Source organism: Sporanaerobium hydrogeniformans, assembly GCF_002735925.1.
GTDB lineage: Bacteria > Bacillota > Clostridia > Lachnospirales > Cellulosilyticaceae > Sporanaerobium > Sporanaerobium hydrogeniformans.
Map to the genome: position 1 here is coordinate 1 of NZ_PEDL01000009.1, position 57,671 is coordinate 57,671.

55 protein-coding genes and 2 riboswitches (1 of these 57 running past the window's edge) are annotated in these 57,671 nt (G+C 36.7%); of the genes, 23 read left to right on the forward strand and 32 right to left on the reverse strand.

Features of this window, described 5'->3' with window-relative positions:
* Nucleotides 1-398: 398 nt before the first annotated feature.
* Nucleotides 399-1,760: a CCA tRNA nucleotidyltransferase gene (locus CS063_RS09475; RefSeq protein ID WP_099449463.1), complete on the reverse strand. Its 1,362-nt coding sequence runs from the start codon at nt 1,758-1,760 to the stop codon at nt 399-401.
* A 177-nt stretch (nt 1,761-1,937) separates the two neighbouring features.
* Here CS063_RS09475 and CS063_RS09480 point away from each other — a divergent pair, with 177 nt between their 5' ends.
* From CS063_RS09480 to CS063_RS09490, 3 genes are read left to right on the forward strand one after another with little or no spacing between them, the layout of a single operon-like run.
* Nucleotides 1,938-2,834 (forward strand): amino acid ABC transporter substrate-binding protein, encoded by an 897-nt coding sequence (locus CS063_RS09480; protein ID WP_099449464.1) that lies wholly within the window; start codon nt 1,938-1,940, stop codon nt 2,832-2,834.
* A 23-nt stretch (nt 2,835-2,857) separates the two neighbouring features.
* Nucleotides 2,858-3,520, forward strand: coding sequence for an amino acid ABC transporter permease (locus CS063_RS09485; RefSeq protein WP_330401004.1), 663 nt, complete (start codon nt 2,858-2,860; stop codon nt 3,518-3,520).
* 12 nt (nt 3,521-3,532) lie between these two features.
* Nucleotides 3,533-4,228: an amino acid ABC transporter ATP-binding protein gene (locus CS063_RS09490; protein WP_099449465.1), complete on the forward strand. Its 696-nt coding sequence runs from the start codon at nt 3,533-3,535 to the stop codon at nt 4,226-4,228.
* Between the two features lie 115 nt (nt 4,229-4,343).
* Here CS063_RS09490 and CS063_RS09495 read toward each other — a convergent pair whose 3' ends face one another.
* The 12 genes from CS063_RS09495 to CS063_RS09550 all read right to left on the reverse strand — a co-directional run bounded on the left by CS063_RS09495 (nt 4,344) and on the right by CS063_RS09550 (nt 17,920).
* Nucleotides 4,344-6,605, reverse strand: coding sequence for a sensor histidine kinase (locus CS063_RS09495; protein WP_099449466.1), 2,262 nt, complete (start codon nt 6,603-6,605; stop codon nt 4,344-4,346).
* 140 nt (nt 6,606-6,745) lie between these two features.
* Entirely contained in the window at nt 6,746-7,204 is a 459-nt protein-coding gene (locus CS063_RS09500) for a hypothetical protein (RefSeq protein WP_099449467.1), read from the reverse strand.
* Between the two features lie 243 nt (nt 7,205-7,447).
* A complete protein-coding gene (locus tag CS063_RS09505) occupies nt 7,448-8,725 on the reverse strand; it encodes an O-acetylhomoserine aminocarboxypropyltransferase/cysteine synthase family protein (protein ID WP_099449468.1) in 1,278 nt (425 codons plus the stop codon).
* A gap of 112 nt (nt 8,726-8,837) precedes the next feature.
* Nucleotides 8,838-8,936, reverse strand: a riboswitch (SAM riboswitch).
* Between the two features lie 84 nt (nt 8,937-9,020).
* Nucleotides 9,021-10,208 carry a MalY/PatB family protein gene (locus CS063_RS09510; RefSeq protein ID WP_099449469.1) on the reverse strand — a complete coding sequence of 396 codons (1,188 nt, stop codon included), beginning with the start codon at nt 10,206-10,208 and terminating at the stop codon, nt 9,021-9,023.
* 81 nt (nt 10,209-10,289) lie between these two features.
* Nucleotides 10,290-11,624 (reverse strand): nitrogenase component 1, encoded by a 1,335-nt coding sequence (locus CS063_RS09515; protein WP_099449470.1) that lies wholly within the window; start codon nt 11,622-11,624, stop codon nt 10,290-10,292.
* On the reverse strand, nt 11,617-13,095 hold the full coding sequence (locus CS063_RS09520) for a nitrogenase component 1 (protein WP_099449471.1): 1,479 nt from the start codon (nt 13,093-13,095) through the stop codon (nt 11,617-11,619). Before CS063_RS09520 ends, CS063_RS09515 begins: the two co-directional genes overlap by 8 nt.
* Nucleotides 13,096-13,161: 66 nt before the next feature.
* Nucleotides 13,162-14,061, reverse strand: coding sequence for a radical SAM protein (locus tag CS063_RS09525; protein ID WP_099449472.1), 900 nt, complete (start codon nt 14,059-14,061; stop codon nt 13,162-13,164).
* Between the two features lie 43 nt (nt 14,062-14,104).
* On the reverse strand, nt 14,105-14,440 hold the full coding sequence (locus CS063_RS09530; protein ID WP_099449473.1) for a NifB/NifX family molybdenum-iron cluster-binding protein: 336 nt from the start codon (nt 14,438-14,440) through the stop codon (nt 14,105-14,107).
* 11 nt (nt 14,441-14,451) lie between these two features.
* The gene (gene nifH, locus CS063_RS09535) at nt 14,452-15,309 is read right to left on the reverse strand and encodes a nitrogenase iron protein (RefSeq protein WP_099449474.1); all 858 of its coding nucleotides are present in this window, start codon (nt 15,307-15,309) and stop codon (nt 14,452-14,454) included.
* Nucleotides 15,310-15,423: 114 nt separating this feature from the next.
* Nucleotides 15,424-16,293, reverse strand: coding sequence for a MetQ/NlpA family ABC transporter substrate-binding protein (locus CS063_RS09540; RefSeq protein ID WP_099449475.1), 870 nt, complete (start codon nt 16,291-16,293; stop codon nt 15,424-15,426).
* Nucleotides 16,294-16,340: 47 nt separating this feature from the next.
* Nucleotides 16,341-17,132 carry a methionine ABC transporter permease gene (locus CS063_RS09545; RefSeq protein ID WP_099449476.1) on the reverse strand — a complete coding sequence of 264 codons (792 nt, stop codon included), beginning with the start codon at nt 17,130-17,132 and terminating at the stop codon, nt 16,341-16,343.
* Nucleotides 17,129-17,920 carry a methionine ABC transporter ATP-binding protein gene (locus CS063_RS09550; RefSeq protein ID WP_099449477.1) on the reverse strand — a complete coding sequence of 264 codons (792 nt, stop codon included), beginning with the start codon at nt 17,918-17,920 and terminating at the stop codon, nt 17,129-17,131. The genes CS063_RS09545 and CS063_RS09550 overlap by 4 nt, the downstream gene beginning before the upstream one ends.
* A gap of 78 nt (nt 17,921-17,998) precedes the next feature.
* A riboswitch (SAM riboswitch) is annotated at nt 17,999-18,107 on the reverse strand.
* A 163-nt stretch (nt 18,108-18,270) separates the two neighbouring features.
* Between CS063_RS09550 and CS063_RS09555 the strand changes: the two genes are divergently transcribed.
* From CS063_RS09555 to CS063_RS18080, 3 genes are all read left to right on the forward strand, one after another.
* Nucleotides 18,271-19,590 carry a hypothetical protein gene (locus CS063_RS09555; protein WP_099449478.1) on the forward strand — a complete coding sequence of 440 codons (1,320 nt, stop codon included), beginning with the start codon at nt 18,271-18,273 and terminating at the stop codon, nt 19,588-19,590.
* Nucleotides 19,591-19,798: 208 nt separating this feature from the next.
* The gene (locus tag CS063_RS09560; protein WP_099449479.1) at nt 19,799-20,890 is read left to right on the forward strand and encodes a trans-sulfuration enzyme family protein; all 1,092 of its coding nucleotides are present in this window, start codon (nt 19,799-19,801) and stop codon (nt 20,888-20,890) included.
* 24 nt (nt 20,891-20,914) lie between these two features.
* Complete coding sequence (locus CS063_RS18080) at nt 20,915-22,492, forward strand: pyridoxal-phosphate dependent enzyme (protein WP_099449480.1); 1,578 nt, start codon at nt 20,915-20,917, stop codon at nt 22,490-22,492.
* A 123-nt stretch (nt 22,493-22,615) separates the two neighbouring features.
* On the opposite strand, the gene CS063_RS09570 is transcribed toward CS063_RS18080, so the two are convergent.
* The 6 genes from CS063_RS09570 to CS063_RS09595 all read right to left on the reverse strand — a co-directional run bounded on the left by CS063_RS09570 (nt 22,616) and on the right by CS063_RS09595 (nt 27,927).
* Nucleotides 22,616-22,798: a (2Fe-2S)-binding protein gene (locus CS063_RS09570; RefSeq protein ID WP_099449481.1), complete on the reverse strand. Its 183-nt coding sequence runs from the start codon at nt 22,796-22,798 to the stop codon at nt 22,616-22,618.
* Between the two features lie 207 nt (nt 22,799-23,005).
* Nucleotides 23,006-24,451, reverse strand: a complete 1,446-nt coding sequence (locus CS063_RS09575; RefSeq protein ID WP_099449482.1) for a DEAD/DEAH box helicase — start codon at nt 24,449-24,451, stop codon at nt 23,006-23,008.
* Between the two features lie 23 nt (nt 24,452-24,474).
* On the reverse strand, nt 24,475-25,113 hold the full coding sequence (locus CS063_RS09580; protein WP_099449483.1) for a Crp/Fnr family transcriptional regulator: 639 nt from the start codon (nt 25,111-25,113) through the stop codon (nt 24,475-24,477).
* 262 nt (nt 25,114-25,375) lie between these two features.
* Nucleotides 25,376-27,022 (reverse strand): FAD-dependent oxidoreductase, encoded by a 1,647-nt coding sequence (locus CS063_RS09585; protein ID WP_099449484.1) that lies wholly within the window; start codon nt 27,020-27,022, stop codon nt 25,376-25,378.
* Between the two features lie 36 nt (nt 27,023-27,058).
* Nucleotides 27,059-27,409 carry a rhodanese-like domain-containing protein gene (locus CS063_RS09590; RefSeq protein WP_099449485.1) on the reverse strand — a complete coding sequence of 117 codons (351 nt, stop codon included), beginning with the start codon at nt 27,407-27,409 and terminating at the stop codon, nt 27,059-27,061.
* A gap of 200 nt (nt 27,410-27,609) precedes the next feature.
* Nucleotides 27,610-27,927 (reverse strand): DUF6951 family protein, encoded by a 318-nt coding sequence (locus tag CS063_RS09595; RefSeq protein WP_099449486.1) that lies wholly within the window; start codon nt 27,925-27,927, stop codon nt 27,610-27,612.
* 260 nt (nt 27,928-28,187) lie between these two features.
* Here CS063_RS09595 and CS063_RS09600 point away from each other — a divergent pair, with 260 nt between their 5' ends.
* The 4 genes from CS063_RS09600 (at nt 28,188) to CS063_RS09615 (ending at nt 33,004) form a co-directional block, all read left to right on the forward strand.
* The gene (locus CS063_RS09600; protein ID WP_099449487.1) at nt 28,188-28,886 is read left to right on the forward strand and encodes an ABC transporter ATP-binding protein; all 699 of its coding nucleotides are present in this window, start codon (nt 28,188-28,190) and stop codon (nt 28,884-28,886) included.
* 27 nt (nt 28,887-28,913) lie between these two features.
* Nucleotides 28,914-31,169, forward strand: a complete 2,256-nt coding sequence (locus tag CS063_RS09605; RefSeq protein WP_099449488.1) for an FtsX-like permease family protein — start codon at nt 28,914-28,916, stop codon at nt 31,167-31,169.
* Between the two features lie 14 nt (nt 31,170-31,183).
* Nucleotides 31,184-32,341: an HlyD family secretion protein gene (locus tag CS063_RS09610; RefSeq protein WP_099449489.1), complete on the forward strand. Its 1,158-nt coding sequence runs from the start codon at nt 31,184-31,186 to the stop codon at nt 32,339-32,341.
* Between the two features lie 75 nt (nt 32,342-32,416).
* Complete coding sequence (locus CS063_RS09615; RefSeq protein ID WP_099449490.1) at nt 32,417-33,004, forward strand: TetR/AcrR family transcriptional regulator; 588 nt, start codon at nt 32,417-32,419, stop codon at nt 33,002-33,004.
* Between the two features lie 106 nt (nt 33,005-33,110).
* Here the strand turns inward: CS063_RS09615 and CS063_RS09620 are convergent, their stop codons facing one another.
* Complete coding sequence (locus CS063_RS09620; RefSeq protein WP_099449491.1) at nt 33,111-34,382, reverse strand: sensor histidine kinase; 1,272 nt, start codon at nt 34,380-34,382, stop codon at nt 33,111-33,113.
* A 24-nt stretch (nt 34,383-34,406) separates the two neighbouring features.
* Nucleotides 34,407-35,132, reverse strand: a complete 726-nt coding sequence (locus CS063_RS09625) for a LytR/AlgR family response regulator transcription factor (protein WP_099449492.1) — start codon at nt 35,130-35,132, stop codon at nt 34,407-34,409.
* A 194-nt stretch (nt 35,133-35,326) separates the two neighbouring features.
* Between CS063_RS09625 and CS063_RS09630 the strand changes: the two genes are divergently transcribed.
* Genes CS063_RS09630 through CS063_RS09640 form a run of 3 tightly spaced genes read left to right on the forward strand, consistent with a single transcriptional unit; the run spans nt 35,327 to nt 38,520 of the window.
* The gene (locus tag CS063_RS09630) at nt 35,327-35,881 is read left to right on the forward strand and encodes a LemA family protein (protein ID WP_099449493.1); all 555 of its coding nucleotides are present in this window, start codon (nt 35,327-35,329) and stop codon (nt 35,879-35,881) included.
* Nucleotides 35,882-35,889: 8 nt separating this feature from the next.
* Nucleotides 35,890-37,584, forward strand: a complete 1,695-nt coding sequence (locus tag CS063_RS09635) for a DUF2207 family protein (protein ID WP_099449494.1) — start codon at nt 35,890-35,892, stop codon at nt 37,582-37,584.
* A 27-nt stretch (nt 37,585-37,611) separates the two neighbouring features.
* Entirely contained in the window at nt 37,612-38,520 is a 909-nt protein-coding gene (locus CS063_RS09640; protein WP_099449495.1) for a DUF4428 domain-containing protein, read from the forward strand.
* 221 nt (nt 38,521-38,741) lie between these two features.
* Here the strand turns inward: CS063_RS09640 and CS063_RS09645 are convergent, their stop codons facing one another.
* Together CS063_RS09645 and CS063_RS09650 are read right to left on the reverse strand one after the other, a co-directional pair.
* Nucleotides 38,742-39,572: an Mrp/NBP35 family ATP-binding protein gene (locus CS063_RS09645; RefSeq protein ID WP_099449496.1), complete on the reverse strand. Its 831-nt coding sequence runs from the start codon at nt 39,570-39,572 to the stop codon at nt 38,742-38,744.
* Nucleotides 39,565-39,927 (reverse strand): DUF134 domain-containing protein, encoded by a 363-nt coding sequence (locus tag CS063_RS09650; protein ID WP_180270744.1) that lies wholly within the window; start codon nt 39,925-39,927, stop codon nt 39,565-39,567. Before CS063_RS09650 ends, CS063_RS09645 begins: the two co-directional genes overlap by 8 nt.
* Nucleotides 39,928-40,116: 189 nt before the next feature.
* On the opposite strand from CS063_RS09650, the gene CS063_RS09655 reads away from it, so the two are divergent.
* Nucleotides 40,117-40,698 (forward strand): hypothetical protein, encoded by a 582-nt coding sequence (locus CS063_RS09655; protein ID WP_099449498.1) that lies wholly within the window; start codon nt 40,117-40,119, stop codon nt 40,696-40,698.
* A 56-nt stretch (nt 40,699-40,754) separates the two neighbouring features.
* Nucleotides 40,755-41,936, forward strand: coding sequence for an SAM-dependent methyltransferase (locus tag CS063_RS09660; protein ID WP_099449499.1), 1,182 nt, complete (start codon nt 40,755-40,757; stop codon nt 41,934-41,936).
* Nucleotides 41,937-42,051: 115 nt separating this feature from the next.
* Here the strand turns inward: CS063_RS09660 and CS063_RS09665 are convergent, their stop codons facing one another.
* Nucleotides 42,052-42,855, reverse strand: a complete 804-nt coding sequence (locus CS063_RS09665; RefSeq protein ID WP_099449500.1) for a putative bifunctional diguanylate cyclase/phosphodiesterase — start codon at nt 42,853-42,855, stop codon at nt 42,052-42,054.
* A 218-nt stretch (nt 42,856-43,073) separates the two neighbouring features.
* On the opposite strand from CS063_RS09665, the gene asd reads away from it, so the two are divergent.
* The 7 genes from asd (at nt 43,074) to arsB (ending at nt 47,677) form a co-directional block, all read left to right on the forward strand.
* Complete coding sequence (asd, locus tag CS063_RS09670; protein WP_099449501.1) at nt 43,074-44,159, forward strand: aspartate-semialdehyde dehydrogenase; 1,086 nt, start codon at nt 43,074-43,076, stop codon at nt 44,157-44,159.
* A 151-nt stretch (nt 44,160-44,310) separates the two neighbouring features.
* A complete protein-coding gene (locus CS063_RS09675) occupies nt 44,311-44,586 on the forward strand; it encodes an HPr family phosphocarrier protein (protein WP_099449502.1) in 276 nt (91 codons plus the stop codon).
* Between the two features lie 34 nt (nt 44,587-44,620).
* Nucleotides 44,621-45,250 (forward strand): dihydroxyacetone kinase subunit DhaL, encoded by a 630-nt coding sequence (dhaL, locus tag CS063_RS09680; protein ID WP_099449503.1) that lies wholly within the window; start codon nt 44,621-44,623, stop codon nt 45,248-45,250.
* Nucleotides 45,251-45,262: 12 nt separating this feature from the next.
* Nucleotides 45,263-45,658: a dihydroxyacetone kinase phosphoryl donor subunit DhaM gene (gene dhaM / locus CS063_RS09685; RefSeq protein ID WP_099449504.1), complete on the forward strand. Its 396-nt coding sequence runs from the start codon at nt 45,263-45,265 to the stop codon at nt 45,656-45,658.
* A 196-nt stretch (nt 45,659-45,854) separates the two neighbouring features.
* The gene (locus CS063_RS09690) at nt 45,855-46,172 is read left to right on the forward strand and encodes an ArsR/SmtB family transcription factor (protein ID WP_099449505.1); all 318 of its coding nucleotides are present in this window, start codon (nt 45,855-45,857) and stop codon (nt 46,170-46,172) included.
* A 98-nt stretch (nt 46,173-46,270) separates the two neighbouring features.
* Nucleotides 46,271-46,609, forward strand: a complete 339-nt coding sequence (locus CS063_RS09695) for an ArsR/SmtB family transcription factor (protein WP_099449506.1) — start codon at nt 46,271-46,273, stop codon at nt 46,607-46,609.
* A gap of 12 nt (nt 46,610-46,621) precedes the next feature.
* Nucleotides 46,622-47,677: an ACR3 family arsenite efflux transporter gene (gene arsB, locus CS063_RS09700; RefSeq protein WP_099449507.1), complete on the forward strand. Its 1,056-nt coding sequence runs from the start codon at nt 46,622-46,624 to the stop codon at nt 47,675-47,677.
* Nucleotides 47,678-47,929: 252 nt separating this feature from the next.
* Here the strand turns inward: arsB and dhaK are convergent, their stop codons facing one another.
* The 6 genes from dhaK to CS063_RS09730 all read right to left on the reverse strand — a co-directional run bounded on the left by dhaK (nt 47,930) and on the right by CS063_RS09730 (nt 54,426).
* The gene (gene dhaK, locus CS063_RS09705) at nt 47,930-48,922 is read right to left on the reverse strand and encodes a dihydroxyacetone kinase subunit DhaK (RefSeq protein ID WP_099449508.1); all 993 of its coding nucleotides are present in this window, start codon (nt 48,920-48,922) and stop codon (nt 47,930-47,932) included.
* A 123-nt stretch (nt 48,923-49,045) separates the two neighbouring features.
* The gene (locus CS063_RS09710) at nt 49,046-49,750 is read right to left on the reverse strand and encodes an MIP/aquaporin family protein (RefSeq protein WP_099449509.1); all 705 of its coding nucleotides are present in this window, start codon (nt 49,748-49,750) and stop codon (nt 49,046-49,048) included.
* A gap of 41 nt (nt 49,751-49,791) precedes the next feature.
* Nucleotides 49,792-51,282, reverse strand: a complete 1,491-nt coding sequence (gene glpK / locus CS063_RS09715) for a glycerol kinase GlpK (protein ID WP_099449573.1) — start codon at nt 51,280-51,282, stop codon at nt 49,792-49,794.
* Nucleotides 51,283-51,352: 70 nt separating this feature from the next.
* Complete coding sequence (locus CS063_RS09720) at nt 51,353-51,718, reverse strand: DUF1667 domain-containing protein (protein WP_099449510.1); 366 nt, start codon at nt 51,716-51,718, stop codon at nt 51,353-51,355.
* Nucleotides 51,719-51,720: 2 nt separating this feature from the next.
* Nucleotides 51,721-52,977, reverse strand: coding sequence for an NAD(P)/FAD-dependent oxidoreductase (locus CS063_RS09725; protein ID WP_099449511.1), 1,257 nt, complete (start codon nt 52,975-52,977; stop codon nt 51,721-51,723).
* Nucleotides 52,978-52,989: 12 nt separating this feature from the next.
* Nucleotides 52,990-54,426 carry an NAD(P)/FAD-dependent oxidoreductase gene (locus CS063_RS09730; protein ID WP_099449512.1) on the reverse strand — a complete coding sequence of 479 codons (1,437 nt, stop codon included), beginning with the start codon at nt 54,424-54,426 and terminating at the stop codon, nt 52,990-52,992.
* Nucleotides 54,427-54,612: 186 nt separating this feature from the next.
* On the opposite strand from CS063_RS09730, the gene CS063_RS09735 reads away from it, so the two are divergent.
* Complete coding sequence (locus tag CS063_RS09735) at nt 54,613-55,599, forward strand: patatin-like phospholipase family protein (protein WP_099449513.1); 987 nt, start codon at nt 54,613-54,615, stop codon at nt 55,597-55,599.
* A 211-nt stretch (nt 55,600-55,810) separates the two neighbouring features.
* Here the strand turns inward: CS063_RS09735 and CS063_RS09740 are convergent, their stop codons facing one another.
* Both CS063_RS09740 and CS063_RS09745 read right to left on the reverse strand, forming a co-directional pair.
* A complete protein-coding gene (locus CS063_RS09740; RefSeq protein ID WP_099449514.1) occupies nt 55,811-56,326 on the reverse strand; it encodes a deoxycytidylate deaminase in 516 nt (171 codons plus the stop codon).
* A gap of 78 nt (nt 56,327-56,404) precedes the next feature.
* Nucleotides 56,405-57,671 carry the 3' portion of an oleate hydratase gene (locus CS063_RS09745; protein WP_099449515.1) on the reverse strand. 473 nt of this gene lie beyond the right edge of the window, so only the last 1,267 of its 1,740 coding nucleotides appear in the window; its start codon lies off the right edge, out of view; the stop codon is at nt 56,405-56,407.

Consider the following 57,671-nt stretch of genomic DNA (forward strand, 5'->3'; position numbering starts at 1 on the left):
ACAGTGCAGAGCAAGAAAGAAGGCTTTTCGCAGGTTTCCTCCACAGACTTTCGCAAAGTCTTGGTGAAGGCCTGTAGGCTGCCTTTAGGGACGTTATCGCAAGCGTTCTTCTTGCGATAGGTAGGACCGTTAGTCTACAGGACTGAACCTAGAGTTTGCCAAGGCGAGGACCCAGAAACCGGAGAAAAACCTTCTTTCTTGCGGCCGCGCCGACACTTCTTCTTTTTCTTGACTTTCAAATTCCTAAGAGCACCCCAACAAACTGAAATTTATAACTCTCATATCTCCATGCTAGTTCAAGATTTGTCTACTAAAAAATACTAAAGGAGCTAAATAGTGCATAACTAATCATCTGATTAACTATGCATTATCTAACTCCTTTTTTGTATACTTATTTATCAATGCTTTAACTTCTCATAATACTTTAAGCTATATGCAAGTAATACCTCTTTCGTGTTTATCTCTGGCTTTTTCATTACTTCTAAAAGAACTTGGTCTAATATTTGTCCTAAAAGCGCTCCTTTAGGGATGCCTACTTCTATCAAATCTTGCCCTGTTATAGCTAACATCTTCTTGTTATAGCATTCATTCTTTGCAAGGATTTCTTCCTTTAATTTTCTCTGTTCCTCTATAGCCTTTAACTTTTTTGCAAGCTTCTCTGGGTTTTGTGCTCTTACATCTGCTGCTTGAACTTCTATGAGCTGGTCGAATAGCTCTGACCCCATCACACTCATTACTTCTTTGATGCTAAACTTAGATATTTTTTTTGTAAGATGATAATCATGATACTCTATAAGTAAGCTTACAGATTTAATGGTTTCATTATCTAGACGCAAATCCTTGAGCACCTTTTTTCCAATCTCTACAGATTTTTTAGAGTGGTCATAAAAGTGGTCTATTCCTTTTTTATCTACTGTATGGGTATAAACCTTGCCTATATCATGTAAAAATAGGGTTAGCCTTAAAAGGACAGTTGGAGCTGTATACTCCATTGCTACAAGCGTATGTTCCGCTACATTGTAGATATGGTGTGGATGATTTTGTCTCATATGATATGCTTTTATAAAATCTGGACAGATAAATTTTAATAAATCAAGTTTATACAACTCAGTGATATAGCTAGGACGTGGTGAAAGGCAAATCTTAAGAAATTCATCTCTTATTCTTTCCTTACTTATGTGAATCAAAAGCTCCTTACAAACTTCTATCCCTTCAATCGTCTGAGCTTCTATTACAAAACCAAGCTGTGCCGCAAAGCGTACACCTCTTAAAATGCGAAGGGCATCTTCCTCAAAACGTTCCTTGGCATTTCGTACCGAACGAATACAGCCTTTCTTTATATCTGTAATCCCTCCATAAGGGTCTACGAAACCTCTTTCTGGATGATAAGCAATGGCATTCATCGTAAAATCTCTACGAGATAAATCCAGATTGATATCCTCTACAAAGTCCACATTTTCAGGACGTCTAAAGTCTTTATATTCTCCCTCTATGCGGTAAGTTGTTACCTCATAATGTTCTTTATTTAAGATAATCGTTACTGTCCCATGTTTAATACCTGTATCATAAGTACGATTAAAAATTTTCTTTATTTGTTCAGGTCTTGCAGAAGTTGTAATATCCCAATCATTTGGCTCTCTGTGCATCAACATATCTCTTACACATCCACCTACAATATAAGCCTCAAAACCTGCTGCCTCTATGGCCTCTATGATGGCTATTGCATCGCTGGGAATAAGTGCATTATATTTTTTATTCATCCGTTTTCCTCTCCTCTATTTATTATAGCATACCCTATTTAAAGAAGAATTAAAATGAATTATTAACATTTTAGGTATAAGTTTTAAAAAGGTTATTGACTTTATCGCTTTATCATACTAAACTAATACTGTGAAATTCATATTTATGTAAAATTATAGATTGAAGGGGATTTTATTATGAAAAAAAATCAATTTTTAAAAATTATGACTACACTTTGTTTAACAGGGGTATTTGCACTTGGTATGGTAGGTTGCGGTAGCAAAACTCCTGAAAATGCACCTGTTTCCAGTGAAACTCCTGCTGCTGAAAAAACTGAGGCCCCAGCTACTGACTTACAGAATGTTACATCAAGTACACTTGATAGTACACTTGATAAGGATACTCTCATCATTGGTTTAGATGATACTTTTGCTCCTTTAGGCTTTAGAGATACAAACGGAGAGCTCACAGGCTTTGACGTAGAAGTAGCAAAAGCAATCGGTGAAAAGCTTGGTAAAGAAATAACTTTCCAACCTATTGACTGGTCTATGAAGGAAACTGAACTTAATGCAGGTAATATCGACCTTATCTGGAATGGCTATACTATTACAGAAGAAAGAAAAGAAAAAGTAAGCTTTTCTAAACCCTATCTAAAAAATACACAAGCTATCGTTACTTTAGCTGATTCTACAATCGCTACTAAAGCTGATTTAGCAGGTAAAAAGGTAGGAGCACAAAATGAATCAAGTGCTATTGATGCAATGGAAGCTGAACCAGAGGTTTATGCAAGCTTTGAAAGTGGTGAAGCTTATACTTATGAAGATAACAACCAAGCACTTATGGACCTTGAAGCAGGTCGTATTGATGCTGTTGTAGCTGATGAAATCCTTCTTCGCTACTATTTATCTTTAAAAGGCGCTGAAAAATACAACGTATTAACTGAAAATTTTGGTGATGAAGAATATGGTGTAGGTATGCGTAAAGATGACCAAAAAATGGTTGATGCTTTTAACAAGGCTTATGATGAATTAAAAGCTGAAGGTACACTTGCTGAAATTTCTACTAAATGGTTTGCAAGTGACATTACACAATAATTTTGAGATAAGGAGGATTCCCCTTGACAGCGCTTACAGATTTTATTAACTATATTATTGCTTTTATTCCACAAGTTTTACAGGCTCTTGTTATTACCTTACAGGTTTTTGGAGGAACCCTCATTCTTTCCTTACCCCTAGGCATTGTAGTTGCCATGTGCAGACTATCTAAATTTAAACCTTTAAGCGCTCTAATGAATAGCTATATACTCATTATGAGAGGTACTCCTCTTTTACTTCAAATTATCTTCTTCTACTTTGGTTTTGGAGCGATCAAAATTCCTATCCCAAGGATGCCTGCTGTGCTTCTTGCCTTTGTACTTAACTATGCGGCTTATTTTGCTGAAATATTTAGGGCTGGTATTAGCTCTATTGATAAAGGCCAATATGAGGGAGCTGAAGTGCTTGGTTTATCTAGTAAAGATACCTTCTTTCGCATTATCCTTCCTCAAGCCTTCAAGAGAGTTTTACCTCCTGTAGGAAATGAGATTATTACTTTAGTAAAAGATACGGCTCTCGTTAATATTGTCGGTTTTAATGACTTGATGAAGCTTGGTAAGGGTGCTTGTAATCGTGATGCTTCTTTGGTACCACTCATTGTCATTGGGGTTGTTTATTTGGTTATCGTCTGTGTATTAACCGCCATTATGAACCGTGTGGAGAAAAACTATAACTACTATCAGTAAGGAGACTAGACTATGTTAAAAATTAGAAACCTATATAAAAGCTTTGGTAAGGTAGAGGTTTTAAAAGGAGTCGACTTAGATGTAGTAGAAGGTGAAATCCTCGTTATTGTAGGTCCTTCTGGTGGTGGAAAGACCACCTTACTCCGTAGTATTAACTGTCTTGAACGTTGTGAAGCGGGTAGTATTGTCATTAATGGTAAGGAACTCTTCAAAGATGGACACTACGCTTCTAAAAAAGAACTAACTGCTATTCGTAAAGATATCGGTTTAGTTTTTCAAGGCTTTAACCTTTTCCCACATCGTACTGTATTAGAAAATATTATAGAAGCTCCTACTAGGGTTTTAGGGAAAACAAAAAAAGAGGCTACTGAATCTGCCTTAGAAATTTTAGGTTTTCTTGGTCTAACAGATAAAGCAAACAATTATCCTTTTGAGCTTTCTGGTGGTCAAAAACAACGTGCTGCTATCGGTAGGGCTCTCGCTATGGACCCTAAACTTATGTGCTTCGACGAACCTACTTCTGCCTTAGATCCTTCTCTTACAGATGATGTAGCCAATGTCATTAAGAGCCTAAGTACTCAAGGTATGGCAATGCTCATTATCACCCATGATATGGATTTTGCTAAAAAAGTAGCTGATCGCATTGTATCTATGAATAATGGCATTATCCTAGAACAACATATTTATGAAGTCGCTGAAAACGACTAAAAGATAAAATAAGGCTACTAGCCCAGCTAATCTAAATGATTAATGGGCTAGTAGCCTCTTGTAATTATTCCCTTTATAATACTTCTGTTTGAAAGCATAAACTGCTCTGAATTTATTATTCTATATAAAGATCCGATAATTCAATTTTGATGGCAGACATATTATTACGAATAAGGGGGTGATATTCTTTGATTTCTTGTTCTCGTACCCTTTGAATAGGCAATTGGACTGTTACGATAGTCCCCACACCCATAGTACTATTCATTTGAATAACCCCTTCATGCTGTTCAACGAGAGATTTAACGAGGCTTAAGCCTAAACCACTTCCCTCCACTTGTGTATGTTGCTCTTTATTAATACGCATAAAACGATTAAATATATAAGGTAACTTTTCTTTTGGAATACCTAATCCAGTATCTTCTATTGTAATAAGGATTTTTTCATCCTGTACTTTAATCGTTACAAAAATTTGTCCCTCTCTTTTATTATACTTAATAGCATTAGATAATAGGTTTAGCATAATACGTTCAAACTTTTCAATGTCAATACTCACAATTAACTCCTCTATCTCCGTATCAAAAGTAACCTCTATATGGTTGGCCTTTGCATATTCTACAGTAGAAAGAGTAAGCTCTTCTATAAGTTCAACAATATTGCAATTTTCTTTATAGAGCTTTAAATAACCAGTCTCTATTCGCGTGGTATCAATGATGTTATTTACCAGTCTTAAAAGTCTATATGAATTTTGACGCATTACTTTAATTGATTTATTAATAATGTTTCTAGATATCTGTTCTTCTTTGTATGTATCTAATAACTGAATACTACTTAATAAGATATTAATAGGTGTTTTAAGTTCATGTGATAAATCTGTAAAAATTTGTGTTTTTATTCTATCTTTTTCTTGACTTTCATAAAAAAGCTGCTTATAAGAAATATCATCTAACAAAAGGGTAATTGTTCGCTCATCACCTTCTTTATCTGTCATAAACCAACAAACCTCTACTTCTTTTATTTGATTATCTAGGCTTTTTATTTTATTTTTTATAAGGCAAAAATCCTCCGAAATTTTTTGGAATTCTATTTTCTCTACAAACATGTTCATAAATTTAAAATAATCGATTTCTCGTGGATGTTCAACGCCTAAAACTGTCATGCCTTCCCTATTAATAAATTTTATTTGATACTCTTGCAATACTATAACTCCTACTGGCATAGCTTCTAATAGAATTCTATATTCATCCTTAGACATTTTTAATTTCTTATCTATGCTTTTTACTCTTACTACACTAATCACTAAAACATATCCAATAATGATGAATAAAAAAATACCTTCTATTATTAAGTAACCTAACATTCCTCTATCTAATTCATAGTAAGCTATATCCTTGTTTAGGAGTTCTATATCTTTAGGTAAACTTGAAATATCAATACCATATTTCTTTGCTGCTGCAACATCAATTATCTTTTTTTCTTGTTGCTCTATTAATTGAAGATTTTTTAAAGTATTACTCTCTAACATAATCATGGCCTCAGTAGCCACTTTTATACCATCTTCATAGGAAGAGTAAACAACACCTCCTACACTTCCTTCCCCTACATATATTTTATCTTGAACATAAATAGGACCTTTATAAATTTTCTTTACATACTCTATGTACTGGGAATATTTTATATTTTGATGATTACTCTTTTGATTAAACCCAGGGAGAAACATTGCTGTATTATTATTATTATAAAATCTATACTCCTCTATATCATCTAAGCATATGGGCTCTATATGAATACTGTATTGATGCGCATATCTATTAATTGTTTCCCTGAAACTTTCACTATCCATCCAATCTTTATAAATAATATAAAGCTTTTTAAGTCCTAAGTGATTTTTCTTTATAAATTCAATATTGTGAGCTATATTGCTAAGTTGCATCATACCTATATCTGCATCTTCTACATTTATTTCCGTATTTATGGGCTTGACCACTCCTAAAACAGGAACTTGTGGGAAAATTTCTACACCCTCTTCTTTTATAAATTCAAGAGCAGGTCTATCAATAGTAATGATAAGGTCTAATTTTATTTCTTTATACTTCAGCTGTAAATAGTTTTTAATACCTTTATTAAGATCATCATCTTGCAGCTTACTTTCTGCTCCTCCTAACTCTTCTTTAAATATGCTTACTTCTGATTTTTCATCAATGAACACATTTTCCATGCCTCGAATGATTTCATTATCTTCTAGCCATCCTCTTTCCCATGACTCTAAAATAAGTATTTTTTTTGCCTTTTTTACATCTTGCCCATAAAGTGTTCCTGCAACTAGTAATAGTATGCTACTTATAATCGCAACCTTTGCCATCTTCTTATACTTACTCATTCATTATTCCCCAATCTTAATTATTCCCCAGTGCTATATTATTTACTCTCATTGTATTACTTAAATTTTACTTTTTCAATTATTTTTAATAAACCGACAAATATCTCCAAAAATATTTTATTTGAAGCTCTTAAATCTATCTATTTAATGGAAGCTGGAGGCTCCGTTATTACCTTAAAACTTTTAGTTGCACCATCTAATTTATATGTTACTTTGATCTCTTCCTCCTGCTCAGAGTCTATCTCAATAACTAATTCACCTTCCACCACCCGCTGTGGTTCTATTTTGTTAGTTTCTAAAAGAGTATTTTTAATGGGTGCAATGACTCTACTTCCTTGAATTATTTCTATTTCTAAATCCTTTTCAGTATCAATAGGCTGCGCACCTATATTAGTAAATTTCAGCTCTAAATCAACTTGTGATAGCGTGTTTTTATCTACTTGCAGATTAGTACCATAGCTAATAACTTCTATCTTTATCGCCTTATTAAAAGGATTACCTATTTTAAGCTGATAAATATTCTCATCTGTTTTATTGCACCCCATTATTCCCAAAGTAATACCTACTATAAGAAAGAAAACAATTCTTCTTTTTAACATATTTTCTACGCCTTTCTTTACCTGTTTCTTAAAACATTTGTTTTATGATTCACTCTTATTATTTGATTTTATTACATTCTCATACCACTTAAAAATATTACTTGTAAATTAAGAATTTTTATATGATAAAAAGGCACCTTTTAACGGTTTTAAACGCCGTCTCAAGGTGCCTTGTTCTCTTTCTATTCTATTTTTATTTCAGTAATGTAGTATTCTAAGTAAAGCTCTTATCCTATCCATTTCTTAGATTTGAGAGAGTGCTTGCTCGATATCTGCAAGAATATCTTCAACATCTTCAATACCAATTGATAAACGAATCATTTCTTTGCTAACTCCTGCCGCAACTAATTCTTCTTCTGTAAGTTGTGAGTGAGTTGTACTAGCTGGGTGGATTGCTAGAGATTTAGCATCGGCAACATTGGCAAGAAGTGAAAAAAGTTCAAGCTTTTCTGTAAATTTCCTTGCCGCCTCTTCACCAGCTTTTACCCCAAAGGTAAAGATAGAGCCTGCACCTTTTGGTAAATACTTTTGTGCTAAATCATAGTATTTATCCCCTTTAAGGGATGGATAGCTTACCCATGCTACTTTGGGATGATTGGATAAATACTCAGCTACTTTTTTAGCATTTTCTACGTGTCTTTCTACACGAAGCGATAGGGTTTCAAGTCCTTGTAAAAATAAGAAGGCATTAAATGGACTAAGCGTTGCTCCTGTGTCACGAAGTAAGTTTACACGTGCTCTTAAAATAAAAGCTAACTCACCAAAGGCTTCTGCTGGTACAAGTCCATGATAGCTTGGATCTGGAGCTGTAAAATCTGGAAATCTCCCGCTTGCTGCCCAATCAAAGTTCCCCCCATCTACGATAATACCACCGATGCTTGTGCCGTGGCCACCAATAAATTTAGTTGCAGAATGTACAACAATATCTGCACCAAACTCAATAGGTCTTACAAGATAAGGTGTACCAAAGGTATTGTCTACAATAAGTGGCAATTTATAGTGATGTGCTAAAGTGGCAATGGCTTCGATATCTGCTACATTGGTGCGTGGGTTACCAATCGTTTCTATATATAAGGCTTTTGTTTTATCATTAATCTTACCTTCAAAGTCTTCTATGCTATCAGGATTTGCAAAATGAGTAGTAATACCATATTTGGTCAAAGTATGGGCAAAAAGATTGTGTGTACCACCGTATAAGGTATTCGCTGCTACAATTTCATCTCCTGCACCTGCAATATTGATAATTGCATAAGTAATGGCTGCAGAACCAGATGCTACAGCAAGAGCTGCTTTACCACCTTCAAGAAGAGCTATACGCTTTTCAAAAACATCTGTCGTTGGATTCATAATACGCGTATAAATATTACCTGGTGTCTTAAGCCCAAAAAGATCTGCACCATGCTGAGCATCATCAAATACATAAGATGTCGTTTGATAAATAGGTACTGCCCTTGATTTAGTAGTAGGATCTACTTCTTGACCGCCGTGAACTTGTAGTGTATTAAATTTGTAATCTGCCATTTTAAAATTCCTCCTCATTAATGTGATTATTTTTATAAATCCACCCTATCCATTCTCTCTTTAGATAACAAAAACCCTCTTCCTAAGAAGAGGGTGCTCTATTTACAAGCAAACCTTATCTCTCAGGATTTCCTGCTGGAATTAGCACCTTGCATTTACTGCTGGTTGCTGGGTTTCATGGGGCCAGTCCCTCCACCTCTCTGGATAAGTTTTTCGATTTATTTAATTCATTGTATTCCTATAACTTTACTATGTCAATACTTTTTAGAAAAAAATAAATATTTTTATAGGTATACTAGGTTTTATTTCTTACTTGTAATATAGCCCCCTCCAACTGGATAAGAGCTTTCTCTAGTATTTGGCGGGGACAAGCAATATTTATACGTTCAAAATCTTCTCCTGATTTACCAAAGAGTGCACCTTCATCTAACCAAAGTTTTGCCTTATTTACTATTAAATCTTGCCTCACCTTTGGGTTTAACCCTAAGCCATTACAATCAATCCACACTAAATAAGTCCCTTCTGGCTCTACTAATTTAAGCTCTGGAAGTCGTCTCTCTAAAAAACACCTCACAAAGGCAAGGTTCTCAAAAAGGTATCTTTTTAACTCCTCTAACCATTCTTCTCCATAGGTATAAGCTACCTCACAAGCTTTAAGCCCCATTATATTAAGTTGACTATAAGCATTTTTTTGTAATTCTTTCTTAAATTGCTCTCTAAGCATTTTATCTTGTATAAAAATATTGGATACTTGTAAACCTGCCAAATTAAATGTTTTACTGGGCGCTGTACACGTTATAGTATGCTGTGCATACTCTGGCTTAATATTAGCAAAAATACTATGTTCATGACCTTCATATACAAAATCAGAGTGAATTTCGTCTGCTACGATATAAACATTATGTTTGATGCAAATATCTCCTAATCTACTAAGCTCCTCCTTCGTCCATACTCTACCTACTGGATTGTGAGGACTACAAAGCACTAAAAGTTTTACCTTATTAGTAATAATTTGTTTTTCCAAAGTCTCAAAATCCATCGTATATTTATTATTTCTATAAATCAATTCATTTTTAATAAGTCTTCTATTATTAGCCTTAATAGTTTTAGCAAAAGGGTAATAAACAGGCTCTTGAATCATCACTGCATCATTTTCTTGTGTGAGTGCTCTAATAGCTACCGCAATAGCATAAACAACTCCTGGCGTTTTAACAAGCCAAGAAGGTTCTACCTTCCATCCAAAGCGCCTTTCATACCAACTCGCTACTGCTAGAAAGTAATCATTTTTTTGTTCTGAGTAACCATAAATACCATGTTCGCTTACCTTTATTAGTGCTTCACGTATCTCTGGCAAGGTTTGAAAATCCATATCTGCAACCCATAGGGGTAAAATATCTACGGGCTTTCCATTTTCTTCTATAAAATCATACTTAATAGAGTTAGTATGTGACCGATTAATAAGCTCATCAAAATTATATTTCATCTTGTATGCCTCCTATTTAACAAACAATCCCCCTTCCTAAGAAGAGGGATTGTTCTCACCTTCAAAAGATAAGCTATTTAGTTAATTGTAGCTACTTAAGACTACATCATAAATGTCTTCAATGAGTCTTAATCCTCCTTTAAACCCTACATAACCTGTTGTGAGTACCAAACGATAAGGTGATGGATTTTCAATGGATAAGAAATCATAATCTTTTTCTTTAGCTAAATATTTATCCCAACCTGCGCCTAAGATAAGGCCTCTTCCTGGATGTTGGATTTCTCTAATTTTCTCCTGTGCCTCACCACCACTTGGCGTAAAGTAGAGAGGGATTTCCTTTTTATCAGAAGTAGACTTTAAGATCTCTTCGATATAGCCTTGCTGTGACTTAGGTGTTTTATCCGTAACAAAAACCTCTTTAGGTACGATGCCTACCTCATGAAGTAAAAATTTAGACAAACCTAATACATAACTGGAATCACCTATAATATGTGCAAAACTAGGGAGCCCATAACGGAACTCTGTAAGGAAGGTTGCCAAACTATCGATTTCTGCATAGTAGGCCTTTTCTTCTCTTTTAATAAATGCTAAAGCTTTCACCTCGTCTAAGTCTGCACCTTTCTCATTAGCAAATGCTAAAAGTTCTTGTAAAAAGCGAGTAGTTTCATTAGCCCCAATAGGTAAAAAAGGAAATTCATAATAGGGTTGTTGGTACTTTTTCTCCAGATTCTTGACAATCTCCTTACCAAACCAAGGCGATACAAGAATATTGAAATTAGCTTCAGGAATAGTCTTCCATTCAGCCACCCCATTAGAGTAAGGTCCAAATAAAATATTGACTTCTAATCCAAGCCCCTCTAGTAAATACTTAAATTCAAATAAATTACCCTTCCAAAACTGATCTTGATAAGGAATAGAGGCAAATAAATTAACTAATTTTTTATTCTTTACTTTCTTTCTATCATAAAACTTATCTACAAATTGATCAATAATAGCATTCACTACTTTGCTGTGTGCCACGATATTACTTGAAGTAAATCCCGCTGTTTCTACTTGAACGATAGGCTTATCTTCTTCTGCAAACTCACTTACTACAGATTCAATGTCATCTCCTACAATAGCAGCTGTACAGCCCGTGAGTACCACTTGAAGGTCTGTATCTAATACTCTGTACGTATTTTTGATATTTTCTCTTAGTTTATCAAGTCCACCAAATACGACCTCTTTCTCCGAGAAGTTCGTACAAGGTGCTGTATTTCCTCCTGCATAACCTGTTGCTCTTTCAAAAAAACGACTCACCATCATGCCACACCCTGGACCAGCGTGCAAAATAGGTACAGCTTTCTCTATAGCCGTAACGGTCTGCAATGCTCCAATAGCACAGGTGATACGTTGTTGCTCTATTGTATTAGCCATTTTGTTTTCCTCCTAAAAGCTTACCCGATTCTTGTTCTAACCACCATTTGGTATAGGGATTCATAGCATGTTTAGAAAAATTCTTTACAAATTCATCATTTTCTATCACTTCTATAAGTCTTTTACCATAACGTACAATGCCTTCATAACCCATAGAATAGTGTTCATCCCCTATTAGCAAGGAAGGAATACCCAACTTAGCCCCCCATAAAGTCATCCCACCATGACGAGCAAGAAGAACATCTGGCCTTACCTTATTTAAGGAATTCACCAATTGATACTCTTGCTTGTTACATACATTATAATGTGGTACGTCACCATAGTCCTCTACTACATGAGCAAGAGCATCCGCCTCCACTGACTCATTGTCATAGAGTGGATCATGGTGAAAAATGGCTGCACCTACTGCTTTCATTCCTAATTCACTTAAAATAGCAACAAGAGAATGCCCATGAGAAGCTCCTCCTGTTACATAGGCTGTCTTACCTTCTAATTTTTTTCTTATCTTTGCAATCTGAGGAAGCCATTCTTCTTTTTGTATCTTGAGGAAGTCTTCTACCTCTGCTTCTTTATGCGTTATTTTTCCTAATTCACGGAACCATCTATCTGTTTGAGGAATACCGTAAGGAGCTGAGGTTTTAATCTCTGGCACCCCATACTTTTGTTCTAGAGCTGCTCCTAGATAAGAGCCTAATGTGGCACAAATCTGCACACTAGCTATTGCTTCTGAGCTTCTGCTAAGCTGTTCCACTGTAGAATAAGGTGTTACATAATTAGGCTTAAGTCCTAATTCTTTAAACCATTTTCCAAAGACGTCTGAACCCCAAAAGTTAATGACATTGACCCTATCCTCTTGTTTTTTCTCAGGAGCTTTTATCAGCTTTCTAGCAATGGCATGGTAGCCGGCATCAAAGCCTGTCGTCCAAATCTTAGAGCGAAAACCCTCACAGTAAATCCCGATAACAGGGATGCCTAATTCATCTGCCATTTCATCGGTAATAGATTCTACATCATCTCCGATAATCCCTACTGCACAAGTGGTTGCCACAAAAATCACTTTAGGGTCGACCTTTTCATAAACCTCTTTAATAGCTGTTCGTAGCTTTTGACTTCCTCCATAAATCGTATCCTTTTCCTCTATATCCGTTGAAAAAAGCTTACGTTGAGTAGGGTTTGCTACTCCTCTTAAATCACCATTTTGCTGATACGTAAAGTCAAATTCGTGTAAACAGCCTAAGCACCCTATAGGCCCATGACTAATAACTGCTGCATCTTGAATCATAACTACCGTACAAATCGCTTGTGCGACTGAACACCCTATTGTTTGGTTAAACTGATGATTTCCCTCCTTCAGCTTACCGCATCTCGCATGACCTACTAGTTCCTTTGCACTTCCGCAATAACCCGTGATAGATCCTAGCCTGGTTTCACGAATGGCTACCTCTGGTAAATCTAAATTTAATTTACTCATTTTCTCCTCCATCTATCTTCTTATTCTCAGCCTTAAACCTCTTTTTTTAACAAAAACCTTTGGCTTTTAGCCATGCGAAAAGGTTTCTACCACCTCTTTATCATAGAGTTCCTTATGTAAGCTTTGTCCTTTGCCTGGTATGCCACATGCATCTGCCCTACAGTGTTTGCAGTGTCTAAATACCTCTAAATACTCGCTAGCTTCCTTTCTCACCCGTTCTAATAGCATACAACTGGGTGCCTTAATATCAGCTAGTTCGTGTTGAGGAATGAGGGGAATAATATTTAAAAGGGATGCACCTAGTTCCTTAGTGACCTTGGCAATCTCCTTCACATGTTCATCATTAATACCAGGGATAAGTACTGTATTAATTTTAACCAATATCCCTAGTTCTACGGCCTTTTTGATGCCTTTTAGTTGCGCTTCAATAAGCTTGTTTGCCCCTTGAAGCCCAGTCAGTTTTTTACCCTTTTCATCAATGACATAAGCAATTATTTGGCTTAAAATATCTGGTTCTACAGCATTTACCGTTACTGTAATAGTCTCCACACCTACTTCTTTAAGCCTCTCTACCTTATCATATAGCTTTAAGCCATTAGTGCTTAAGCAGCTAATAAGCTCAGGATATGTCTTTTTCATAATGGCAAATGTCTCTAAAGCGTAATCTGTAGCTAATGTATCTCCTGGCCCTGCTATCCCTACTACTTTTAGCTCAGGACAAAGTGTCAAGGCTTTATCTACTATAGCTGGCGTCTCTTCAGGCTTAAGAAGAAGAGAACTTACTCCTGGCCTGATTTCTCCTTTATTAAATCCTCTTTTGCAAAATCGGCATTGAATATTACAACTTGGACTTACAGGTAAATGGATCCTTCCACTCTTGTGGTGTGCCTCCTTGCTTAAGCAGGGATGATTTTTTACTAAATGATCAAACTGATTAGCGTGCTTATGACCTCCTATTTGAGTCATCTCTATCCCTCACTTTCTATCTAGGATTCTTCTTTATTAAAAGTTATTTTCTATTTGTCCTTTTTAGATTCTCTAATATTTCTTGTACCTCCCTAGACATTTCATAGGCTTCTATCCCATGCCTTCGGAGTTCATCATAGGCTCCTGGCCCTATCCTTGAAACAAATACAAATTTACAATCACTAATTATCCCAATAGTCTTTTCCAAGGCTTCTATACTATGTTCAAACTCTTGGCAAGACGGTGTATTACTTCTTTCTTCTATGAACGTCACTTGCTCTGCACTTTTAATCTCATAAACTTGAAATTGGGGTGTTCGCCCAAAGTGCTGATTAACCACAATGCCATCACTACTTGCAAATGCTACTCTGTAGGCCATGTTTTCTCCTCCTATATCTTATAGTCATCTACAAGACCATCCATTAAGCCATATTCGATAAGAATTTCTTCTAAGCGCTCTGATGCCATAGGCTTTGGAATGACAAACATATCATTCTCATCTATATGTTTTGCTAAATCTCGATACTCTTGTGCTTGAGCCGCTTGTGGGTCATATTCAATAACTGTTTTTCTACGTATTTCTGCTCGCTGTACCACATTATCTCGTGGTACAAAGTGAATAAGTTGGGTTCCTAACTCCTTAGAGAAGGCTCTCAGCAAATCTAGCTCTCTATCTACATTTCTACTATTACAAATAATGCCTCCCAATCTTGCCCCACCTTTGTTAGCATACTTTTGAATTCCTTTGGAGATGTTATTGGCTGCATAAAGTGACATCATTTCACCCGAAGCTACAATATAAATTTCTTTAGCTTTCCCTTCACGAATGGGCATTGCAAAACCACCACATACTACATCACCTAATACATCATAAAACACATAGTCTAAGTCCTCGGCATAAGCTTCTAACCTTTCAAGTGTACCAATAGAAGTGATGATACCACGTCCTGCACAGCCTACTCCAGGCTCAGGACCACCTGATTCTACACAACGAATCCCTTTAAAGCCGTTCTTTAAAATAGTAGTAAGTTCAATGTCCTCTCCTTCATCTCGAATCGTATCTAGCACTGTTTTCTGAGCTAGACCCCCTAGTAAAAGTCTTGTAGAATCCGCTTTTGGGTCACAACCTACTACCATAATTTCTTTACCTAATTCTGCAAGCCCAGCAGTCAAATTTTGCGTGGTAGTGGATTTACCGATTCCTCCCTTTCCATAAATCGCTACCTGTCTTAATGTCTCTTTTGGCATTTTTATTTTCCTCCCTATTTCGTCTCATTTTCTTGTTTTATTTTTTATATCCTTTTGCAACCTTGAAGCCCTACCTACCTTTATCAATGGTAGAGCTTCGTTGCTTTTCACTATTTATTTAGCTGGAATAACAGCCCCATTGTATTTCTCTTCGATAAAGGTTTGAATCGCATCACTACGAAGTGCCTCTACTAAAGCTTTAATGGCGGGATCATCCTTCTTTTCTTCCTTAACCGCCACAATGTTTGCATAAGGTGAATCTGCTGCTTCTCTAAAAAGGTATTTAGTCGTATCTACACCTGCTTCAAGTGCTTTGTTGGTGTTGGTGATATACACATCAAAGTCTTGTGCTAAGCCTATAATTTGAATGGAGTCAATCTCTACAATTTCAATGGGCTTAATGTACTCTATGATATCTTTAACAGAAGCCTTAAGCTCTTTTAAATTCGGATCTAACTTAATAAAACCTGCTTGCTCTATAATTTTTAAAGCACGGTATGCGTTGGTTGCATCATTAGGGATAATAAACTTGGCATGCTCAGGTATTTCTTCTGTTTTGGTGTACTTAACCGAGTAAGCTGCAATAGGTTCTACATGGATGTTTCCTACATTAGCAATCTTTGCACCATTAGTCTCGTTATATTCTTCTACATAAGGCCAGTGAGCAAAAAAGGCAAAGTCTACTTCTCCATTATTTAGCTTATCTAACCAAGTGGCATCTGAAGCTGTTGAAACAATTTCTACCTCGATCCCCTTTTCTTTTAGAATAGGTTTAACCTCATTCATCAAATCATTATGAGGTACGAGGTCTGCTAAACCAATGAGCTTACTTCCTTTTGCCTCCACTGACTTTGCTTCTTCCTGCTTCTGTACCTGTGGGATAGGGCTTGAAGTAGCCGTTTCTTTTTGACCTACCCCATTGCAACCTACTAATGCTCCAATTAATCCTAAGCTTACTAATGTAACCCATACATTTTTCTTCATATCTCATCTCTCCTTTTATTTTGATTTTTAAATTTTAAAATTTTTATCTATTCACTTATATCTGTATTTACCTTTAAAACTGACGTTAGCCATTTCTTAAGACCAGATTTATTTTTTCTTTGAACTTCACCTATTAAATACCATTTCTTTAAAAATAGTTTAGAAACAAAATCACCTACCCCTTGCACCACTTGAACAATTAGGATAAGTACCAACACTGTTGCAAGTAGTACATCGTGTTGAAATCGGTTAAAGCCAAACCTTACAGCAATGTCTCCAATTCCTCCTGCACCAAAGTTACCTGCTAGGGCTGTCATAGAAATCACTGCAATAACAGCGACGGTAAAGGCTCTTATTAGTGAAGGAAATGCCTCTGGTAACATAACCGACAGTAAAATTCGAAGGTTTCCTGCTCCCATTGCTTTTGCTGCTTCAATCTTTCCTTTAGTGACTTCTAAAAGGCTACTTTCAACTAGTCTGGCAAACATGGGTACACAGCTTGCTACCAGTGCAATAATACAAGCATTAGAACCATAAGCTTTACCTACTAAAATCCTTGCAATAGGAAGCATTAGTATAATAACAATCATCTGAGGCAACGAACGTAAACAATTAATCACTATTCCCAAGCCTTTATTGAGCCACCCAATGGGATTCAAACCTTCTGGACTTGTAAGTACTAAGATTAGTCCTAAAAGAACGCCAATAATGAGTGTAAAGAGTGTGGATATTGCCACCATGTAAAGTGTATCTCCAATAGCTGGCCACAGCGTCTCCCATACTGGTTTTGTAAAAGCGTTTTTAAAGACTTCCCAAAAGGAATATTTATATAAACTCATATTCCCTCACCTTCTTCCACCCACTGCTTCTGTTGGAACTCAGAATGAATCTTTATAAAAAGCTTACCTGTATGACTATGAGGATTTAGAAAAACCTCTCTTACTGTACCTTGCTCTGTTATCTCACCCTGCTCTAGAATAGCCATGTTGTTGCAAATGTACTTAATTGCCTCCAATTCATGCGTAATAAGAATAATAGTTATCCCTAATTTTTGATTAATTTCCTTTAATAAATCTAGTACAGATACCGTTGTTTGAGGATCTAATGCACTGGTCGCTTCATCACTTAAAAGTACATCTGGATTATTAGCAAGCGCCCGAGCAATCCCTACTCTTTGCTTTTGTCCCCCTGAAAGCTGCCCAGGGTAAGCATGTATTTTATCACTCAGACCCACTAGTTCAAGGATTTCTTTAACCCTTTCTTTCATTTGCCTTTTTTCATACTGGGAAAGCTTTAAAGGATAGGCTACATTTTGATAGACTGTTTTAGATTCAAATAAGTTAAAGCTCTGGAAAATCATACCTATCTTCTGCCTTTGGATATTAAGTTCTCTTTTAGTGAGCTTTGTCATCTCTTGCTGACCTATTCTAATGCTTCCTTTATCTGGTTCCTCTAGACGATTAAGACACCTAACTAAAGTAGATTTACCTGCCCCACTAAAACCAACTATCCCAAAAATATCGCCTTTAGTTATTTTTAAATTGATCCCTTTTAAAACCTCTATATTTTGATTTGTGCTATAAAAGGTTTTGTGTAAATCCTTTATTTCGATAAACACCTCTTCCATCTGCTCTCCTCCTTTAAACAAAATAAAAAACTACTTCTTTGTATAAGAAAGTAGTTTTGCAGAAAATCTATGGCTACTCTCTTATCTTTCAAACCTTATGGTTTGTAGGAATTAGCACCTTGAATAACTAAGTTATCCTGGTTGCCGGGCGTCATTGGGCCAGTCCCTCCGCCTCTCTGGATAAGAATTTAAAACGTTTTTAATTTCCTAGTATTACTATATGTTTAGTATTGTATTTCCATTACATTACTTTGTCAATATATTTTTTATATTTTGCTTATTATTTTTAGTAATAGGTCTACCTCTTTGTTGCATAGAGTAATAACACCAAGCAAAAAGGAGCTATCACTATGGAGGATCCTAGAAATGATAACCTACTATCAGAAGCACTCTGCCAATATAAAAAATGGGTACAACAAGAGTATTTAAATTGTCTCCCTAACTTTTGTGCTTGTCCTCCTCCAAATTGCTCTTATCCTATTACACTATTTAAAATTGAGCTCCTCCCGAAGTCTATAAATCCTTCCTTTTTTACCTTTATCCTAAATGCTCTAGGAAATCTAAAAGATGTCTTTGGATACATCTTAGAATCTTCTTCTAATGCCCTTCAATTTTATATAGGTCTAAAAACAATAAGTGACACTTCTAGTTCTGTTAAACTACTTACAAATGGACTTTTAAGCACCTTTCCTGGTGCCGTGTTTTATCAGCTATCTCCTCAAGATAGTAAGCTTCTTTTAAAAAAATGGTTTAATCCTAACCTTTACGATACACTGAGCTGTAGCTTGGTTATCCCCAATACTACAGATAGTACACATTCACCTATTAATGAAAAGTTTTTATCGCTTATGAAACAGGAGGAATTTCTAGCTTTTTTCTTAGCTATTCCTTTTACTTACTGCGAAATCAAATGTCTGATTGAACAATTAGAAACCTTATCTCAAACACTTTCTTCATTCTCTCAGACTAATTATAGTTTTTCTTGTAACACTTCTAAAAGTATTGCTTTACATCGTTCTAACACTATTTCCAAAGCTAATGGTTCTTCTTGTACCTGTACCACTGGCTTTACAGAAGCTCGCAATAGTTCTAACTATGTCCTTATCACGCCATCTACTTCTTTTCCCCTCACCGGTACTCGTTCCCTAAATCTTAGTGTTTGTCGCAACGAAACAAAAGGCTGTGTGGATACAGATAGTAAATCTACTGCAGAAGCTACGAATAAGACAGATACACTCTCCAATGGTACAATTCATCAAAAAAATACTCAAACTGCTAACAATGATGTTATTTTATTTTCTAATCAAAATAAGGCAGTTAGTGAAGCCCTCTCTCGATTAAATATGCTTATTTCACGCCTTGTAGCAGCCTCACAAGGACCCATGTTTGCTTTTAGTTCTTACTTTTTATCTCCTTCTAAAGCAACAAGTATACGAGCAGCTTATACCTATACAGGATTAGCTAAAGATCCGACTGCCAACTTACAAGATAGCTTTGTTATCACTTGGGATAAGGAGGAACCTTGTTTTTCCCTTCTCTTAGAAACCTTGCAAACTTTTACACCTCTACATTTTCGTCCAACTCATGAAGCATCAGATGTTGTTACTAGTTCCGTTCTTATTACCTGTGCAGAGCTTTTAAATAGCTTTTATTTTCCATCCCCCTCTTAATTTTTTGTAAGAAGACTGTTTGTTCTTGAACAGTCTTTTTTGTTTTTTTAATCTTATATTTAAATTGGACTTGCATGAAATCATGAGAACAAAAATATAATACCAAGTAAATAAACCTATTTACTTGGTATTATATTTGTTGTATACTTTGATTTAATTCAAAGAAATTTTCTTTCTATTTTGTCTAAACCTTAAAGGAGGTATAAATATGCATTTTAATTCAAAAGTCATACACGGTGGTATATCAGAAGACGCGGCAACAGGTGCCGTAAGTATTCCTATTTATCAAACTTCAACCTATAGGCAATCAGCTATTGGTCAACACAAAGGCTATGAATACTCTCGAACAGGTAACCCTACACGTGAAGCTCTAGAAGCACTCATCACTGAGTTAGAAGGGGGTGTTGCTGGCTTTGCCTTTGCTTCCGGTCTAGCAGCCTTATCTACTGTGCTTATGCTCTTCCAAACAGGTGACCATATTCTTTTATCCGATAATGTCTATGGAGGAACTTTCAGAGTGGTGGATAAGGTTTTTGCTCCATTGGGTCTTACTTATTCTTTAGTAGACACTTCTAACTTAGAAGAAGTGGAAAAAGCCATTACTCTTCAAACAAAAGCAATTTTTATTGAAACACCTACTAATCCTTTAATGAAATTAACAGACTTATCTGCTCTTGCTGCTCTTGCAAAAAAATATCAACTTTTATCCGTAGTAGATAATACATTTTTAACCCCTTATTTACAACGTCCTATTGAGCACGGCATTGATGTTGTCGTTCATAGTGCCACCAAATATCTCGGGGGGCATAGTGATTTGGTTGCTGGTCTAGTAGTTGTAACTACACCTGAACTTAAAGAACGCCTCCATTTTTTGCAAAATGCAGTAGGTGCTATATTAGGACCACAAGATAGTTGGCTTCTCATGCGAGGTATTAAGACACTTGCTGTTCGTCTAGATAAGGCTCAGGAAAATGCCAAGAAAGTTGCTGATTTTTTAAATACTTTACCTGAGGTAAAAAAGGTCTATTATCCTCATATAGGAGCTATGCTTTCCTTTGAATTAGATACACCAGAAAGAGCAGCCAAACTAGTGGAAAAGGTCCAAATGATTGCTTTAGCTGAAAGTCTAGGTGGTATCGAAAGCCTTATTTGTCTTCCCGCTGCTATGACACATGCCTCTATCCCTAAAAAGCAACGTGAAAAGCTAGGAATTAAGGATAGTTTACTTCGCCTATCTGTTGGTATTGAGGATAGTGAAGATATCATTAATGACCTCAAGCAGGCACTTGGATATATCTAAATAAAAATATAAGGAGGCTTTAAAATGCATTATATAAATGATATCCGGGATTTAATTGGCAATACCCCTTTACTTAAGTTAAACCATCTTGCTCCAGAAATAGAGGCCAATATCTTTGCTAAATTAGAATATTTAAATCCTGGTGGTAGTGTGAAAGACCGAGTAGGTCTTGAAATACTTGAAGCTGCTGAAAAGGAAGGAAAGCTTCTACCTGGTTATACCATTATTGAAGCAACTGCTGGTAATATGGGAATTGGCCTTGCCATGGCAGCCTTTGAAAAGGGCTATGAAGTGAAGCTCGTTGTACCTGCTAAATTTGCTCTTGAAAAGCAAATTCTTATGAAAGCTTTGGGTGCAGAGATTATTATTACCCCTACTGAGGAAGGGATCGAAGGTGCTATTCGCAAAGCTAAAGAACTAGCAGATACTATCCCTTCTTCCTTCACCCCTAGCCAGTTTGAAAATAGACATAATATTTATGCTCACTTCAAAACAGGCAGAGAAATCTATGAGGCTTTAGATGGACAAATTGACATCCTTGTAGCTGGTGCTGGTTCTGGTGGAACGGTTATGGGTATTGCCACCTATCTTAAAGCTCAGAATCCAAAGATTAAAGTAGTACTTGCAGACCCTGTAGGCTCTATCCTAGGTGGTGGTGAAGAAGGAAGCTATCACATCGAAGGTATTGGTAATCACTTCATACCTAGTATCTTTGACCCTTCCGTTATTGATGAGGTAGAAAAAATTTCTGATGAAGAGGCCTCTTATTATGTTCAGCTCCTTGGTAAAAAAGAAGGTGTTTTAGTAGGAGCATCCTCCGGTGCTGCCGTTGCTGCTTCCATTAAGCAAGCCTATAAAGCTCAAAAAACTGTTAACATTGTTACAGTCCTTCCAGATAGAAGCGATCGCTACTTTAGCCAAAACCTCTACGACTTTGATCTTCGCCTTTCTGACTTTCGCTTTAAAGCTTTATTTGATAACTGGGCAGATGCTTATGACGGCACTATTATGGCTTCTACAGGAGAATACCTAGAAGTTTTCGAAAATTACGATAGTATTCTTAAGGATACTGTCGCTGCCATTCATAAGCCAGAAGGGGCTTTGGTCTTAGACCTTGGTTCAGGAACAGGTAATCTTGCTCATCAAGCAGCTCTTGCAGGTTATAGGGTATTAGGCATTGAACCTAATGAACGCATGCGTCAAATCGCTAAGGCAAAATACCCCTCTATTACCTTCCTAGAGGGTACCTTCCTCAACCTACCTCACTCAGATGAACAAGTAGATGCCATTATCAGTAGCTATGCCTTCCATCATCTATCTGATCAAGAGAAGGGGGCTGCTATTAAACTCTTTGCTAGCAAGCTTAAAAACCATGGTAAAGTTATCTTTGCCGATACTACCTATGCCTCTGTCGAAGCACAAAAATCTCTCTTACAAGAGGCTGAAGCCAAAGGTTATAAATCGCTTACTCGTGATTTAAAAACAGAATTCTATACCACACACCAAGTGCTTGAAAAGCTCTTTAAAAATCAAGGTTTTAGTATTCAGTTCGTCCAAAAAAATAAGTTTGTATGGATTTTAATTGCTACTAAAGAAACTTAGAACTTCTTTGTACAAAACAGAGAAGATTATGCCATAAAATACAAAAATCGATAGACTCACTTAAGTGAGTCTACCGATTTTTGTTTCATAACTATATTTATTCTACCTAATTAAGTATTTAATTTATTTTTGAGCCGTTAAAGTTTCGATTACTTCTATCACTTCATCTATGCAAGAGCCACAAGCCATACCTACTCTTGTTACTTCTTGTACCTCTTCTAATGTGGTGGCGCCATTATCGATAGCATCTTTTATATCTTGCACAGTAATGCCAAAGCAAGTGCAAACCATATCTTCCATGTTCATAGTGAACCTCCTCCAAACTTATTACATTATACCCTAGTCTCTATCTTGAAACGCCATTCGAACCATACTCTTTTATTATTTACTTATAGGTCCTCATCCATTGCTTCATTCAGGGATTTTTTATTCATTCTTAGTTTAACGAAAGTCTTTTTTGTTCACAAGAAGGCACTTTTTCGTAATGTAGTATCTTTTTTGATACTCTAAAGACTACCTATCTGCTTTTGTCACGCGACGCAGCCGTCCTTTTATAGGTGTTGTTTGAAGCGTCCTTAGGACCTTATCCCCCTTATTGTTAAGGATTTCCACAAAGGTGGATACATCTAAAATATTAATAATCCCTATATCTTGAGCTGTTATCCCTGGTAAATTACAAAGAGTACCTACAATATCTACTGGACGCATCTTTGTTTTTTTACCCGCATTAATGTGCAGCTTCATGATTTCCTCATTAAGTTTCGTACCCTTTTCCTCTACATGTTCTAGCCTCGTATACATCTTAAGTTTAAAATCTTGCCTTTGCTTTTCTACTTCTTCTTGATCGGGGAAAGTTCCCTGCGAAATAGAATAGCCAACGTACTCTTCTATATTCTTTAAATAGTAGTGATCTCTTGGACTTACAAAAGTAATAGCTTTTCCTTTTTTATTACCACGTCCTGTACGACCAATACGATGAACATAACTTTCTTTATCCTCTGGCAAATCATAGTTCACTACATGTGTTACATGGTCAATATCAATCCCTCTAGCTGCTACATCTGTTGCTACTAAATAACGAAAAGAACCTTTTCTAAAATCCTCCATCACTTGAAAGCGTTCCTTTTGCTCCATTCCACCATGAATTTTTTGAACCCTATACCCCTTACTTATTAAGTCCTCATAAACTGCATCTACCTGTACTTGAGTATTGCAAAAAATCATACAGCTTTCAGGATTTTCTAAAATAGTAAGTTGCTCAAGTAAGTTTATTTTTTCCTCTTCCAAAATGTCATAACGATATTGTGCTACTTGATCAGATGCCACACTAGCTGCCTCTATCTCTATAAGAGTTGGTTCTTTCATATATGCTCTACTAAGGTCCTTTATATCTTTTGGAAGTGTAGCCGAAAAAAGTAAGGTTACTCTCTCTTTTGGTAATTGATTAATAATGCTTTGTACTTCCTCCATAAAACCCATACGAAGCATTTCATCTGCTTCATCAATGACCAAGTACTGAATTTCTGAAGTATCCCATGTGCCTTTTTCTAGATGGTCTAAGGTACGCCCTGGTGTGCCTACCACTACATGGGTTTTTTGTTTCATTTGCTTAGCTTGGAGGTGAAAAGGTGCCTTGCCGTAAAGGGCTACTACCTTAATACGCTTAAAACGTCCAATATGAAAAAAGTCTTCACTCACTTGTGTTGCTAACTCCCGTGTAGGCGTAAGTATTAATGCCTGTGGTTTATTTTCCTCCCAATTTATCCTTTCACAAATAGGGATTGCAAAGCTAGCTGTTTTCCCACTTCCTGTCCTCGACTTAACAATAATATCCTTCCCTTCTAATACATGAGGTAGGGTTTGTTCTTGAACAGGAGTTGGTTCTTTATAGTTTAAAAGCTCAATGGCCTTTAAAAGGTCTTGGGATAAATTATACTCATTAAATGATGGTGCTTTCATAGGTTCATCTCTTTCTTTTGAATTTATAAGATACGAATTTTACCTCTTTCTAAGGCAACAATTCCCTTCTTCTCAAAGCCTTTAAGTATTCGGCTAACCACTTCTCTTGAAGAGCCTATATCAATGGCTAACTTTTCATGGGTTGTATAAATAATATTTGTTTTTGAATGTTCTTTATAGGCATCTAAATAATCTAAAATGCGTTTTTCAATGCTATCAAAAGTAATCTTTTCTAAAGTATTTACAACGCTATCAAACTTACCATATAGATTCTGAAAACTATATTTTAAATAATTAACATCATTTAATAAATAGTGTTCAAAAATAGATATAGGAACAATAGCTAAGATAGCCTCCTCCTCTACCTCAGCAAAAGCAAAGGTTGGTTGATGTGTTAAAGCGCAGAGTATGGTCATAAAACAACTATCTCCTTTTTTAAGGCGATAGAGAGTGACTTCCCGTCCTTCTTCATTGATACGGTATACCCGAAGTGTTCCCTGTAAAATAAAAGAAAATCCACAGCAAACCTGCTCACTGTTAATCAGTTTATAACCGGCTTTATACTTTCTTTCACAAAGGCTTTGTTCAATGATATGTTGTACCTCTTCAGATAAGGTGTTTAAAAAAGCATAGTCCTTCTTTAACTCTTCTAATAGCTTCATAGCCTCTCCTTTTACCAATCCCCATTTTGATTGTATTATTACTATTTACATTTATAGTAGTACTTATAAAAATTTCATAAAAAAACAGTAGCCCCCTTACCCGCAAATGGTGTGCTACTGTCTTTATAAGCAATACTAAAAGAGTTCTGCCAGTTGCCTAAGCAACTAGAATCGTATAAAGAAGGACGTTCTCACATCCTTCTTTTTCTTATAGTATATCACAATCTTTTTCTTTTCTTCAAGAGGATAATGTTTAACTATCCTATTTTTCTATAAATCCCAATGCTTCTAATGTTTTATAACCCCCTGTAATGTTTTTACATTTAAAGCCATTTTGTTTAAGGATCCTTTCTGCTATATAAGCCCTTATGCCTACAGCACAGTATATCCAGTATTCCTTTTGTGGGTCTAATTCACTTAAACGTGTTCGAAGTTCATTGACATTAATGTGCACCGAATGAAGCACCTTTCCTCTTGCTCTTTCACCTGTTGTACGTACATCTAAAACAACTACTTGAGGTTTATCCTGAAGCGTATATAATTCACGTGGATGTATCTCTTCGCTTCTTCCAGCTAAAATGTTTTCTGCCACATATCCAGCAAAGTTAACCGGATCTTTAGCCGATCCAAAAGGTGGTGCATAGCAAAGCTCTAGCTCTGTTAAATCATAAACAGTTCCTCCTAATCGAAGGGTTGTAGCAAGAACATCGATACGTTTTTCTACTCCCTCATACCCAAAGGCTTGTGCGCCTAAAATAACACCTGTAGCATCAAAGATGAGTTTAAGGGTAATGGCTGTAGCTCCTGGATAATAACCTGCATGATTATTAGGATGCAAGATGATAGCATGATGCTCGATACCTAGTTTATCTAACTGCCTCTCATTATTACCTGTTGCTGCAAAGGTAAGATCAAAAACTTTTATAACAGATGTTCCTTGTGTGTTTTTATAAGTACTCGGTATACCTGCTAAATTATCAGCGATAATGCGTCCTTGCTTATTAGCAGGTCCAGCTAAAGGAATAGCTGTTTCTTGCCCTGTTACAAAATCGATCACCTCTACTGCATCACCACCTGCATAAATCCCCTTCATATTTGTTTCCATATGCTCATTAGTAAGGATGTGACCCCTACTACCTAAATGAATACCTGAATCCTTTAAAAAAGATGTATCGGGTGTTACTCCTATTGCTGTTACTACAAAGTCTGCCAGCTCATAGCTTCCATCTTGAAGTTCCACTTTAACTTGATGTGCTTCTTCATGAAAAGCTTTAACCCCATTATTTAAAATAAGGTGAACTCCGTTTTCACGTAACTTTCTTTCTGCACTTACTACTATATCCTCGTCAAAAGGGGCTAGAATATGGGGAGCTGCTTCAATAAGGGTGACTTTCTTTTCAAGATGCCTTAGATTCTCTGCTAATTCAACACCAATATAGCCTCCACCTATAACAATAATAGATGCAGCTTCCTTAGTAGCTTCCTTTATTTTATCTGTATCACTTATATTTCTAAGAGATAGAATCTTTTCATTTACAATACCGGGAATAGCTGGCTGTATGGGCTTTGCTCCTGGTGCTAAAACAAGTCCCTCAAAATCCTCTTCATAAAACTGTCCATCATGCGTACGTACTTTAACTTTTTTAGCTACTGGATCTACACTCACGACTTCACTTTGAACCCTTACGTCAATACCAAATCGCTCCTTCATAAGAGTAGGTGTAGCTACTAATAACTTTTCCCTTTCTTGAATCACATCTCCTATATAATAGGGCAAGCCACAATTAGCAAAAGAAATATGTTCTCCTTTTTCAAATAAAACGATTTCTACCTTTTCACTCAGACGTCTTAAACGAGCAGCAGCAGATGCTCCTGCTGCTACCCCTCCTACAATCACTACCTTTTGCATGATTCATTCCTCTCTTTCCTTGTTCTATTTATTCCTCTATTTATTCCCTTTTTCAATTTCATAGGGCCATGAAGCTATCCCACCTAAATTATAGACATCTGTATAGCCCATTTGAGTTAATAAACTACAAGCTCTTGCACTTCTTCCTCCACTTAAACAATATACGTAAAGTGTAGTATCTTTATGAGGGACTACTTGTTCTATTTCTTGTTTAAGCCTATTAACTGATAGATTTTTTGCGTGTTTAATATGTGAAAGAGCAAACTCTTCTTTTTCTCTTACATCTAAAAGAACAATCTCTTTATTTCTTTGTAAATTTTGATATGCATCTTGTGGGCTGATCTCTTTTATATCACGATTGCCCCATAGGGCTTCAAATAATTTCATCTTTAACAACTCCTTGCCTATCTCTATTTTAACTCCTTATAAAGTTTTCCTTTATAACTTAATTATATGTATAAATTTCTTCTTGTTCTGTAATTAAGTCACATAACTTATTTTATGAGTATCATTATATGCCCTTTTCAATAAAAAAAATAGTAGCTCCTCTCCCAAGATTTCCTCTTGTAAGATTCTGCTACTATTTTTTATTCAAATTCAATACTTGCAGTCTTTGGTAATGCTAATTTACATTCTACTTCCATGCATTTAATAATTCCTGCTAAAGCAGGGCAAGATGCATGTCCAGGAAAATTTTTAGATGCATACTCATAAAATTCCCCTGTACCAGGTTTTGCGAGGCATACTTCAAAGGCATCAAATGTATTTCCTAACTCCGCAAACATCTTATTAATACTTGCGCAGCCAGATTTTACTTGTACAGTTACCTCTTGTTGGTCCTCAGATAGAGCTGTTACAGTCGTTATCAATCCACAAATACCCGGATTAATTTTTACTTTTGTCATCCTACCATCTCCTTATTTAATGTGTTACCAATGAGTATACACTATTTTTAGAGAGGATTCTTGTACTCTCTTATTATTTTTTGTAGTCTTTTTTAATTTTCTAATCATTATTTACAGCTTTATATTTTACTATTAAAAATTTAAAAAATATATTGACAATTATTCCTCAAAACCTTAATATTTTATTTATGACTATTAATATATTTTTAGTCATACATTTTATATGAATTGTTTAATTTTTTAAATAAGGGAGGGATGGTATGTTTTTAGAGGTTCAAGATTTAGTAAAGAGCTATCAAACTGGTGAAAATGCATTTTTTGCTGTAAATCAAGCTACCCTTAAAATGGAAGCTGGTGAAATCGTAGTAATATTAGGCCCTTCTGGTTCAGGAAAATCTACCCTACTGAATCTTATTGGTGGCTTAGAGAAAGCAACCTCTGGCAGTATTAAAATCGAAGGGAATGAAATTTGCAACTTATCAAGTAAACAGCTTGGTATTTATCGTAGAAACTTTGTAGGCTTTGTCTTTCAATTTTATAATCTTATTCCTAATCTCACTGTTCGTGAAAACATTGAGATATGTGCTCATTTAGGTAAAAACCCTCTAGCTATTGATACTCTCATTGATAAAGTAGGTCTTCATGCAGAAAGTCATAAATTCCCTTCTCAGCTTTCTGGTGGTCAACAACAACGGGTAGCTGTTGCTAGAGCTTTAGTTAAAAACCCTAAACTCCTTCTTTGTGATGAGCCTACAGGTGCCCTCGATTATAAAACCTCTAAAGAGGTTTTAGAGCTTTTTGAAGAAATCAACAAAACTTACAATACAACAATGCTTATGATTACACACAATGATGCCATTAAGGATATGTCTCACCGTATCATTCGAATCAAGGATGGTCGCATTACCCATAACACACTTAATACTCACCGTAAGCACGCTAAGGACATTGATTGGTAAGTATATTTATAAGAGTAGGTGAAATCTATGAATTTAAAAAGACTCCTTCGTGATTTAAGTCATAATAAGGTTAAAAATATAAGCTTTATTTTGCTCATCATCCTCAGTATTACAGTTATTATTGGTTTTAATCGTTCTATGGGTAGTTATATTAAAGCCGTTAATCATTTCTATGATACTCACTTAGCAGAAGATGCTCAGTTTACTTTGCAGGGTGAAATCAGCAAACGAAAGGAAGCTTATCTTGAGAGTCATTTTAAGGTTCTTATTGAGAAGTCTAAATCCTTGGATGCAAATTTAGATAAGTCCTCTATTACTAAAGAAAATAAGAGAGTTGTTCGTCTTATTATCCAAGATAAAGTGCTCAACCAACCCACTCTTATCCAAGGTGCTCCTTTAAGTGAAAAAAATGATATCTGGTTAGACCCCAAGTTTGCTGCAGCTAATGGCTACCAAGTTGGTGATTATATAATCCTTCTTGATATCCCGTTCCATATAGTTGGTTATGGCATCTCCCCTGACTACGTTTATACTCTAAAAAATAAAAACGATATGCTCAACGCACCCAATACCTTTGGTGTTGGTTATATTACCAATGAGGCTTACAAAAAACTTGAGTCGAATAGATCCATTACAACTACTTATAGCATCAAAAGTCAAGAAGGAGAGTTAAATAACTTAAAAAAATATTTAGAAAAAAATACAGAGCTCTTAGAATTTGTGCTTCGTAAGGATAATCCTCGACTTAATACTGTCTTTAATGATGCAGAAGGTCCTAAACAAATGGGAATAGTCATCGGTACTATGCTCATCATGGTGGTTGCCTTTATCATCTCTATCTCTATAAAAAATAATATTACTGCTGAAAGTCAAACGATTGGTATTCTTTATGCTCAAGGCTTTAATAAAACTGAACTGCTCTCTTACTATATGCTTCTTCCGTCTCTTCTTATTATTATAGGCCTCTTTGTTGGATATAGCTGTGGTATTATCCTTTCTGAAGTACTTATCCGTTTTATGGAAGTCCAGTATACTATGCCCTATGTACCTCTCCAAAATAGCTCTCAGCTTATGTTCTTTGGTATTATACTACCGTTTATACTCACTGTTTTAATTACTTATCTTTCCATCTCTAACGCACTTAGCAAGACACCTCTTTCCCTCCTTAGAGGTCAATTTTCTAAAAATAATGTTTCTTTTTTAGAAAAAAAGCTAACCCTTAAAAAACTTTCTTTTTTAAGCCGTTTTCGTATAAAAGATATGGCAAGAGAATGGACCAGTATGCTTGCACTTATACTAGGTGGTTTTATTGGTGTTTTCATACTCTTTACTGCTTTTTATTTTAATGATTCTATAAAAGGGTATATTAATGATTTAAAAAACAACCTGCCTTATGACTCACTTTATACCTTTATAAATCCTAAAGATCTTAATAAATATAGCAAACATGGTGAACTCACTAGTCTAAAAAATGTAAAGTTTAGTATAAATGGTAAAGAAAAATCTGTCCCTATCCAAGGTATTATACCAAATAGTGATTTTTTCAATATACCAGCATTAAACACCTTACAGGGTAATGAAGTACTTATGACTTCTTCATTTAAAAATAAGTACAAAATTGAAGTAGGCTCTTTCATCACATTGAAGGATGAAATGAAAGCTAAAGAATATATCGTATCTATTGTTGGTATCGCTCCTTATGATTATGGCCCCTATCTTTTTACAAGCATGTGGAGCTTCAACCAGATTTTTAACCTGCATGAGCAAAGCTATAATGCCCTATTTACACATGCTCCCTTAAATATTCCTAGTAAAAAGCTCGCTTCTAAAATAAGTCACTCCGAAACCATTACTTCTGTAACAAATATGATGGATATGATGAATGTTATGATCATTATTCTCATTATCTGTGGTATAGGGATCCTTATTACCGTTGTTTATCTGTTACTACACATGATTATTGATAAAAGCAAGATTAATATTTCTATGGTTAAAATATTTGGTTATAACGACCAAGAAGTCAGTAAGCTTTACTTAAAAGGTAATTTTATATTTTTATTCATTAGCTTTTTAGTTGCCTTACCTAGTGGCTATCTCCTTACCAACTACTTTTTTACTAATATTTTTCAGGATATGCAACACTATTTTATGCCTGTCATCACCTTGCGTTCCATGGGTATTTGCTTAGGGATTTTAGCTTTAAGTTATCTCGGGGCCAAGCTGCTTCTTAAGAAAAGTGTTAATAGGATTGCTTTAACAGAGGCACTCAAAAACAGAGAATAAGGGAGGATTTAAGCATGAAAGGATCTAAAATAAGTATACTTAGCTTTAGCGTATTACTCTTAACAGCTTGTTCTAGTGAGCAAGCTATATCTAGCCAAGCAGTCACTACTAAGAGTGCCCCTAGTAGCCTCGTTTTTTATGGAGAAGTAAAAGCTCATACAAAGGAAGAAATTTTATTAGATTTTCCTGCTAAGGTAATTGCTCTTCATGTAGAAGATGGGCAGAAGGTTCAAAAAGGTACCCCTCTCGTCTCTCTAGACATAGAGGACTATAAACTCCAAATCGCCACCAAAGAAAAAGAATTAGAAATAAATGAGGTAAATCTCAAACAATTATTAGGCAATGATAATGCCCAATATGCTGGGCTCTCTGCCATTAAAGACCAACTCAAACTAAAGGAAGGCTATATTAAAGAGGGGACAGACCCCGACCTGCTTTCTCTTAAAAACATGCTTCCTTCCTTAGAAAAAGAGGTAGCTCTTGCTAAACAGCTCTATGAAACCAACTTAAGTCTCTTTGATGCCCATAGTCTCGCTTCACACGAGTTAGAAATAAGCAAACAAACTTATGAAGCCAAACTTCAAGAATTAGAAAATACCAAGCTTGCTATGAACAAAATCAAATCTACCTTAGAACTAGAAGTGGCTACTCTTAATAGCCAGCTTAAAAGTACCCAGATACTTTCCTCTAATACTGATATTGAAAAACGTACCCGTATCGAAATGCTAGAACTCAAAATAGAAGCTGACAAACTCGTCCTTGATAACATGAAACAAAAGCTTAAACAAGATTATTTAAAGGGAAGTGACGTAGTTGCACCTAATGATCATTTAATTGTTTATGACATTCAGTGCTCGAAAGGCTCTTATATCACTGGCACAGAAGGCTTTAGTCCTACTCCTCTTCTCAAAACCATGTCACAAGATAGCCTTTATATCCTTGCAGATATTCCTGAAGAATCTCTTTCCAACATACAGGTAGGTGCTGATGTTACTATTATTCTTGCAGATGATCATGAGAAATTACCTACACTTTTTGGTATAGTGGCTCAAATTTCTGAGCGTGCTGTTGTAAAAGATGGTGATACTGTAGTAGAAGCAACTATCGAGGTGCAGGATGGTCTAGACTACTTAAAGCCTGGATTATCTGTTGATGTTACCTTAACACCTTAAATAATCGCTATTATAATACTTAGATAAACATGTTATATTATGAAATAACCATATAATACAAAAGGGGGAAGACCTATGGCAACAGCCTTTAGTGAACATGAAAAAGAAATGATTCGTAAAGCCTTAAAAGCTTGTGCATTAGAATATATGAGTAAGTATGGCATCAAAAAAACAACGGTTGAACAGCTCGCCCTTGGTGCCAATATCTCTAAGGGTGCTTTTTATAAATTTTATACTACAAAAGAAGAACTTTTCTTTGAGGTCATTGAAGAATTTCATGAAGTCATTTACGCTAAAGCTTTGCATATACTCTGTACTCGTACAGACCTATCAGATGCAGAACGCTTAGAAGAGGCTTTCTTTCAGGCCTGTAAATTAGCAAAATCCTATGCCATTATGGAGGTTCTGGAAACGGAAATGAACTATCTTATTCGCAAGCTTCCTCCTCATTTACTAGAAGAGCATTTGAATCGTGATTCAGAAGGCATTTACAACTTAATTGAAAAGGCCAATATTAAGCTTTCCTGCAATGCAGACCTTATTTCTGCTGTGACTCACGGCATTATCTGTATGCTCTTTCATACAAAATTAGTAGATGATAAGTACTTTGACGAGGCACTTCGTTTAATCATTCGTGGGGCGTGTAAAGAGCTTGTTATTTAAAAAGTAACTATTGGCAAGGCAATCGGCAGACAGTGCATTTTCACTGTCTGCCGATTGCTTTTTTATGCCACAGATTAAGAATTTGGCGGACAAATTCATTAAGAGATTATGTAGTTGCCTGAAATATAAACCAACCATCCTTGACTGAAAATTGAAATACGCCACCATGCTTTTCCACAATATGCACCATGCTTTTTGTGCCAAAGCCATGCCCCTTCTCTTTTGATACAGGCAGGCCCTGATGAAATATCGGGTCCAACTGATAGGTGTTGCGAATGTCAATGCACAGCTTCGTATTCTTAGAATACATACGCAGTTGGATGATCCGTTTGTTGCTGTCAGGTATCTGCTGTGAAGCTTGTATAGCATTTTCCAAGGCGTTTGAAAGAAGCGAACAAAGCTCGGTGTCGCTAAAGGGCAGCGAGTCAGGCAGCTTCGCATCTATCCTCAATAGGATTTCTGATTGTTTTGCCTTGGTATTAAAGGCGGACAAAATCAGATTGACGGTTTCGTTCTCGCAAAAGCGCAAAGGCGTGATGGCATCCATGTCGGACTGGGCAGTCTGTAGATATTTTTTGATTTCTTCTATGTGTTCCTTAGATGCCAGTCCTTGTAAAAGAGCGAAATGGTGGCGCATATCGTGCCGATAGGATGCGGCATTTTGCTGCAACTGCCGCAGAGAAGCAAACTCTGTCTGTGCCAGTCTAAACTGCGCATCCAGCATATCCCGTTCTCTTTGGAGAGTTACTTGTTTTTGCGTCTCAGCGTAATAAAGGATAACAAACACAAAATAGAAAACAGAGACTGTTGAGGGCATGAACTGCACCGCCCATTTCGTACCGCGGTAAAGCACATCGGTGTAGATGGTGGTCGTGTAGTCGAACAGGTAGTAAAAAAGTGGCACCCCTCCTAAAAATAAGCAAGATCTAGTGGACACCTCCATAAGCTGCCGAACGGACCCTGCCACATACCTTTTTAGGAAATAGTAAAACAGAAACACCGCCCCAATATAAATAACGTGATCCGCGAGACTACTGTCTAAGGCAGCTCCCCCCATGAAACCAACCCAGCGTGGCGCTTGACAGCAAAGATAACCAGAAAGCACGCTGACGGTGGATATGAGCCACGGACGTTTATAATATAGGGAAAATATCACTATGAGCGGCAGGTGAATAATCAGCGGATACAGCTTTGATGTCAAATCCAAGCCCAAAAGCCTCCAACTGATGGTTTGAACGAAAAGAAAAATGACACAGAGCAAGCCAGCGACTAGCCTGTTTTTCCTTGTGGGTTCTATTCCTGCAAAAAGAACGGTCACCGCTATACCAAAGACCAGAGAAAATCCAAATCGTAAGAGTCCTATCACTGTTACTATCATTTTAAAGCACCTCTCTCCATTCGCTTATTCCCCTTCCATTTGATAATTCAGATATTGCATCTTAACCTCTTTCGCCTTGCCCTGTGCAACAGGGATAGTGGAAAGGGTCTGTAAAGTTATCTGATGGTTTTCGATGGTATCCACGTACTGCATATTTACAAGATAGGAGCGGTGGGGTTTCATAAAACACCCATATTTCAGAAGATTATCGCAGACAGAGGAAAAGGCTTCTGTACATTCGATGACCTTTCCGGAGCGTAGGTGATAGAGCACATTTCTGCCGATGACCTCAGCAAAAACCAACTTGGAGATCAGTATTTTTTGAATACCCTCATTACTCTTTACGATAATGGCATCTCCGTCTTTTTCCATTTTTATCTGCTCTAGCACTTCATCAAAGGTGATGAATAGTTTTTCTTTTGAGATTGGCTTTAGTACATAGTTAATAGCTTTCACTGAATAGCTCTCCAAAGCAAATTCGGGTGATGAGGTAAAGAATAAAATCGGAGCGGTTTTGTCAAACGTGCGGATCTCCTTTGCGACATCAATCCCCATAAAGCCCGGCATAATAATATCCAGACAGTATATATCAAACCGCTTTCCTTTTTCTAAAGCCGAAATCAGCTCAAAGCCGTTTGGAAAGACGGCGTATTCGTAGCTAAAATTTTTTGATGCCCTATATAAGTTTATGAGCTTTACCATATTAGATAGCTCGTCAATATTATCATCACACACCGCAATCTGCACCATAAGCATTCCTCCATTTTTTATAATTCTATTTCTTCAAAATAAGTTTAACATAAAGATTGAATTGCCGAAACTATGATTCATGTCTTAAAAATCATGTTTCATGTAGCGAACGGTTTTTGAGAGGAATTTCTGCTAGATTGAATACAAGGGAATGTTCCCTGTACACTACCCACATATGAATGGAGGAAATGACTATGTTACCAACTTTTATTGTAATTATTGCAATTACTGGAATCATTGTTCTATGGACAATCTCCACACAGCGCAAACTGGTCGTGCTAGATGAGAATATCAGTAATGCCATGAGTCAGATCGGAGTGCAGCTATCAAGCCGTTTTGACGCCCTGACAGCTCTTTTAGATTTGACAAAAGGCTACGCCAAGCACGAAAGTGAAACGCTAATCGAAACCATTAAATCTAGAAGAAGTGTGATTACAGCAAAATCCACACCGAATGATGTACTTCATCAAGAAGGGGTTATTTCCGAAGCCTTGGGCAGGATTGCCATGGTGACGGAGCAGTACCCTGAGCTCCTGGCAAATCAAACCTATATCAAAACCATGGACGCAGTACAAACCTTTGAGAACATGGTACGCACCAGTCGCCTCATTTACAACGACAGCGTGACCAAACTGAATCGTGAAATCCGAATGTTCCCCACCACCCTCATTGCTGGGATGTTAGGCTTTCAGCAAAGAGACTATTTGGAGGAGCAGGCTGGCAAGACGGATATGCCTAGCATGAAATGAGGTGCCCTATGCGCAAAAAAGTATACGGCCTAATACTATGCATTATTTTGTTACTAGCGTTCCCGCTTTCTACTTATGCTGCAAATCAGATAGATAGTATAGATATTCAGGCTATCATTTACGAGGATGGCTCTATGCACATCACGCAAAATTGGGAAGGGAGCTTTGATGAAGGAACAGAAAACTACATTCCCATGAATGCGCCTGACTACTTAACGATTAGCGAGCTTACAGTCTCCGACCAAAACGGTAGCTATGATACCGTACCGGATTGGAACATTGACTGGAGCTTTGAAGAAAAGGCAGGAAAATGCGGCATTCATGTTACAGACAGCGGATATGAAATCTGCTTTGGCATCAGTAAGTATGGGCACAATCGCTATAGCGCTCAATATAAGTTAGACAATGCGGTGGGTGGGTATACCGACAAAGACGGGGTAAATTTCCGCTTCGTAAACGATAGAATGAATACAACCCCTACCGATGTAACGGTTCGAATTCACTTAGCGGACGGCACACCCATCACTGATGAAACCGCCGACGTATGGTGCTTTGGCTTTGAGGGGAATATAGAGTTTGTAGATGGGGGTATCCTTGCCTACACAACTGCCCCCCTCACGGCCGAAAACTATGTGACGGTACTGTTTTCTCTGAATAAGGGAATCCTTTCCCCCTCACGGCAAGAGGGAGGGAGCTTTGAGGAAGTGCGAGCAAAAGCTTTTGAGGGCAGTGACTACGATAACATCGGGGACAGTGGCGAGGAAGTATCTACATTTACAGCACTTATGGTGACACTACTTTCTATCGGACTTCCCATTGCTCTGATTATTTGGATTCACAAGTTGAAAAAGAAAATGGCACAAAAAAAACGCCAACGATTTTCCAAGCGGTTTGGATATTTTAGGGATATTCCCAATGAGGGCAGACTGAGTGCCACCTATGCTTTAGGAAGAATGTTTGATGTGTGTGAGGATGGCGCTATACTCGCTACAGGGATACTAAGACTGATCCAGCTGGGCTGCCTGTCCCCTGTGGAAACTCAAGATGTCGGCTTTATGGGCAAAACCAAAGAAACAGTCAGCCTGCGGCTCATGGGCAGCCATCATCAACAAATGAACGAATATGATGAGTACCTTTATACGGTACTAGAGAGTGCAGCTGGTTCAGATGCCACCTTGCAGGTGAAGGAACTGGAACGCTTTGCAAATCGAAATGATACACTGCTTCGTGCCTATATAGAAAAGCATGACAGTGCAGGCAGAACCTATTTGAGTCAAAAACACTGTTTAAAAAGGTGGAATGTTCCTGTTAAGCTAACCGATCTAACGCCAAGTGGTGAACAGGAACTGGGTGAGCTCATGGGACTTAAACGCTATCTGGAGGATTTTTCACTGGTTGCAGAGCGGAGTGTCAAGGAAATGCCGATTTGGCAAGAGCTGATGTCCTATGCCATGCTCTTTGGTATAGCCGATCAGGTAGCAGAGCAAATGAAAGCACTCTATCCAGAGCTTTCTTCCGAGCTGACGGATTACAACCAAAATATGGTTACCGCCTACTCCTACCACTTTTTACTTTATAGCAATATGAAGAAAGCCGAAGAGCAACGCGAACAGGAAAAGCGCAGTAGCGGCGGAGGCGGATTTGCTTCCCTTGGTGGAGGTGGTGGCTCCATAGGCGGAGGTTCAGGTGGCGGAACGCGATAATGATTAATAATATAGGGAGGAATGAATATGGGCTTATTTTCTAAAAAACCCCCTTGCCCCATCTGTGGAGGCAAGATTTCCTGGCTCTTACCAGCGAAAATAGAGGGTGAATACATCTGCAATGCTTGCTACAACAAAATGGATATGGAAAGCGACAAAGCAATTAATCTAACAATGCAGGAATTCAAGGAATATTTAATGTTTTATGATCAAAACCAGTTGCTGAAAGATCAGTTTGTGATTTCTGAACAGATAGATTTTGGTGTTTGGGATACCAAAATCATCTTTGATTACCTAAACAAGCTTTTCTGCATGAGCAAAAATCTAGATAAAACGGTGTTTGAAGGCAGTCAATTAAAATCTTTTACCATCAAAGAGGACAATGTTCCTCTATTCGAAGGCTCAGCCGAGGGCATACGCCGCTATATCAGCACCGTACCTGAGCGTGCCATGACCATGGCACCCCAAATTTCCCAGTTCATGATGAACAGGCAGATGGCTCGTACCCTTGATAGGTTGGATGACGGTAAGGCAAACGGTTCGACAACCATGCAGTATTTTGATATTCCTGAACCCTTTCAGGCATTTAATGTGGAGCTGTATTTCGATCACCCTTACTGGACGGTGATCAAATGTGACATGGATGGCCCCCGATTTAATAATACCCACCCGGATGTGAACGATTACCTCCGCTCTTACCAACGTAGCATGGAAGAAATTGAAAAGTTGGTGACTGCACTCAAGACGGTGGCCTTTCCGAGCGCAACCGAGCAGTTTGTCAGTCCTGGCACAGCGGCAACTGGGACGGTACATACTCCCATGACTCCCTCTGCCGACGCCATCGAGGAAATTAAGAAATACAAGACACTCATGGAGGACGGCATCATTTCCCAACAGGAGTTTGACGCCAAGAAACGGCAACTACTTGGAATTTAAAAAAACATACTTGTTCTGCTACCAAAGAAGAAATCCAAAGGTTAGAGAAACTTATAGTAGTATACAGAAAAAGTAAGGGTGGAAACCAATGTCGGTTTCCACCCTTACTTTTTCTGTATTTAGTTTATGTTTCCTTAAATTATCTTTATTGTTTACTCTTTAATTCAACTTGAATTTATTAACTTCTTCTTAAAATATTATACTTTTATTAATTCATCTTATTAAAGTGCTTCTATCTTGTTTACTGCTTGGTCTAGCCAGTTACCTTCTACTTCTTCTATTTTACCACTATCACAAAGCTGTGCTACCTTAGGGTCAAGTGGAAGCTTAGCTAATACCTCCAGTTCGTACTCTTTAGCTATTTCTTCAATATGACTTTCTCCAAATACATAGATTTTCTTATCGCAGTCTGGACATGCCACATAGCTCATATTTTCAACAAGACCTATGATAGGAATATGCATCATCTTTGCCATATTAACTGCCTTAGCTACAATCATAGAAACTAATTCTTGTGGAGAAGCCACGATAATAATACCATCTAAAGGAATGGTTTGAAATACCGTAAGCGGCACATCCCCTGTTCCTGGAGGCATGTCTATAAACATGTAGTCTACATCCTCCCAAATTACATCTGTCCAAAATTGCTTTACAGTTCCTGAAATCACTGGACCACGCCATACAACAGGGTCACTATCATTCTCTAATAATAGGTTAACAGACATCAGCTTTAACCCTTTCTTTGTAACAGCTGGAAAGATGCCCATTTCATTTCCTGCTGCCTTTTCTGTGATGCCAAAAACTTTAGGGATGGAAGGTCCTGTAATATCTGCATCTAAAATAGCTGTTTGATACCCCTTGCGATTCATAAGTGTTCCTAACATTGAGGTTACTAAGGATTTTCCTACGCCTCCCTTACCACTTACAACTCCAATGACCTTTTTAATCTGACTCATAGGATGTGGACTTTCTATAAAACTCGTTGGTTTTCTATCACTACAGCTTTCCTTACAACTACCACACTCATGTGAACAACTTTGACTTTCACTCATTTTTATCGTCTCCTTTTGTATTATTTAGAAATCTACATGCTTTGCACTGCTTCTTTGCTTTGCAACATTCTCTTGCTATTTCATAATTGCCACCGTCTATAGTGATGCCGTTGCCACTCACAAGTGCCTCAGCTACTTGTTTTCTCGCTGCATAAAGCACTCTTTGCAAGGTGCCTCTTGAAATATTCATACGCTTAGCTGCTTCATCTTGGTCTAAACCTTCTAAGTCGCAAAGCCGCATCGCTTCAAATTGTTCTATATTAAGAGTCGTATACTTACTACAAGGCTTTTCAGGTTTAAATACTCTATTAGGCGGCTCTTCACATACTCTTTTTACTTTGATTTCCCTTGCCATTTTTATCTCCTTATATTTAAATGTGCATATGCACATTTAAATTTTAAGAGTATTTTTCTTTTTTGTCAACTTATAATCGGGTTAGCATTTTATCCTTTGCATCTTTTTTACTTAATTTACATTTTTAGTAACTCCTCTCCTAAATAATTAATATGATATAATAAAACTTTTTTAAGCGAGGTAGTTATCATGAATATGCTCCCACTATTAGCCTTAGGGCTTCTTACCTATAATTCATATGCTCCAAAAGCTTTAGATGCTTATCCGCGCAATGAATCTACTAATGATAATGAAATGATAGATGCTGCTAACTTTCCCCAAGAATTTGTTCTACCAGATTTTCCTCCTTTTAATAACTTCGTTAGCACTAAGTATCGCGTCTCTTTTAAATACCCCAATACCTGGGTTAAAAACCCTCGATATGCTGATAAATATGAAGGGAAAACAGGCTTTTTCGAAGTAAGTGACCTCGCTTCTGCAGAAGGCTCTATTGATAAGGTCGTCCAAGATGAAATTAATTTACCTTATAAACCTTATGGAAGTACACCACGGGTTCTAAAACTCAGGGTCGATGGGCAACCTGCTAGACTTATTTATCCTTCTTCTGACCAGCTTGCACCCTTAAGTGATAGAGAAGCAGCCCTTATTGTAGAGTATAAGAAACCTCTAATCAGTGATGGCATTCCCTACCCCTATGTAGTTGTTTGGTCTGATAAAATACACATGCCTCTTATCATTAAAACCTTTCAATTTGTTGCAGAAGAAAATTAAGTAGCGATTAGTCTATCTTTTCCTTGGTTATACTCCTACTATAAGGAGTGATTAGAGTGCGTTTACAAAAGCTATTCGTAAAAAAATACTTAGAACGTTTTGACCAAAGTTCTTTTGACCTAACCTTTGAAACAGGCGAGGAATTTCATGTTGGAGAATTACCTTCTCAGTTTAAAATTACCATGAAGGATTCTATTAGCTATAAAGACCTACTTAAAAGTACTACTTTAGCTCTAGGTGAAGCTTATATAGATGGTATTATTGAAATAGAAGGTGATTTATACCAAACGCTTAATGAATTCCTAAAATACCGTTCTCAATTTAATAAAGATGAGCAGGCTCTCAAGAAACTACTTTACCCCCCTCATTCCACTAAAAATCAAAAAAAAGAGGTTTGTTCTCATTATGACCTAGGCAATGATTTTTATAAACTTTGGCTAGATGAAACCCTTAGTTATTCCTGTGCCTATTATCAATCCCTCACAGATTCTCTTTATCAGGCTCAACTTAATAAAATTGACTATATTTTAAAAAAGCTCAACCTTAAGCCTGGCATGGACTTACTAGACATCGGTTGTGGTTGGGGCTATCTGCTTATTACTGCTGCTAAAAAATATAAAATCCATGGCCTAGGCATTACTTTAAGTGAAGAGCAATATACTACTTTCCAAAAACGTATTATTGAAGAAGGACTAGAAGATTACCTTGAAGTGAAACTGATGGGCTATAGGGAACTAGAAAAGTCTAACCTCTCCTTTGACCGAATAGTAAGCATCGGTATGCTCGAACATGTAGGACGTGAAAATTATCCCCTCTATTTTAAAAATATAAATGCTATTTTAAAAGATAGTGGCCTTTTTCTCCTTCATTTCATAAGCTCTCTTCAAGAGTCCTCCGGTGACCCTTGGATTAAAAAATACATCTTTCCTGGCGGGGTTATTCCTTCTCTTCGTGAGATCATCCACTTATCTGCTAACTTTAATTATCATGTGCAGGATGTAGAAAATCTTCGCCCACACTATGTTAAAACACTGCTCTGTTGGTATAACCGTTTTGAAGGAAATCTCCCTAAGATTGAACAATTATTTGATGAGCGCTTTATTCGTATGTGGCGTATCTATCTTTGTGGCTGCGCAGCAAGCTTTAATAATGGCATTATTGACTTACATCAGATTCTTTTCACAAAAGGAATCAATAATGCACTCCCCCTTACTAGGCAATACCTTTATGACAAATAATAGGCTCTTAGAACCCTTTTTAAAAAGAGGCAGGAAGCTTCCATTCTTCCTGCCTCTTTTGGGGCTTTTGGGGTAGCTATTTCCCCTATGCTATTAATATAGTAGGAATGGTCCCTCATCTATCTAGATAAACTCTTTCAAAATCTATCTTTGATAAGGGTTCTCCATAATAATAGCCTTGAATAAGTGTACATCCCATTTTTTGCAATCGTTCTACTTGCTCTATCTTTTCTACACCTTCAGCTATAACTTCTAAATTTAATAGCTTAGCTAAAGTAATAATTGTCTGGACAATATTTCTTGTTATTTCCTCTTTTTCTATGTTAGTAATAAAACTCCTATCTAATTTAAGTACATTAATAGGAAGGGCTTGAAGATGGCTTAAAGAAGAATAACCTGTTCCAAAATCATCTAACCCTATTTTTATACCTAGCTTTTGCAAAGCCTGCATCTTAACAATGACCTGTTCTATATCTATAAGCACCATACTTTCTGTGAGTTCTATTTGTAGTAAGTGTGCTTCTATTCCTATTTTCTGAATAGTATCCTTAATGATGTCTACAATATTACTTTGATAGAATTCTATAGCCGAAAGATTGATAGATAGATGAATCGCTTGATGATATTTATTTTGCCAATCCTTTATTTGCTGACAAGCCTCTTGTAATACCCATTTACCAATTTCAGTGATGAATCCTGTTTCTTCAGCCAAAGGAATAAATTTCCCCGGCAATATAAGTCCCTCTACAGGATGCTCCCATCTAATAAGAGCTTCTGCCCCAACAAGCTGCCTACTGCTACTGTCTATCTTAGGTTGGTAGTAAAGCTTAAATTGACCCTTCTGGATAGCATTTCTTAAATCCATAGACACTACTTGATCATCTAATAGCTTTAATTTCTCTTTCTTTTTTCTCTTCACATTCCTCTCCCCTCTTCCCTCTTGCTCCCTTCTATATATTATGTACTTGCCCCCAAATAGTTCAGTTAATTTTATTCAAATAAAAACAACCATGAATTTATAAAAATTTGCTACTTATTTAGATATATTATCAAAAAAATCTTTACTATATTGATTTTTTGTTATTTAGTGAGTAAAATAAAATAATTATATATCCTAAAATTGCAAAGGTGGTTAATATGAACAATAAACTAAGAGTTGGTATCGTAGGCGGTACAGGTATGGTAGGGCAACGTTTTATAACTTTATTAGATAATCATCCCTTTTTTGAAGTAACGGTCATTGCTGCTAGTAAAAGTTCTGCTGGTAAAACATATGAAGAAGCAGTAAATAATAGATGGAAAATGAGTACTCCTATTCCTGAAGCAATTAAATCACTTATCGTAAAAGATGCTGCTCATGTAGAAGAAGTTGCAGCTGAAGCGGATTTTGTATTCTGCGCAGTTGATATGAAAAAAGAGGAAATTAAAGCATTAGAAGAAGCTTATGCTAAAGCAGAAACACCTGTTGTTTCAAATAACTCTGCGCATAGATGGACTCCAGATGTCCCTATGGTTATCCCAGAAATTAATGATGGTCACTTAGCTATTATTGCTTCTCAAAGAAAACGTCTTGGTACAACAAGAGGTTTCATTGCAGTAAAACCAAACTGCTCTATCCAAAGCTATGTACCTATGTTATCTGCACTTATGGAGTTTGAACCAACCACGGTTGTGGCTTCTACTTACCAAGCGATTTCGGGTGCAGGTAAAACCTTCAAAGAATGGCCAGAGATGATTGATAATGTTATCCCATATATTGGTGGAGAAGAAGAAAAAAGTGAACAAGAACCTCTCAGAATTTGGGGAACTATCGAAAATGATGAAATTGTAAAAGCACAAGCTCCTGTTATCACTACACAATGTATCCGTGTTCCAGTAACAGATGGTCATCTAGCAACTGTATTTGTTTCTTTTAAAAAGAAACCTTCGAAAGAGCAAATCTTAGAAGCTTGGAAAAATTATCAAGGTAAACCACAAACACTTAACCTTCCAAGTGCTCCAAAACAATTCATCACTTACTTTGAGGAAGATAATAGACCTCAAACAAACATGGACCGTGACCTTGAAAATGGAATGGGTATCAGCGTTGGTCGCTTAAGAGAAGATTCTCTTTATGATTATAAATTTGTAGGTCTTTCACACAATACTTTAAGAGGTGCTGCTGGTGGGGCTGTCCTTATCGCAGAGCTTCTTAAAGAAGAAGGTTACCTTACACACAAATAATAAAAAACACTATTCTTAATTATTTTAAAAGGACATAAAAAGGTATCTATTTTTAGGATATACTTTTTATGTCCTTTTTCTTAAACATAATTCACTCCTGTTATGCGTATGCTGATATATAGGGATGTTTCTTTATAGAAAGGGGAATGATATGGTTTCAGAAAAAGTTATTGTTTTAAATCCAACTGGTCTTCATGCACGTCCTGCAGCTCAGCTCATCAAAACAGCAGCTCAATTCAAGTCACACATCATTATCTCAAAAGATAATCAACAAGGCTCTGCTAAATCCTTAATAGCTCTTTTAGGACTAGGTATTCGGCAAGGTACAGAAATTACTGTCATGGCTGAAGGACCAGATGAAGAAGACGCTCTTTCTTCACTTATAGAGCTTATACGCTCTGGATTTGGTGAACTCAAATCCTATTAAGAACCTATTCATTATTCTTTAGGGAGGGAAACTTTTGGATAGCTTGGTGTATGCAACAATCAAAAAAATAACAGAAAAAATAGAACAAAATAAAGATTTTTTAACTGATTTAGATAGGGAGATTGGAGATGGCGATCATGGTATTAATATGACAAGAGGCTTTACTGCTGTCTTAACCAAAATCAGCCTAGATGATGACCTTGATATAAGCAGTACTCTCAAAAAGGTAGGAATGACACTCCTTTCTACAGTAGGAGGTGCCTCAGGTCCCTTATATGGTAGTGCCTTTCTTAAGGCTTCAGCTGCCCTAAAAGATATTACTACTCTTACAGCTCCTGTGCTTGGAAAGATCCTTACAGCTAGCCTAACAGGTATCAAGGAGCGAGGTAAGGCAGTAAAAGGTGATAAAACAATGGTAGATGCCCTTGAGCCTGCCTGTGATGCTTTTGTCTTTGCTCTTAGTCAAAATGCATCTTGTCTTGAGTGTATGGATCAAGCAATAGCTGCTGCAAAACTAGGTGTAGAATATACAAAATCTATTGCTGCTAAAAAAGGTCGTGCAAGTTATCTTGGTGCTAGAAGTATAGGACATCAAGACCCCGGTGCTACTTCTGTACTAATTATCCTAGAAGCCATACGCGAAGTCATTAATAGAAAGGGATAGGTGAATAACTATATGGTAGGTCTTGTAATTGTTTCCCATAGTCGTATGCTTGCTGAAGGAGTGGTGGAACTTGCTTATGAAATGGCTGATAAAGCTTTACATATCATCCCTGCTGGCGGACTTGAAGATGGCTCCATTGGTACAGATGCACTACGCATTATGGAAGCACTTCTAGTAGCTGATACAGGTGACGGTGTACTCGTATTAGGAGATATGGGGAGTAGTATCCTGAGTACGCAAATAGCAATTGATTTATTAGAAGATGAAGCCCTTAAGCAACGTGTTAAAATATCTCATGCAAGCCTCGTAGAAGGTGCCATCATTGCTGCTATTCAAGCAAGTATTGGTGATCCATTAGATGAAGTATTTAATGCCACTCTTCAAGTGAGTTCATTTTCTAAGCTCTAAAGTTTTACTTTAAATCTTAAAAGAACCTTAAACCAAGTTCATTCGGTTTAAGGTTCTTTTAAAAATTTATAGCTCACATTTTGCACCTTATACTTTTAACATCATTAAGAAACAAATAAATTAATTATATTGACATTTATGAATATGATAATTATACTTTAAACATATCGATAAAAATAGATATGAGGTGAATTAAATGACAACAAAATACTCAGATAATGCAAAAATATTTAAAGCTTTTTGTGATGAAAGTAGGTTTAATATTCTTGAGAGCTTACAAACTGGCGAAAAATGTGCATGTGTATTATTAGAAAATCTCCATATTTCTCAATCTACACTTTCTCACCATATGAAGATACTAGTAGAAAGCGGTATTGTAGAGTCAAGGAAAGAAGGAAAGTGGACATATTACTTTATTTGTGATAGTGGAGTAACTACTGCCAAAATGATACTAGATAAAATAACAAAAGTACATTCAACTAGCAAATGTGAAGAAATCTATAAATGTAAATAATGAAAGAACGAATATTTTTGTAATATATTGGCTGAACAAGAATAATATAGATATATGAGTATATGTTAATATACGCATATTGCAAAGGAGGTGATTAGTTGGTTGAGCTATTAAAAGCACTTGCAGATGAAACAAGGTTGCGTATTCTTGCTCAGGTTTTGAAAGGTAAGTTATGTGTGTGTGAAATTGAAAACTGTCTAGTGCTTACACAATCTAATGTTTCTAGACATCTAACAATACTTAAAAGTGCTGGAATACTTAGTAGTTACAAAAAAGCACAATGGACTTATTACATGATTAATGACGATTTTATAAACAATCACAAATACTTATATGATTACTTATGTCAGGAAGTTAAAAGACTTCCATCTTATCAAATGGATAGTATTAATCTACAAAAATCCAAGTTTCAAGATTTGTGTCAGTGTAAAAAATAAGGAGGGTAAAAAATGAGTGAAGAAAAAAATACAGGGATAGGCTTTTTTGAAAGATATTTAACCATTTGGGTTATTTTATGTATGGTGGTAGGCATCCTCATTGGTAAATTTATACCTGCTATACCAGACTTTCTAGGACAATTTGAATACGCTAACGTTTCTATTCCAATTGCCATTTTAATATGGCTTATGATTTATCCAATGATGATGAAGGTTGATTTCAAAAGTATAAAAAATGTAGGAAAGAATCCGAAAGGGTTATTTGTTACCTGGGCTACTAACTGGCTGATTAAGCCCTTTACAATGTTTGGTATTGCCTGGTTTTTCTTTTATGTACTATTTAAAAACTTTATACCCGTGGAACTTGCAAAAGACTATCTCGCAGGTGCAATACTGCTTGGGGCAGCACCATGTACAGCAATGGTTTTTGTGTGGAGTCATTTAACAAAAGGAAATCCAGCCTACACAGTAGTACAGGTAGCAACAAATGACTTAATTATATTAATTGCATTTACCCCTATTGTAGCCTTTTTATTAGGAGTAAGCGGCGTATCTATTCCATGGGATACTCTTCTTTTATCCGTTATATTATTTGTAGTCATTCCTCTTGCTGGGGGCGTTTTAACAAGGACACTTATAACAAAGCAAAAAGGTGACTACTATTTTACAAATACGTTTATTCCTAAGTTTAATAACATAACCATAATCGGTTTATTGTTAACACTTATTATCATCTTCTCATTCCAAGGAGATGTCATTCTTAGTAACCCATTGCACATTATTCTTATTGCCGTGCCATTAGTTATTCAAACTGTATTTATTTTCTTTATAGCCTATTTAGCATGTAAGCTTTTGAAACTGCCACATAACATAGCAGCACCTGCGGGGATGATTGGTGCATCTAACTTTTTTGAGCTATCAGTAGCTGTAGCCATTTCTCTATTTGGAGCAACAAGTCCAGTAGCTCTTGCAACGATAGTAGGCGTGCTTGTAGAAGTACCCGTTATGTTAGCTTTAGTAAGTTTTGCAAATAAGACAGTGCATTGGTTTCCCAATAAATTGCATTAGGAAATATACTTGAATTAAACTACTGAAGGAGTGATTACTTATGAAAAAATGGTGATTTATGACCGAGCAGCTCACTTAAAATTCATACTCTAAGAAAAAAACTAGTATGCATATGTATAAAATAAGACCTAATAAACGCTGACTTCTTAAGAAATCTACATTTATTAGGTCTTTTATCCACAATTTTTCTGTTTTACTATTTAGTTATCCACGATATAACCCCTTTTTTCTAATAAGATGTGGATTTTTATCTTAATTTTTAAAAGCTGGAGTAGATGCAGGCTCTAGAAGAAGTGACTTAAGCTCCTCATCTAGCTTAAGAATTGAAATAGAGAAGCCAGCCATTTCAATGGAAGTCATGTAGTTACCTACAAAAGTCTTCCCTATGCTTATTCCTTTTTCTTTAAGAATTTGATCCACTTTGCGATTAGCAATAAAAAGTTCCATAAGAGGTGTACCTCCTAAGCCATTAACCATAACGGCTACCTCATCCTGCTGATTAAGTGATAAATCTGCTAAAATTTTATCCATCAGATGTTCCACTATCTCATCTGCTTTTCTAAGTATCTCTCTATGTGTACCTGGTTCACCATGGATACCAAGGCCTATTTCTACTTCATTCTCTCCGATATCAAAGCTAGGTTTGCCTGCCTCTGGAACAGTACAAGGTGTAAGGGCCATTCCCATTGTTCTTACGTTTGCAATAACTTTTTCGGCTACTTTCTTAACTGCTTCAAGGCAGGCACCTTGTTCTGCTTTAGCTCCTGCTATCTTATGTACAAAGAGAGTACCTGCAATACCACGTCTACCAGTAGTCCATGTACTATTTTCTACTGCAACATCATCATTTACAATGACTTTATCTACCTTAATGCCATCCTCTGCTGCCATATCTGCTGCCATTTCAAAATTAAGTACATCTCCTGTATAGTTTTTGATAATTAAAAGTACACCCTTGCCTGTATCTACTGCTTTAATAGCTTCGTATACTTGGTCAGGTGTTGGTGAAGTAAAAACAGCACCTGCTACCGCTGCATCAAGCATACCTCGTCCTACGTAACCTCCATGAGCAGGTTCATGTCCACTTCCTCCCCCACTTACTAAAGCCACCTTTGCCTGATGAAGTGTATTTCTCACTACTACATCATACCCTTCAAGACGTCTTAATTCCTGTGGATAAGCAGCTACCATTCCCTCTAACATTTCATTCACTACATGACTTGCTTCATTTATAATTTTTTTCATTTTCTTTTCCCCCTCTTCTATCAAAAAGTAGCTATACCCCTCTTAAGTTTACACGTCAGAATATAGCTACCTTTTCTAATCTCTGTTTTCAGTTAATCTATCTTTCTATCTGTAAGCTTCTTCTTAGAAAATAGCTGCATAAGTTAAACAAGCCACTACACCACCACAAATAGGTGCTACAACTGGAATCCATGCATAGCCCCAGTCAGAGCTTCCTTTATTAGGAATAGGTAAGAATGCATGAGCAATACGAGGTCCTAAATCTCTAGCAGGGTTAATGGCATAACCTGTAGGTCCGCCAAGAGTAAGACCAATTACCCAGATAACCATACCTACTGCAATAGGACTAATCCCATCTGCCATAGGTGTATTGGCAATACCAAGGATAAAGAATAATAAACAGAAGGTAGCAATGAATTCTGTTAAGAAGTTACCTACTGTTGAACGAATAGCGGGTCCCGTTGCAAAGGTACCAAGGATATTAGCTGCATTGGTTTCTTCTTTAAAATGTGGCAAGAAAGCAAGATAAACAAGACATGCACCAAGTATTGCTCCTATCATTTGAGCAATAATATAAGGTGCTACCTGTGCCCAAGGCAACTTACCAATAGCTGCCATACCTAATGTCACAGCAGGATTAAAGTGTGCACCACTAATTGTTCCGAAAATAAATACTGGGATGGCTACTGCAAGAGCCCAACCTGTAGTAATAACGATCCATCCACTATTATTACCCTTTGTTTTGCTAAGACATACGTTTGCTACAACGCCATCTCCTAAAAGTATAAGAATCATTGTTCCTAAAAGCTCAGCGATAAATGTTGACATATAAACTCCCCCTATTTATTGAAATGTTAAACCTTCTTTATCTATTTCTCCCATTTCATTGAGCGTTTTACAGCCTCATGCCAGCCAGCTAAAAGCGCTTCACGTTTTTCAGCACTCATGCTAGGTGCAAAACTTCTAGAAAGTGCCCAGTTCTTACCTACTTCTTCTTTATCTCCCCAGTAGCCTACTGCTAGACCTGCAAGGTAAGCTGCACCAAGTGCTGTAGTCTCAATAACCTCTGGTCTAAATACCTCAGTACCTAAAATATCAGACTGGAATTGCATTAAGAAATTATTTGCACAAGCTCCACCATCTACGCGTAGTGCCTTTAATTCAATTCCTGAGTCTTCTTGCATTGCCTTAAGTACATCATAGGTTTGATAAGCGAGAGACTCTAACGTAGCTCTTATAAAATGTGCTTTTTTAGCACCACGTGTAAGACCTACGATGGTTCCTCTTGCATACTGATCCCAATAGGGCGCTCCCAAGCCTACAAAAGCTGGTACAACGTAAACACCATTTGTATCTTCTACTTCTTGTGCATAAGCTTCTGTTTCTGATGCTTTTTCAATAATTTGAAGTTCATCTCTTAACCACTGAATAGCAGCACCTGCCACAAAAATACTACCTTCAAGGGCATATTCTACCTTGCCATCTACTCCCCAAGCAATGGTGGTAAGAAGACCATTTTGTGAATCAATTGCTTTTTCTCCTGTATTCATAAGCATAAAGCATCCTGTACCATATGTGTTCTTTGCAGTACCAGGATTGTAGCAAACCTGCCCAAATAATGCTGCTTGCTGGTCGCCAGCAGCCCCACCGATAGAGATTTCTCCATCCAATAAGCTACTTTCAGTTTTACCATAGATACAGCTAGAAGGTTTTACTGTAGGAAGCATACACTCTGGAATATTTAGCCTTTCTAAAATCTCTTTATCCCATTCCAGTGCATGGATATTATAGAGCATGGTTCGTGATGCATTCGAATAGTCCGTAACATGTACTTTACCTTTTGTTAGATTCCAAATAAGCCAAGAATCAATGGTTCCAAAAATAAGTTCGCCTTTTTCTGCCCTTTCTCTTGCTCCTTCTACATTATCCAAAATCCATTTTACTTTGGTTCCAGAGAAGTAGGCATCTACAATAAGTCCTGTTTTTTCCTTAATAACCTTATCAAAGCCTTCTGCTTTAAGCTCATCACAGAAATTAGAAGTTCTACGACATTGCCATACAATCGCATTATAAATAGGTTTTCCTGTTACTTTATCCCATACCACTGTTGTCTCTCTCTGATTCGTGATACCTATTGCTGCAATATCTTCAGCTTTTAAGTTAAGCTTTGACATAGCTTCTTTTGCTACTCCTAGCTGTGTTTCCCAAATTTCTAAAGCATCATGTTCTACCCAACCAGCTTTAGGATAAATTTGAGTAAACTCTTTTTGTGCTACACTCTCAATAAGCCCTTTTTCGTTGAATAAGATACATCTTGAACTTGTTGTTCCTTGATCTAGTGCCATAATGTACTTTGACATCATAACATCCCCCCTTTAATAAATTGTATGCCTTAGAAGGACAGCTTTATAACTAACTTCTATAAAATACTTATTTTTTAGCTACTGACTGAGTTGCTACTATGTTGATGCCTGTCTGTACGATATTCCTAAATAAAATATCCCCTCTACTAATAGGTGCAGTAACCGCTACATCCTTTAAAGCCTTCATACATTCTTCTATCTTATATTTTGGAATAGCTTCAGCTGTTTTAACTGCTACTCGTGGATAAATACCATTTAAAACAGGAAAGGTCGTTGTCACAATACGTGTAGGGTTGGTACATTCTTTTTTAGCATGATCAATACCTATTTTGCAGCTATTACCTGATACATTTACTACTTCCCCATTTTCTATTTGCACAATAAGGTTACATCCCATAGGACAACCTATACATGTTATTTCTCTTTGCATCATACTTAGCTCCTTTCTACTTTAAAGGTAATGGATGTAAGCTTGGGATGCTTTTTAAATAGCTCAGTTGAAAATGTGAGCTCTTCCATTTCTCCAGGTGTTAAAATACGCTTTTTCTTGTGTACGATTCGTTCTTCATCAAAATAAACTGCTAGATATTTATTACGGTAAACATTATCCACTCTAAAACGCATAGTAATAGGTGCCTTGGGCTCGTTCTCTACAAATTGGGGGACTGTATAACGTACACCTTCCGTAGCAGTGACAAGTACTGCTTCCCCCTTTACCTGCTCCCCTTTTATAAACTCGGCTGCATGTTTAGCCGCTTCATAACTTTCAAGAGTCACATTATCCACTAAATCGTGCACGTGCAATACATTACCACAGGCAAAAATCCCAGGTATATTGGTTTCTAAATGTGGTCCAACTATGGGCCCCCATGTTATGGAAGATAACTCCACTCCTGCCTTACGAGAAAGTTCATTTTCTGGTAAGAGCCCAACAGAAAGTAATAAGGTATCACAAGGGATATATCGCTGAGTATCCATAATAGGTTGACGCTTATCATCTACCTGTGCGATCGTTACACCTTGTAAACGATCTTTTCCATGGATTTTTATAACAGTATGACTGAGCTTAAGTGGAATACCATAATCCTCTAGACACTGTACAATATTTCGCTTTAAACCACTGGAATAAGGCAAGAGCTCTACTACTGCTTCTACCTTAGCTCCTTCTAAAGTCATACGTCTTGCCATAATAAGTCCTATATCTCCTGAACCGAGTACAACTACTTTTCTTCCAGGCATATAACCCTTCATATTAACTAATTTTTGTGCTGCCCCTGCTGTTAAAATCCCACTGCAACGTGCACCAGGAATCATTAAAGCTCCTCTAGGCCTTTCTCTACACCCCATTGCTAAAATAATTGCTTTAGCCTGAAGCTCCACTAAACCTTTTTCTGCATTTAAGGCATATACCTTTTTATCTTCTGTGATATCTAAAACCATCGTATTTAACCAATAGGGAATTTTTTCTTTTACGACTTCCTCTATAAAGCGTTCTGCATACTCTGGTCCGGTAAGTTCTTCTTTAAAGGTATGTAGCCCAAAACCATTGTGAATACATTGCATCAGTATGCCACCTAACCTAGGCTCTCTATCAATAACAAGTAGGTTAGTGATTCCTTGCCTCTTAGCTTCTAATGCTGCCCCTAAACCAGCTGGCCCACCACCTATAATAATCAAATCATAAGCTTCCATTTTGCACCTCCTCTACAAATCCTCTTTATCAATGCCCACCACAAAGCTCGATGCCTTACCAAATTTAGTAACTTCAGTAAAATGCACTCCTAATTCTTGCTCTAAAAGTTCCATATTTCTCACTAGGCAAAAACCTCCTTGGCATCTTCCCATACCAGCACGTGTACGCCTTTTGATGCCATCTGTATCTTTTGCACCTAGCGGTCTTGTAATCGCATCTACTATTTGTGCTTGTGTGACGCTCTCACATCTACAAACAATTTGCCCATATAAAGGATTTTCTTTAATAAGTGCTCGTTTAGTATCTTCATCTTGCTCACTGAAGCAAACAATTCCCTTACGCTTAGGATTAAAATAAGGGTTTATTTCTGCTTCAAGTATTTCCTTTATACTCTCTGCTATATATTTTCCAATAAGAGGTGCACAAGTAAGCCCCGGAGACTCAATACTCGCTGCATTAATAAATCCTGGTACATCCTTTACTTCACCTAATATAAAGTCATCTTTATCTGTTCGGGCTCTTAACCCTGTAAAGGAGGTAATCACATTACCTAAAGGAATTGTCCTCACACTTAATAACGCTTTTGCCATGATATCCTCTAAGCCTTCTTTAGTGGTATCGATATTGTCTTTGTCTTCTTGATCTACTGCATTAGGTCCTACAATTAGGTTGCCATGAACAGTAGGGGAAACCAATATCCCTTTACCTAATTTCGTGGGAAGCTGAAACAACGTACATGTCACCATGTCTCCAATATATCTATCAAATAAGTTGTACTCTCCACGTCTAGGAATAATCGTAAACTTCTCTTCACTTACCTTATTATTTATCACATCACTATAAACGCCTGCTGCATTGACAACAAGTTGTGTTTCATATTCTTTATTACCTGTTTTGACAATAAAAAAGCCTTCTCCTTTAACTATTTCTTTTACTTCTTCATTAAATGCAAATTCTACTCCATTCATATGGGCATTCTCTGCCAAAGCAATAGTTAAATTAAAAGGACAAACAATCCCACCAGTAGGGGCATAAAGTGCTGCTACTACTTCATCTGTTAATTGCGGTTCCATCTTTCTTACTTCATCTCCTGATAGAATTTGCATATCAGGTACACCATTAGCTTCTCCTCTTTCCTTTAACTCTTGAAGGGCTGGTTTATCCTCTTCTTTAAAGCACAAAACTAATGAACCATTTCTCTTAAATGGAAAATCTAAATCTTTAGCTAATTCATCATACATCAAATTAGCTTTTGCATTAAGCTTCCCCTTTAACGTATCTGGTTTAGCATCAAAGCCTGCATGAATGATTGCACTATTTGCCTTGCTCGTGCCACAACATACATCATTCTCTTTTTCTACTACGATAGTCTTTAACTTATACCGCGATACTTCTCTTGCAATTGCACATCCTACTACTCCTGCTCCTACAATTACAACGTCATACATCTTTTCTCACCTCCACTTAAAAGCCCTTAGGATACTATGATGATTCAAAAATGGGCTTTGTAGTAGTATATGATAAGCTCATCCAAAATAGACATTCCCCCCTCTATTTACTTATTTTTCATAACACCTTAAACATATCTCATAAGCCTAGAGAATATATTGTTAAAAACGAAATGAGGTGCCACTATGGATACTTCTTTTACTAATTTAGTTTTTAGTGGTGGAGGTGTCTGGGGGATAGCTTATCTCGGGGTATTAGACTATCTTTACAGTGAAAATCTGATGGAGAATGTAGAACGTATAGCAGGAACTTCCGCAGGAGCTATTACTGCCTGCTTAACAAGTTTTAATCTTCCCTTTAGTGAGCTTAGAATAATTGCGGATTCTCTAGATTACAGTAAGGTTCCTGGACAGGATGAAGTCTTTACTCAGCGTACACTCTCTCCCACTATCAAAAAACAACTTAATAAAGTATTTGGAAATATTGATTGTGTTTATCGTTTAATTAAGCAATATGGCTGGTATTCCTCTACCTACATCTATAACTGGCTCCAAACACAAATCGCCATGCAATTTGATATTTCCAAAAAACAACCCCCTTACACCTTTGCTGATTTTCAAAATACCTCTATACACAAAAATAATAGACCTTTTTTGGATCTCTATCTATTAGGAACAGATGTCTCTAATCAAACTTCTGTTGTTTTTTCTGCTGACTCAACACCTTATGTAGAAGTTGCAGAAGCTGTGCGCATCTCTATGTCCGTTCCTATCTTTTTTGAAGCCATCAAAACAACTGCTCTCACTACTGCTCAAAAAAATAATCCCCTTGTCTTTTCAGATGGTGGATTATTAGCCGTATACCCTATTGAATTATTTGATAAAATTTCTCTTGCCCAGCAAACATTAGGCTGTATGTTTACAAGCCCACTTATACCTGAACCTATACAAAACCTTATTGATTTTATAAGTCATATTCTTTCTTCTACCACTACCTTGCAAATGGATTACTATCGCCGTGACCCAGAATGTATGAGGAGAAGCATTGATATAAACACAGGTCATACCTCTTCTCTAAATTTCAATGTTTCAGTAGGTGACCCTACCTACAATTTTCTTTATCAAGCAGGTTACTCTGCTGCCCAAAGTTACTTTACTCCTAAAAAAGGGTGAATTTTTATAGCAAATAAGAAAGGAGGTGACGTTAAATGGCTGCCAAAAAACAAGCTAGCAAACCAACAAAAACAACCAAAGTGGATAAAACAAGTAAAAATTCTAAAACGACCGCTAAAAGTAAAAAAAGTAAATAGCTTTCATCAAAAAAATGCTTTCCCTGTACCCATTACTTGTTCTATTACAAGAAGTACATTAGGAAAGCATTTTTTTAAATCATTTCTACATTAAAATCTAAAACAATCTTAGAAGTTTGTGTCTCTAACCTAGTAAGCTTTACCCCTGCTGCTTCAAACATTTTCTTAGAAGCCTTAACTACATCTGTCTGGGCATATTTATCCGATAAATAAATAACTTCGTTAATACCAGATTGAATAATCGCTTTACAACATTCATTACAAGGGAAAAGTGCAACATAAAGCTTTGCACCTACTAAAGATTTACCTTGTGCATTAAGTATAGCATTTAATTCTGCATGTACAACAAAAGGATATTTTGTATCTAAAAAATTACCCTCTCTATCCCATGGGAAGTGATCATCCTTGCATCCAATCGGAAAACCATTATAGCCTAAGCTTAGTATTGTATTAGGACGCTGTCCAACGCACTCTTCACCACTTACAATACAAGCACCTACCTGAGTACTAGGGTCTTTACTCCTTTTAGCTGCCAATAAAGCCATTCCCATGAAGTAATCATCCCAAGATATATAATCTGGTCTCTTCATTACCTTACCTCCTAGCCTTATCTTTAGCTTATTATACTATTACTTGTTCAATCTATAAATACACTTTTATAAAATTTACTATCTGTAGGCAGTTTTTAAAGCCTTTAATAAGATACGAGGATCCTTTTTATAGGGCGTAACTGGACAAATCTCCTTATCCTGTATGCCAAATAAAGTATAAATAGCTATACGTGCTGCCCTTACAGAATATTCCTCTGTAAATACCATGTCTTCTGGAATCTCCACAAATTGACTAACCATTGCAAAGTTAGTAGAACCCTCTGGTACAACCTTAGGTCTGTCGCTCATCTTTCGTGGTTGAAATTGTGCATCAATATAAGGCATCATGCAAGGAATCACATTAATAATAGATTCTAATATCTCATTCTTATCTTTTTCCATATGCAAATGATGAATAAGCTCAATGAGAATCTCTTCTCCTGTGCAATTTCGCATAGGCTTTCTTATATAATTACCAATACGATCCGTATAAAGTCCATATCCCCAAAATATAGTGGTATCCATTGGTTGATTTTTAAAATGAGGTTGAGCTGCTACTACAATGCTCATTAACCAGTTGGAATCTTTAAAAGTCATAAGTGCCCCACTGCCTGGAATGTTTCCTGAAAATCGTTCAATAAGCTTAAGTAGCTTGTTTCCTTTACAAGTCACCGTAAAGCTTTCCCAATTGGTTTCTTCTGGATGATGAAAGAATGGAGCAGGATTTCCTAAGCCTGTCTTTTTCTTAGCTATATTTTCCCAAAGCTCTGCAGACATTGGTTTTTCTGGCTTATATTGAGGTGCCATATAAAAATCACCTAAACTTGCATTATCCGTCATACAGCCATTTGTCATAATACATACATCTTGTGGCCTTAAAGGGATAAGCTTTTTTTGACCTTCCTTATCCTCCAAATGAATACCTGTTACTGTAATCTGCTCTTCTGGTGCAAAATCTAAATCAAAAACCCTTGCATTTATTTTAAAGTCTACACCTGCACTTTTTAGATAGGCTTTAAGCGGTAAGATCACAGATTCATATTGATTATAAGGTGTGCGTGTTACACCCTCTAACGTTTCAATACGAGAAAATTCGAAGATCATACGTTCCATATAACGTTTAAATTCAAATAAACTAGACCATTTTTGAAAAGCAAAGGTCGTTTGCCACATATACCAAAAATTTGTTTCAAAGAAGTGAGGTGTATTTATAAACCATTCTTCAATTGTCATATTATCTAACTTTTCTTCTGGGGTAAGCATGAGTTTTCCTAAAGCAAGACGGTCCGCCGTATTAAAACCCATACTCCTTACATCTAAAATATTTCCCTGCTTATCAATTAAT

What these genes read in the sequence shown, in the direction of transcription:
- CS063_RS09475 (WP_099449463.1), bottom strand. Translation starts at nt 1,760, where the DNA reads ATGAATAAAAAATATAATGCACTTATTCCCAGCGATGCAATAGCCATC.
- CS063_RS09480 (WP_099449464.1), top strand. Translation starts at nt 1,938, where the DNA reads ATGAAAAAAAATCAATTTTTAAAAATTATGACTACACTTTGTTTAACA.
- CS063_RS09490 (WP_099449465.1), top strand. Translation starts at nt 3,533, where the DNA reads ATGTTAAAAATTAGAAACCTATATAAAAGCTTTGGTAAGGTAGAGGTT.
- CS063_RS09495 (WP_099449466.1), bottom strand. Translation starts at nt 6,605, where the DNA reads ATGAGTAAGTATAAGAAGATGGCAAAGGTTGCGATTATAAGTAGCATA.
- CS063_RS09500 (WP_099449467.1), bottom strand. Translation starts at nt 7,204, where the DNA reads ATGTTAAAAAGAAGAATTGTTTTCTTTCTTATAGTAGGTATTACTTTG.
- CS063_RS09505 (WP_099449468.1), bottom strand. Translation starts at nt 8,725, where the DNA reads ATGGCAGATTACAAATTTAATACACTACAAGTTCACGGCGGTCAAGAA.
- CS063_RS09510 (WP_099449469.1), bottom strand. Translation starts at nt 10,208, where the DNA reads ATGAAATATAATTTTGATGAGCTTATTAATCGGTCACATACTAACTCT.
- CS063_RS09515 (WP_099449470.1), bottom strand. Translation starts at nt 11,624, where the DNA reads ATGGCTAATACAATAGAGCAACAACGTATCACCTGTGCTATTGGAGCA.
- CS063_RS09520 (WP_099449471.1), bottom strand. Translation starts at nt 13,095, where the DNA reads ATGAGTAAATTAAATTTAGATTTACCAGAGGTAGCCATTCGTGAAACC.
- CS063_RS09525 (WP_099449472.1), bottom strand. Translation starts at nt 14,061, where the DNA reads ATGACTCAAATAGGAGGTCATAAGCACGCTAATCAGTTTGATCATTTA.
- CS063_RS09530 (WP_099449473.1), bottom strand. Translation starts at nt 14,440, where the DNA reads ATGGCCTACAGAGTAGCATTTGCAAGTAGTGATGGCATTGTGGTTAAT.
- nifH (WP_099449474.1), bottom strand. Translation starts at nt 15,309, where the DNA reads ATGCCAAAAGAGACATTAAGACAGGTAGCGATTTATGGAAAGGGAGGA.
- CS063_RS09540 (WP_099449475.1), bottom strand. Translation starts at nt 16,293, where the DNA reads ATGAAGAAAAATGTATGGGTTACATTAGTAAGCTTAGGATTAATTGGA.
- CS063_RS09545 (WP_099449476.1), bottom strand. Translation starts at nt 17,132, where the DNA reads ATGAGTTTATATAAATATTCCTTTTGGGAAGTCTTTAAAAACGCTTTT.
- CS063_RS09550 (WP_099449477.1), bottom strand. Translation starts at nt 17,920, where the DNA reads ATGGAAGAGGTGTTTATCGAAATAAAGGATTTACACAAAACCTTTTAT.
- CS063_RS09555 (WP_099449478.1), top strand. Translation starts at nt 18,271, where the DNA reads ATGGAGGATCCTAGAAATGATAACCTACTATCAGAAGCACTCTGCCAA.
- CS063_RS09560 (WP_099449479.1), top strand. Translation starts at nt 19,799, where the DNA reads ATGCATTTTAATTCAAAAGTCATACACGGTGGTATATCAGAAGACGCG.
- CS063_RS18080 (WP_099449480.1), top strand. Translation starts at nt 20,915, where the DNA reads ATGCATTATATAAATGATATCCGGGATTTAATTGGCAATACCCCTTTA.
- CS063_RS09570 (WP_099449481.1), bottom strand. Translation starts at nt 22,798, where the DNA reads ATGAACATGGAAGATATGGTTTGCACTTGCTTTGGCATTACTGTGCAA.
- CS063_RS09575 (WP_099449482.1), bottom strand. Translation starts at nt 24,451, where the DNA reads ATGAAAGCACCATCATTTAATGAGTATAATTTATCCCAAGACCTTTTA.
- CS063_RS09580 (WP_099449483.1), bottom strand. Translation starts at nt 25,113, where the DNA reads ATGAAGCTATTAGAAGAGTTAAAGAAGGACTATGCTTTTTTAAACACC.
- CS063_RS09585 (WP_099449484.1), bottom strand. Translation starts at nt 27,022, where the DNA reads ATGCAAAAGGTAGTGATTGTAGGAGGGGTAGCAGCAGGAGCATCTGCT.
- CS063_RS09590 (WP_099449485.1), bottom strand. Translation starts at nt 27,409, where the DNA reads ATGAAATTATTTGAAGCCCTATGGGGCAATCGTGATATAAAAGAGATC.
- CS063_RS09595 (WP_099449486.1), bottom strand. Translation starts at nt 27,927, where the DNA reads ATGACAAAAGTAAAAATTAATCCGGGTATTTGTGGATTGATAACGACT.
- CS063_RS09600 (WP_099449487.1), top strand. Translation starts at nt 28,188, where the DNA reads ATGTTTTTAGAGGTTCAAGATTTAGTAAAGAGCTATCAAACTGGTGAA.
- CS063_RS09605 (WP_099449488.1), top strand. Translation starts at nt 28,914, where the DNA reads ATGAATTTAAAAAGACTCCTTCGTGATTTAAGTCATAATAAGGTTAAA.
- CS063_RS09610 (WP_099449489.1), top strand. Translation starts at nt 31,184, where the DNA reads ATGAAAGGATCTAAAATAAGTATACTTAGCTTTAGCGTATTACTCTTA.
- CS063_RS09615 (WP_099449490.1), top strand. Translation starts at nt 32,417, where the DNA reads ATGGCAACAGCCTTTAGTGAACATGAAAAAGAAATGATTCGTAAAGCC.
- CS063_RS09620 (WP_099449491.1), bottom strand. Translation starts at nt 34,382, where the DNA reads ATGATAGTAACAGTGATAGGACTCTTACGATTTGGATTTTCTCTGGTC.
- CS063_RS09625 (WP_099449492.1), bottom strand. Translation starts at nt 35,132, where the DNA reads ATGGTGCAGATTGCGGTGTGTGATGATAATATTGACGAGCTATCTAAT.
- CS063_RS09630 (WP_099449493.1), top strand. Translation starts at nt 35,327, where the DNA reads ATGTTACCAACTTTTATTGTAATTATTGCAATTACTGGAATCATTGTT.
- CS063_RS09635 (WP_099449494.1), top strand. Translation starts at nt 35,890, where the DNA reads ATGCGCAAAAAAGTATACGGCCTAATACTATGCATTATTTTGTTACTA.
- CS063_RS09640 (WP_099449495.1), top strand. Translation starts at nt 37,612, where the DNA reads ATGGGCTTATTTTCTAAAAAACCCCCTTGCCCCATCTGTGGAGGCAAG.
- CS063_RS09645 (WP_099449496.1), bottom strand. Translation starts at nt 39,572, where the DNA reads ATGAGTGAAAGTCAAAGTTGTTCACATGAGTGTGGTAGTTGTAAGGAA.
- CS063_RS09650 (WP_180270744.1), bottom strand. Translation starts at nt 39,927, where the DNA reads ATGGCAAGGGAAATCAAAGTAAAAAGAGTATGTGAAGAGCCGCCTAAT.
- CS063_RS09655 (WP_099449498.1), top strand. Translation starts at nt 40,117, where the DNA reads ATGAATATGCTCCCACTATTAGCCTTAGGGCTTCTTACCTATAATTCA.
- asd (WP_099449501.1), top strand. Translation starts at nt 43,074, where the DNA reads ATGAACAATAAACTAAGAGTTGGTATCGTAGGCGGTACAGGTATGGTA.
- CS063_RS09675 (WP_099449502.1), top strand. Translation starts at nt 44,311, where the DNA reads ATGGTTTCAGAAAAAGTTATTGTTTTAAATCCAACTGGTCTTCATGCA.
- dhaM (WP_099449504.1), top strand. Translation starts at nt 45,263, where the DNA reads ATGGTAGGTCTTGTAATTGTTTCCCATAGTCGTATGCTTGCTGAAGGA.
- CS063_RS09690 (WP_099449505.1), top strand. Translation starts at nt 45,855, where the DNA reads ATGACAACAAAATACTCAGATAATGCAAAAATATTTAAAGCTTTTTGT.
- arsB (WP_099449507.1), top strand. Translation starts at nt 46,622, where the DNA reads ATGAGTGAAGAAAAAAATACAGGGATAGGCTTTTTTGAAAGATATTTA.
- dhaK (WP_099449508.1), bottom strand. Translation starts at nt 48,922, where the DNA reads ATGAAAAAAATTATAAATGAAGCAAGTCATGTAGTGAATGAAATGTTA.
- CS063_RS09710 (WP_099449509.1), bottom strand. Translation starts at nt 49,750, where the DNA reads ATGTCAACATTTATCGCTGAGCTTTTAGGAACAATGATTCTTATACTT.
- glpK (WP_099449573.1), bottom strand. Translation starts at nt 51,282, where the DNA reads ATGTCAAAGTACATTATGGCACTAGATCAAGGAACAACAAGTTCAAGA.
- CS063_RS09720 (WP_099449510.1), bottom strand. Translation starts at nt 51,718, where the DNA reads ATGATGCAAAGAGAAATAACATGTATAGGTTGTCCTATGGGATGTAAC.
- CS063_RS09725 (WP_099449511.1), bottom strand. Translation starts at nt 52,977, where the DNA reads ATGGAAGCTTATGATTTGATTATTATAGGTGGTGGGCCAGCTGGTTTA.
- CS063_RS09730 (WP_099449512.1), bottom strand. Translation starts at nt 54,426, where the DNA reads ATGTATGACGTTGTAATTGTAGGAGCAGGAGTAGTAGGATGTGCAATT.
- CS063_RS09735 (WP_099449513.1), top strand. Translation starts at nt 54,613, where the DNA reads ATGGATACTTCTTTTACTAATTTAGTTTTTAGTGGTGGAGGTGTCTGG.
- CS063_RS09740 (WP_099449514.1), bottom strand. Translation starts at nt 56,326, where the DNA reads ATGAAGAGACCAGATTATATATCTTGGGATGATTACTTCATGGGAATG.